At 66.3% G+C, this 57,374-nt stretch carries 56 protein-coding genes and 2 tRNA genes (1 of these 58 only partly in view); 28 read left to right on the forward strand and 30 right to left on the reverse strand.

Translation table 11 applies throughout. The annotated features are described in order from the left end of the window. Positions 1-791, reverse strand: partial view of an HAD-IB family hydrolase gene (locus HQ325_RS01055; RefSeq protein WP_308014204.1) — the 5' portion only. The gene continues 25 nt to the left of window position 1, outside the view; the window shows 791 of its 816 coding nt (coding positions 1-791); its start codon is at positions 789-791; its stop codon lies beyond the left edge, outside the window. Positions 792-1,132: 341 nt separating this feature from the next. Here HQ325_RS01055 and ssd point away from each other — a divergent pair, with 341 nt between their 5' ends. The 7 genes from ssd to HQ325_RS01090 are packed head-to-tail and all read left to right on the forward strand — an operon-like array spanning position 1,133 to position 5,644. Further along, positions 1,133-2,191 (forward strand): septum site-determining protein Ssd, encoded by a 1,059-nt coding sequence (gene ssd, locus HQ325_RS01060; protein WP_222626342.1) that lies wholly within the window; start codon positions 1,133-1,135, stop codon positions 2,189-2,191. Then, the gene (locus tag HQ325_RS01065) at positions 2,188-3,369 is read left to right on the forward strand and encodes a TadA family conjugal transfer-associated ATPase (protein WP_222626343.1); all 1,182 of its coding nucleotides are present in this window, start codon (positions 2,188-2,190) and stop codon (positions 3,367-3,369) included. The genes ssd and HQ325_RS01065 overlap by 4 nt, the downstream gene beginning before the upstream one ends. After that, positions 3,369-4,142, forward strand: a complete 774-nt coding sequence (locus tag HQ325_RS01070; protein WP_222628749.1) for a type II secretion system F family protein — start codon at positions 3,369-3,371, stop codon at positions 4,140-4,142. Before HQ325_RS01065 ends, HQ325_RS01070 begins: the two co-directional genes overlap by 1 nt. Further along, the gene (locus HQ325_RS01075) at positions 4,139-4,708 is read left to right on the forward strand and encodes a type II secretion system F family protein (RefSeq protein ID WP_308014205.1); all 570 of its coding nucleotides are present in this window, start codon (positions 4,139-4,141) and stop codon (positions 4,706-4,708) included. The genes HQ325_RS01070 and HQ325_RS01075 overlap by 4 nt, the downstream gene beginning before the upstream one ends. Before the next feature lie 57 nt (positions 4,709-4,765). Beyond that, the gene (locus HQ325_RS01080) at positions 4,766-4,966 is read left to right on the forward strand and encodes a DUF4244 domain-containing protein (protein ID WP_222626344.1); all 201 of its coding nucleotides are present in this window, start codon (positions 4,766-4,768) and stop codon (positions 4,964-4,966) included. A 35-nt stretch (positions 4,967-5,001) separates the two neighbouring features. Further along, positions 5,002-5,307 carry a TadE family type IV pilus minor pilin gene (locus tag HQ325_RS01085; protein ID WP_222626345.1) on the forward strand — a complete coding sequence of 102 codons (306 nt, stop codon included), beginning with the start codon at positions 5,002-5,004 and terminating at the stop codon, positions 5,305-5,307. Next, entirely contained in the window at positions 5,300-5,644 is a 345-nt protein-coding gene (locus HQ325_RS01090) for an Rv3654c family TadE-like protein (RefSeq protein WP_222626346.1), read from the forward strand. Before HQ325_RS01085 ends, HQ325_RS01090 begins: the two co-directional genes overlap by 8 nt. 157 nt (positions 5,645-5,801) lie before the next feature. Here the strand turns inward: HQ325_RS01090 and HQ325_RS01095 are convergent, their stop codons facing one another. Both HQ325_RS01095 and HQ325_RS01100 read right to left on the reverse strand, forming a co-directional pair. Beyond that, on the reverse strand, positions 5,802-6,113 hold the full coding sequence (locus HQ325_RS01095; RefSeq protein ID WP_308014206.1) for a hypothetical protein: 312 nt from the start codon (positions 6,111-6,113) through the stop codon (positions 5,802-5,804). Between the two features lie 111 nt (positions 6,114-6,224). After that, the gene (locus tag HQ325_RS01100; protein ID WP_222626347.1) at positions 6,225-6,836 is read right to left on the reverse strand and encodes a DUF998 domain-containing protein; all 612 of its coding nucleotides are present in this window, start codon (positions 6,834-6,836) and stop codon (positions 6,225-6,227) included. 122 nt (positions 6,837-6,958) lie between these two features. Between HQ325_RS01100 and HQ325_RS01105 the strand changes: the two genes are divergently transcribed. Then, the gene (locus HQ325_RS01105) at positions 6,959-8,287 is read left to right on the forward strand and encodes a cytochrome P450 (protein WP_308014207.1); all 1,329 of its coding nucleotides are present in this window, start codon (positions 6,959-6,961) and stop codon (positions 8,285-8,287) included. Here HQ325_RS01105 and HQ325_RS01110 read toward each other — a convergent pair. Continuing rightward, positions 8,284-10,578, reverse strand: a complete 2,295-nt coding sequence (locus HQ325_RS01110; RefSeq protein WP_222628753.1) for a DEAD/DEAH box helicase — start codon at positions 10,576-10,578, stop codon at positions 8,284-8,286. The genes HQ325_RS01105 and HQ325_RS01110 overlap by 4 nt on opposite strands. A gap of 344 nt (positions 10,579-10,922) precedes the next feature. Here HQ325_RS01110 and HQ325_RS01115 point away from each other — a divergent pair, with 344 nt between their 5' ends. The 4 genes from HQ325_RS01115 (at position 10,923) to HQ325_RS01130 (ending at position 15,568) form a co-directional block, all read left to right on the forward strand. After that, entirely contained in the window at positions 10,923-11,126 is a 204-nt protein-coding gene (locus tag HQ325_RS01115; RefSeq protein ID WP_005248460.1) for a cold-shock protein, read from the forward strand. 128 nt (positions 11,127-11,254) lie between these two features. After that, on the forward strand, positions 11,255-11,842 hold the full coding sequence (locus HQ325_RS01120; RefSeq protein ID WP_222626349.1) for a hypothetical protein: 588 nt from the start codon (positions 11,255-11,257) through the stop codon (positions 11,840-11,842). Between the two features lie 166 nt (positions 11,843-12,008). Beyond that, entirely contained in the window at positions 12,009-14,957 is a 2,949-nt protein-coding gene (topA, locus tag HQ325_RS01125; protein ID WP_222626350.1) for a type I DNA topoisomerase, read from the forward strand. A gap of 62 nt (positions 14,958-15,019) precedes the next feature. Beyond that, positions 15,020-15,568 (forward strand): DUF664 domain-containing protein, encoded by a 549-nt coding sequence (locus HQ325_RS01130; RefSeq protein WP_222626351.1) that lies wholly within the window; start codon positions 15,020-15,022, stop codon positions 15,566-15,568. On the opposite strand, the gene HQ325_RS01135 is transcribed toward HQ325_RS01130, so the two are convergent. After that, a complete protein-coding gene (locus HQ325_RS01135) occupies positions 15,565-16,530 on the reverse strand; it encodes a type IV toxin-antitoxin system AbiEi family antitoxin domain-containing protein (protein WP_222626352.1) in 966 nt (321 codons plus the stop codon). The genes HQ325_RS01130 and HQ325_RS01135 overlap by 4 nt on opposite strands. Before the next feature lie 194 nt (positions 16,531-16,724). Here HQ325_RS01135 and HQ325_RS01140 point away from each other — a divergent pair, with 194 nt between their 5' ends. From HQ325_RS01140 to HQ325_RS01165, 6 genes are all read left to right on the forward strand, one after another. After that, entirely contained in the window at positions 16,725-17,678 is a 954-nt protein-coding gene (locus HQ325_RS01140) for a DUF808 domain-containing protein (protein WP_222626353.1), read from the forward strand. Positions 17,679-17,689: 11 nt separating this feature from the next. Beyond that, a complete protein-coding gene (locus HQ325_RS01145; RefSeq protein WP_222626354.1) occupies positions 17,690-18,877 on the forward strand; it encodes a DNA polymerase III subunit delta' in 1,188 nt (395 codons plus the stop codon). A gap of 62 nt (positions 18,878-18,939) precedes the next feature. Next, a tRNA-Thr gene (locus HQ325_RS01150) sits at positions 18,940-19,015 on the forward strand. Between the two features lie 267 nt (positions 19,016-19,282). Beyond that, positions 19,283-19,831 (forward strand): TraM recognition domain-containing protein, encoded by a 549-nt coding sequence (locus tag HQ325_RS01155; protein ID WP_222626355.1) that lies wholly within the window; start codon positions 19,283-19,285, stop codon positions 19,829-19,831. A 33-nt stretch (positions 19,832-19,864) separates the two neighbouring features. Then, a complete protein-coding gene (locus HQ325_RS01160; protein WP_222626356.1) occupies positions 19,865-20,107 on the forward strand; it encodes a hypothetical protein in 243 nt (80 codons plus the stop codon). Then, positions 20,104-20,313, forward strand: a complete 210-nt coding sequence (locus tag HQ325_RS01165) for a hypothetical protein (RefSeq protein ID WP_222626357.1) — start codon at positions 20,104-20,106, stop codon at positions 20,311-20,313. Before HQ325_RS01160 ends, HQ325_RS01165 begins: the two co-directional genes overlap by 4 nt. On the opposite strand, the gene HQ325_RS01170 is transcribed toward HQ325_RS01165, so the two are convergent. Then, entirely contained in the window at positions 20,302-21,678 is a 1,377-nt protein-coding gene (locus HQ325_RS01170) for an NAD-dependent succinate-semialdehyde dehydrogenase (protein WP_222626358.1), read from the reverse strand. The genes HQ325_RS01165 and HQ325_RS01170 overlap by 12 nt on opposite strands. 256 nt (positions 21,679-21,934) lie before the next feature. Here HQ325_RS01170 and HQ325_RS01175 point away from each other — a divergent pair. After that, a tRNA-Tyr gene (locus tag HQ325_RS01175) sits at positions 21,935-22,002 on the forward strand. A gap of 317 nt (positions 22,003-22,319) precedes the next feature. On the opposite strand, the gene poxB is transcribed toward HQ325_RS01175, so the two are convergent. From poxB to HQ325_RS01265, 18 genes are all read right to left on the reverse strand, one after another. Next, on the reverse strand, positions 22,320-24,053 hold the full coding sequence (gene poxB, locus HQ325_RS01180; RefSeq protein ID WP_222626359.1) for a ubiquinone-dependent pyruvate dehydrogenase: 1,734 nt from the start codon (positions 24,051-24,053) through the stop codon (positions 22,320-22,322). Between the two features lie 67 nt (positions 24,054-24,120). Continuing rightward, positions 24,121-24,507 carry a VOC family protein gene (locus tag HQ325_RS01185; protein WP_222626360.1) on the reverse strand — a complete coding sequence of 129 codons (387 nt, stop codon included), beginning with the start codon at positions 24,505-24,507 and terminating at the stop codon, positions 24,121-24,123. Then, a complete protein-coding gene (locus HQ325_RS01190; RefSeq protein ID WP_222626361.1) occupies positions 24,504-25,325 on the reverse strand; it encodes an alpha/beta fold hydrolase in 822 nt (273 codons plus the stop codon). Before HQ325_RS01190 ends, HQ325_RS01185 begins: the two co-directional genes overlap by 4 nt. A 95-nt stretch (positions 25,326-25,420) precedes the next feature. Further along, a complete protein-coding gene (locus HQ325_RS01195; protein WP_222626362.1) occupies positions 25,421-27,037 on the reverse strand; it encodes an MFS transporter in 1,617 nt (538 codons plus the stop codon). An 803-nt stretch (positions 27,038-27,840) separates the two neighbouring features. Beyond that, positions 27,841-29,328 (reverse strand): aldehyde dehydrogenase (NADP(+)), encoded by a 1,488-nt coding sequence (locus HQ325_RS01200; RefSeq protein ID WP_222626363.1) that lies wholly within the window; start codon positions 29,326-29,328, stop codon positions 27,841-27,843. Between the two features lie 12 nt (positions 29,329-29,340). Next, a complete protein-coding gene (rpiA, locus tag HQ325_RS01205) occupies positions 29,341-30,114 on the reverse strand; it encodes a ribose-5-phosphate isomerase RpiA (protein WP_222626364.1) in 774 nt (257 codons plus the stop codon). A 5-nt stretch (positions 30,115-30,119) separates the two neighbouring features. Then, positions 30,120-30,773 carry an HAD family hydrolase gene (locus HQ325_RS01210; protein ID WP_222626365.1) on the reverse strand — a complete coding sequence of 218 codons (654 nt, stop codon included), beginning with the start codon at positions 30,771-30,773 and terminating at the stop codon, positions 30,120-30,122. Next, complete coding sequence (gene xylB, locus HQ325_RS01215; RefSeq protein WP_222626366.1) at positions 30,770-32,299, reverse strand: xylulokinase; 1,530 nt, start codon at positions 32,297-32,299, stop codon at positions 30,770-30,772. Before xylB ends, HQ325_RS01210 begins: the two co-directional genes overlap by 4 nt. Positions 32,300-32,301: 2 nt before the next feature. Then, a complete protein-coding gene (locus HQ325_RS01220; protein ID WP_261777615.1) occupies positions 32,302-33,792 on the reverse strand; it encodes an aldehyde dehydrogenase in 1,491 nt (496 codons plus the stop codon). After that, on the reverse strand, positions 33,735-34,727 hold the full coding sequence (locus HQ325_RS01225) for a C-terminal binding protein (RefSeq protein ID WP_222626367.1): 993 nt from the start codon (positions 34,725-34,727) through the stop codon (positions 33,735-33,737). Before HQ325_RS01225 ends, HQ325_RS01220 begins: the two co-directional genes overlap by 58 nt. A 1-nt stretch (position 34,728) precedes the next feature. Next, on the reverse strand, positions 34,729-35,499 hold the full coding sequence (locus HQ325_RS22270; protein WP_261777616.1) for a fumarylacetoacetate hydrolase family protein: 771 nt from the start codon (positions 35,497-35,499) through the stop codon (positions 34,729-34,731). A 476-nt stretch (positions 35,500-35,975) separates the two neighbouring features. Continuing rightward, complete coding sequence (locus HQ325_RS01235; protein ID WP_222626369.1) at positions 35,976-36,692, reverse strand: SDR family NAD(P)-dependent oxidoreductase; 717 nt, start codon at positions 36,690-36,692, stop codon at positions 35,976-35,978. 23 nt (positions 36,693-36,715) lie between these two features. After that, entirely contained in the window at positions 36,716-37,765 is a 1,050-nt protein-coding gene (locus tag HQ325_RS01240; protein ID WP_222626370.1) for an ABC transporter permease, read from the reverse strand. Beyond that, a complete protein-coding gene (locus HQ325_RS01245) occupies positions 37,762-39,360 on the reverse strand; it encodes a sugar ABC transporter ATP-binding protein (protein WP_222626371.1) in 1,599 nt (532 codons plus the stop codon). Before HQ325_RS01245 ends, HQ325_RS01240 begins: the two co-directional genes overlap by 4 nt. A 28-nt stretch (positions 39,361-39,388) precedes the next feature. Beyond that, entirely contained in the window at positions 39,389-40,567 is a 1,179-nt protein-coding gene (locus HQ325_RS01250; protein ID WP_222626372.1) for a substrate-binding domain-containing protein, read from the reverse strand. 218 nt (positions 40,568-40,785) lie between these two features. Next, entirely contained in the window at positions 40,786-41,514 is a 729-nt protein-coding gene (locus HQ325_RS01255) for a FadR/GntR family transcriptional regulator (protein ID WP_222626373.1), read from the reverse strand. Between the two features lie 384 nt (positions 41,515-41,898). Further along, positions 41,899-42,159: a helix-turn-helix transcriptional regulator gene (locus HQ325_RS01260; protein WP_222626374.1), complete on the reverse strand. Its 261-nt coding sequence runs from the start codon at positions 42,157-42,159 to the stop codon at positions 41,899-41,901. A 454-nt stretch (positions 42,160-42,613) separates the two neighbouring features. Continuing rightward, positions 42,614-43,219: a TetR/AcrR family transcriptional regulator gene (locus tag HQ325_RS01265; RefSeq protein ID WP_222626375.1), complete on the reverse strand. Its 606-nt coding sequence runs from the start codon at positions 43,217-43,219 to the stop codon at positions 42,614-42,616. Between the two features lie 152 nt (positions 43,220-43,371). On the opposite strand from HQ325_RS01265, the gene HQ325_RS01270 reads away from it, so the two are divergent. The 5 genes from HQ325_RS01270 (at position 43,372) to HQ325_RS01290 (ending at position 49,923) form a co-directional block, all read left to right on the forward strand. Next, positions 43,372-44,016 carry a hypothetical protein gene (locus HQ325_RS01270; RefSeq protein WP_261777618.1) on the forward strand — a complete coding sequence of 215 codons (645 nt, stop codon included), beginning with the start codon at positions 43,372-43,374 and terminating at the stop codon, positions 44,014-44,016. A gap of 155 nt (positions 44,017-44,171) precedes the next feature. Further along, positions 44,172-45,575 (forward strand): alpha/beta hydrolase, encoded by a 1,404-nt coding sequence (locus HQ325_RS01275; protein ID WP_222626376.1) that lies wholly within the window; start codon positions 44,172-44,174, stop codon positions 45,573-45,575. A gap of 214 nt (positions 45,576-45,789) precedes the next feature. Then, positions 45,790-46,371, forward strand: coding sequence for a DUF3159 domain-containing protein (locus HQ325_RS01280; protein ID WP_308014208.1), 582 nt, complete (start codon positions 45,790-45,792; stop codon positions 46,369-46,371). Between the two features lie 55 nt (positions 46,372-46,426). Further along, on the forward strand, positions 46,427-48,370 hold the full coding sequence (locus HQ325_RS01285; RefSeq protein WP_222626377.1) for a S9 family peptidase: 1,944 nt from the start codon (positions 46,427-46,429) through the stop codon (positions 48,368-48,370). Positions 48,371-48,393: 23 nt separating this feature from the next. Then, the gene (locus HQ325_RS01290; RefSeq protein WP_308014209.1) at positions 48,394-49,923 is read left to right on the forward strand and encodes an alpha/beta fold hydrolase; all 1,530 of its coding nucleotides are present in this window, start codon (positions 48,394-48,396) and stop codon (positions 49,921-49,923) included. Here HQ325_RS01290 and HQ325_RS01295 read toward each other — a convergent pair. Then, the gene (locus HQ325_RS01295) at positions 49,902-50,561 is read right to left on the reverse strand and encodes a sigma-70 family RNA polymerase sigma factor (RefSeq protein WP_222626379.1); all 660 of its coding nucleotides are present in this window, start codon (positions 50,559-50,561) and stop codon (positions 49,902-49,904) included. The genes HQ325_RS01290 and HQ325_RS01295 overlap by 22 nt on opposite strands. A gap of 255 nt (positions 50,562-50,816) precedes the next feature. Between HQ325_RS01295 and HQ325_RS01300 the strand changes: the two genes are divergently transcribed. Continuing rightward, a complete protein-coding gene (locus tag HQ325_RS01300) occupies positions 50,817-51,644 on the forward strand; it encodes an IclR family transcriptional regulator (protein WP_222626380.1) in 828 nt (275 codons plus the stop codon). Between the two features lie 9 nt (positions 51,645-51,653). On the opposite strand, the gene HQ325_RS01305 is transcribed toward HQ325_RS01300, so the two are convergent. The 4 genes from HQ325_RS01305 to HQ325_RS01320 all read right to left on the reverse strand — a co-directional run bounded on the left by HQ325_RS01305 (position 51,654) and on the right by HQ325_RS01320 (position 54,343). Continuing rightward, the gene (locus tag HQ325_RS01305) at positions 51,654-52,439 is read right to left on the reverse strand and encodes an SDR family oxidoreductase (RefSeq protein WP_027506520.1); all 786 of its coding nucleotides are present in this window, start codon (positions 52,437-52,439) and stop codon (positions 51,654-51,656) included. 182 nt (positions 52,440-52,621) lie between these two features. Then, the gene (locus tag HQ325_RS01310) at positions 52,622-53,191 is read right to left on the reverse strand and encodes a maleylpyruvate isomerase family mycothiol-dependent enzyme (RefSeq protein ID WP_222626381.1); all 570 of its coding nucleotides are present in this window, start codon (positions 53,189-53,191) and stop codon (positions 52,622-52,624) included. Positions 53,192-53,462: 271 nt separating this feature from the next. Further along, positions 53,463-53,852, reverse strand: coding sequence for a transcriptional regulator (locus HQ325_RS01315; protein ID WP_222626382.1), 390 nt, complete (start codon positions 53,850-53,852; stop codon positions 53,463-53,465). Beyond that, a complete protein-coding gene (locus HQ325_RS01320) occupies positions 53,849-54,343 on the reverse strand; it encodes a hypothetical protein (protein WP_222626383.1) in 495 nt (164 codons plus the stop codon). The genes HQ325_RS01315 and HQ325_RS01320 overlap by 4 nt, the downstream gene beginning before the upstream one ends. 74 nt (positions 54,344-54,417) lie before the next feature. On the opposite strand from HQ325_RS01320, the gene HQ325_RS01325 reads away from it, so the two are divergent. Then, the gene (locus HQ325_RS01325) at positions 54,418-54,894 is read left to right on the forward strand and encodes a hypothetical protein (protein ID WP_222626384.1); all 477 of its coding nucleotides are present in this window, start codon (positions 54,418-54,420) and stop codon (positions 54,892-54,894) included. Next, positions 54,891-55,559 (forward strand): hypothetical protein, encoded by a 669-nt coding sequence (locus tag HQ325_RS01330; protein WP_222626385.1) that lies wholly within the window; start codon positions 54,891-54,893, stop codon positions 55,557-55,559. The genes HQ325_RS01325 and HQ325_RS01330 overlap by 4 nt, the downstream gene beginning before the upstream one ends. A 6-nt stretch (positions 55,560-55,565) precedes the next feature. On the opposite strand, the gene HQ325_RS01335 is transcribed toward HQ325_RS01330, so the two are convergent. Next, on the reverse strand, positions 55,566-55,991 hold the full coding sequence (locus HQ325_RS01335) for an SRPBCC family protein (RefSeq protein ID WP_222626386.1): 426 nt from the start codon (positions 55,989-55,991) through the stop codon (positions 55,566-55,568). 95 nt (positions 55,992-56,086) lie between these two features. Between HQ325_RS01335 and HQ325_RS01340 the strand changes: the two genes are divergently transcribed. After that, positions 56,087-57,325: an AGE family epimerase/isomerase gene (locus tag HQ325_RS01340; protein ID WP_222626387.1), complete on the forward strand. Its 1,239-nt coding sequence runs from the start codon at positions 56,087-56,089 to the stop codon at positions 57,323-57,325. Positions 57,326-57,374 lie beyond the last annotated feature (49 nt).

Raw genomic sequence — 57,374 nt, forward strand, 5'->3', positions numbered from 1 at the left:
TACGTCGCGGCGCCCGCGGCCAGGGCTCCGAACGAGACGGCGGCCATGCCGGCCACCGTGCTCGACGACGGGGCCTGGAACCGGGCGCGCAGCGAGACCGGGTCGGAGAAGGTGAGGATCGGCCAACCCCTGGCCGACGCCTCGCGGCGCAGGCCACGGTCCGGATTCACCGCGGTGGGATGGCCGACCGCGTCGAGCATCGGCAAGTCGGTGATCGAGTCCGAGTAGGCGTAGGACCGCGACAGGTCGTACCCCTCGCGCTCGGCCAACTCCTCCATCGCGGTGACCTTGCCCGGCCCGTAGCAGTAGAACGAGAGCTCGCCCGTGTACTTACCGTCCTCGACGGCCATCCGGGTGCCCATGTCGTGATCGACGCCCAGCGCCTCCGCGATGGGTGCCACGACCTCCTCGCCGGAGGCAGAGACGATGACGACGTCGTGTCCGCGGAGCTTGTGGTCGGCGATGAGGTCGGCCGCCTCGGCGAAGACCAGCGGATCGACGATGTCGTGCAGCGTCTCGGCGACGATCGCCCGCACCTGCTCGACGTCCCAGCCGGTGCACATGTTGGCGATGTGGATGCGCATCCGTTCCATCTGGTCGTGGTCCGCGCCCGAGACCAGGAAGAGGAACTGCGCGTAGCTGCTCTTGAGCACGCTCCGACGGTTGATGAGACCCCCGTCGAAGAAGGGCTTGCTGAAGGCCAGCGTCGAGGACTTGGCGATGATCGTCTTGTCGAGATCGAAGAACGCGGCGACGCGGCCCGGGGCGTCCTGGCGCAGAGGTGTGCTCACCACGTCAGCCTAAGGGTGCCCGGGCGCGGATCGCGGGTCACGGGGGTTTCCACCTGCTCGGACGGCACTACGGACCGACCGTCTTCCTTGTCGGCCAGGGTGGCCGGCGGTGTAAGATTTCGAGTGCCCGGTCTCGAATCGGGCGTGTTCAGCCCGACCCCCCGGGGCTGAACTCCGACGACCCCCGCCTCCTCCCCCCCTTGGCGGGGGTCGTCCCCTACGTCTGATCCCGTTACCACTTCTGCGGCGCTCGTGCCCGCGCCGTCCCCGGGTACCGAGTTGTCCACAGGTTCGGCTCGTCGCTCTGGTGGCGCGGTCGCGGACGACGCACGATCGACGGCGTGACCGACCTCGACGCAGCACTCCTGGTGATCGTGCCCGACACCGCACTCTCCGATCGTGTCCGGCGCATCGCCGCCGCCGCGGGGCGGGAATCGACGCACCTCGCCGCCCTGCCGGACCGGGCGCGGTGGCAGGCCTCGGACACCGTCGTGCTGGAAACTGCCGCCGCGAAACGGGCAGTGCGAGAGCATCTCCCGAGGCATTCCGGTGTCGTCCTCGTGACCGAGGGACCGGCAGACGTCGAGGCGTGGCAGAGCGCATCGCGGCTCGGTACCTCCCACGTGCTGGCGCTGCCCGCGGAGGAGGCCGAACTCATGCGGGTGCTGTCCGCGGCCGCACGAGTCCCCGTCGGCGGCGGTGTCGTCGTGACGGTGGTCGGAGGTTGCGGCGGCGCCGGTGCGTCCGTGTTCGCCGCGGCATCGGCCGTCGTCGCGTCCCGGTCCGGACGCACCGTGTTGATGGACGGAGACGCCGCGGGTGGTGGGATGGACCTCGTCACGGGACTCGACGGCACCCCGGGCCTGCGCTGGCCCGAACTGGTGATCGACGGCGGAACGGTCACGGCGGACGCGCTGCATCACGCGCTGCCCGGGCGCGGCGATCTCGCGGTGCTCTCGACCCGCCGCGAGCAGACGAACACGATCACGGCAGCTGCCTGGCGCGCCGTCGTCGATGCCGGTGTGACAGCGGGTGAGGTCGTCGTGTGCGACGTGCCGCGCGCCGGCCCGATACACGAGATGTCCGTGGAAGCAGCGGATCTGGTGGTCGTCATGGTTCCTGCGACGGTGCGATCGGCGGCGGCAGCACAGTGTCTCGCGCGGTCGATCACCTCCGCGTCGGCCAACGTGGGCGTGGTGGTGCGTGGTCCCGCGCCGTCCGGACTGTCGGCTGCGGAGGTGGCCGACGTCGTGGGACTTCCACTGCTGGCCTCCGTGCGTCCCGAGCGTCGACTCGCCGCGATGCTCGACGGGCGCGGACTGGTTCTCGGCCGTCGATCACCCTTGGCGAGGGCTGCCGGCGACGTTCTGGCACTGCTCCCCTCGGCGTCCACGGCATGACGGGGTGGGTGTCGACGGACCTGCTCGATCGCGTCCGGGTGCGCCTCGTCGACGCCGACCGGGATCCGACGCCCGCCCTCATCGCGGAGGCGCTCCGGGCCGAGGCGGGCGGCGTGCTCGGTGACGCGGATCTGCTGCGCGCGCTGCACCTTCTGGACACCGAGTTCCGCGGTGCCGGCGTGCTCGACGCCGTCCTGCGCGAGCCGGGTGTGACCGACGTGTTGGTCACCGGCCCCGACGACGTGTGGGTGGATCGAGGGCAGGGGCTGCGGCGAGCCGGCGTCGGGTTCGGGGACGAGGCCGCGGTGCGCCGCCTCGCGCAACGGTTGGCGTTGTCGGCGGGGCGCCGGCTCGACGACGCGCAGCCGTGGGTGGACGGCCGTCTGCCCGGCATCGATCCCGGGTCGTTCGGAGTGCGCCTGCACGCCGTTCTCGCGCCGGTGGCGCAGGGTGGGACGTGCCTGTCGCTCCGGGTGCTCCGTCCCGCCACGCAGGGGCTCGCAGCTCTCGCCGCGACCGGGGCGTTCGCCGACGGTGCCGAGAATCTGTTGCGCCGCATCGTGTCCGGGCGACTGGCCTTCCTCGTGGTCGGTGGCACAGGAACCGGCAAGACGACATTGCTGGCGGCACTCCTCGGCGAGGTGGACGCGGCCGAGCGCATCATCTGTGTCGAGGACGCCGCCGAACTGGCGCCCTCGCACCCCCACGTGGTGCGGCTCGTCGCCCGGCCCGCGAACGTGGAGGGAGTGGGCCAGGTGGGTGTGCGCGATCTGGTGCGTCAGGCCCTGCGCATGCGTCCCGATCGCATCGTGGTGGGCGAGGTCCGCGGCGCCGAGGTCGTGGACCTGCTCACCGCCCTCAACACCGGACACGACGGCGGCGCGGGCACCGTGCACGCCAACTCGCCCGACGAGGTACCCGCACGACTCGAAGCGCTGGCGGCCCTCGGTGGCATGGACCGGGCGGCGTTGCACAGCCAGTTCGCCGCCGCGGTGCAGGTGGTGTTGCACACCGCCCGCACGCCGAGCGGGCAGCGCGTGCTGTCATCCATCGGCGTGCTCGAACGGGACGATCGCGGGCTGTGCACCGTGGTCGACGCGTGGTCGCGGACGCGAGCACGAGGTCCCGGATTCGACGCGCTCGCCGCGATCCTGCGCCGACGGGAGGGGGCGGCGTGATGCTCACGGGGATCTGTCTCGCAGCTGCCGTGCTGGCGTTGCCTTCTGTGGACGCGCGCCGCCGCCTCGGACCGGTGCGCCGCCGCTCGATCGGGTCCGTACGAGTGCCGGCGCCTGCCTGGATCCCCGTGGCGGCAAGTGCAGCTGCGCTGGCCCTCGGCGCCGCGGTGGGTGCCGCCGTGGCCGTCGTGCTGGGAACCGTCGCCCTGCGGCGCACCCGAGGCGCCGTGCGGGCGGACCTGCGGAGCGCGGGAGACACCCTGGCGGCGGCGCTCGAGACGGTGGTGGCCGAGCTCCGCGTGGGAGCCCACCCGGCCACGGCCTGCCGCACCGCTGCGCGCGAGCACCCCGGACCGGTCGGCACCGTCTTCGCGGCGGCCGCGGCTCGTGCGGAACTGGGCGGCACGATGTCGGATGCCGTGCGTGCCGGCGGACACGGGCCGGCGTGGGACCGGGTGGGTGCCGTGTGGCGCGTGGCCGAGGTGCACGGGCTCGGCCTCGCGGCACTGCTCGACGCGGTCCGCTCCGATCTACGCGATCGCAGCCGCTCGGCCCGGCGCATCGAGGCATCCATGGCCGGACCGCGCGCCACGGCGATGGTCCTCGCCGCGCTGCCCGCCGTCGGCGTCCTGCTCGGCCAGGCCATGGGCGCAGCGCCACTCGCGGTCCTCACCGGGGGCGGCACCGGCGGCATCATGCTGGTCGTCGGAGTGGGCCTCGCCTGCGCGGGGCTGCTCTGGACCGACGCCATCGTCGCCGAGGTGGCACCGTGACGGTCACTCTCGTCCTCCTCGCCGCAGCGATGCTCGCGCTCCCGCCGGCCGTCGGTGTGCGCGCCCGGCTCCGGGTGCCGGGGTCGAACGGTTCCGCATCGGTGGGGGTGGCGCCGACCGATCATCACGCCACCGCGGGCGCGCTGGACCTGCTGTCCGCCTGTCTCCGTGGGGGACTCGACATCGGCAGCGCATCCTCGGCGGTGTCCTCCGTCGCGCCGGAACCCATGGCGTCGGCGCTGCGCCGCGCGGCCCAGCTACTCACCCTCGGAGCAGAACCCGATGCGGCATGGTCGGCACTGGCGGCGCATCCCGACACCGAGTCGGTGGCACGCGTCATCCTCCGGTCGGCGCGGTCGGGAACCTCGATGGCCGACGCGACCGCCGAGGCGGCAGCCGATCTGCGCGTGCGGGCCGACGATGCCGCCGCTGCGGCCGGCGAACGTGCCGGAGTCATGGTCAGCGGACCGCTGGGGCTGTGCTTCCTGCCCGCGTTCGTCTGCCTCGGCATCGTGCCCGTGGTGATCGGGCTGGCCGGATCCGTCCTGAACGGCGGGGTGATGTGACCCCCGCCCGAGAACGCCGAGGGGGAGCGTCTTCCTCGGAACACGAAGGGGGAGAACATGAACAGGGTGTCGAACGAGGTGGGCGCGCGGATACTGATGGTGATGCGGGAGGACGACGGGATGTCGACGGCCGAGTACGCCATCGGCACCATCGCGGCGGCGGCATTCGGTGCGGTGCTCTACACCGTGGTGACGGGCGACAGCATCGTGACCGCGCTGACGTCCATCATCGACAAGGCGCTGCAGACGCAGGTCTGACGGGGGACTCGGGTCTCACGGGCGACAGCGGGGCGGTGACGGTCGAGGCGGCGCTGGCGATCTCGTCGATCGTCGCCGTCCTGGTGTTGTGCCTCGGTGCGCTGGTCACCGTCACCGAGCACATCCGGTGCATCGACGCGGCGCGGGAGGGTGCCCGGCTCTCGGCGCTCGGAGACGAGAGCGCGGTGACGTCGGCGACGGTGGTGGCGCCGCTCGGTGCGCGGGTGACGGTGTCGCGCGTCGGCGATCTGGTGACGGTGCGGGTGGAGGCGTCGTCGCCGCTGCCCGGGTTGACGGTGTCGGCGAGTGCGGTGGCGACGGCGGAGCCGACGGGTGGATGACCGCGGCTCGGCGACCGTGGTGGGGGCGTTCGTCACCGCGGCACTGGTGGTGGCGACCGCGGCGGTGGTCTCGGTGGGTGCCGCCGTCTCGGCCCGTCATCAGGCCCAGTCGGCGGCGGATCTCGCTGCGCTGGCGGGTGCTGCGGCACTGACGTCGGGGTCCGAGGCGGGGTGCGCGGCGGCGACGGCGTCGGCTGACCGGATGGATGCGGTGCTGGACGGATGCGCGGTGGAGGAGTGGGACGTGCAGGTCCGGGTGCGGGTGCGGATCGCGCTGCTGCGCTTCGGAGAGAGGGATGCGGTGGCCTCCGCGCGGGCGGGGCCGGTGAAGGAGTGATCGTGGACCAGCACCTCGGTATGTCGGTCAGCGCGACTCGGCGAGCCTGCGTACTTCCGGTGCGACGGGGCGGCCGGTCTTCGCGCTGGCGGCCACGGCGGCTCGTGCAGCTGCCCGCCTCACAGAGACACTGCGAATCGGAGGTTGCGGCTTCTCGTCACGTGCTTCTGTCGTCACCGTGAACGTCCTCCCCGTTGTCGCGTACTCCCGCTGCGCCCTGCTCTGCGATGACTTGGACCAGGTCCGAGTCGCTACGTGTGACCAGTTTAGATCCGACGAGCGTTTCGAGCACCCTCCAGCCCAACTCAGCTTCCACGTCGGAGTCGCTGAAGGTTCGCTCGAATGCCCACGTCGTTCGACGCCACCACTCGGAACGACGATCTGCCGAGTTCTTCTGCTGCCACGTGACGATCACACCGATCGTGGCGATCAGCCCGATGACGAGCGTGACCCATGCCTGTGCCGGCACCGATGCCACCCCCCGTCGCTACCGAACGTCTCCGAAGTTCCTCCAGGGGCCGAACAGTAAATCAGCAGTCCGACACTCTTCCGCCGCAACTGGGGTCTCGGTGATCGTGGACTATCGACCCCGGATTCCGGGGGCTGGATTCCACGATCGCGCCAGCAACAGCACACCCATGCCGATGGTCCACACGTTCAGGGTGTCGAGGGCGAGCCGCTCGGTGACACCCGACCCCAGTCCCCATTTCCCGGGGCTGAGGAAGGCGATGCCGCCCACCACGGCGAGGGCGCTGCAGGCGTAGGTGAATCGCGAGGCGACTCGACCGACGGATCGTGCGACACACAGCATCCCGGCGAGCTGCAGGCCGAAGTGCACCTGCGCCGCGACGGTGTGGGGGACCGGTGCGACGTCCATCGGGAGGAATCCGACCGCGCACGTCGCGAGACCGGAGAGAGCCACGAGGATCCAGCCCGTCCGGGCGATGCCGGCGGAGGGGCGGACCAGGAGCGCCGCGCCCGCTGCGGTGGCGCCGCCCACGGCGACGAACGTCGCGTTCATGACGACGTGATCGGGTGAGCAGTAGTCGGTGCACGTCGCCGCACCGAGGGCGCTGATGACGTCGTCACGCCAGCTGTACGGGGTGGTCCAGGAGCACGAGACGATCACCTGCATCGGCCAGTAGAGGACTGTGGCGATCCACAAGGAGGCGACGCTCCGACGCAGGGTCATGACACGACGGTAGACACCGACGTCGTGACCGGCGCATCATGAGGTGAGTCACACGTGTGACGTGCGGTAACGCGCAAGGGGGTTACCGCAGGCCGAGCAACGGGGGAATCGGAATGTCGAGAGTGGCGGACGTCAGGGACGAGGCACGATCGCGGCTGCGGTGGTTCGCGGTGCACGGAGTGGTGCGCTTCTTCGCCAAACGCGGCATCAAGATCGGCGACCCGCAGGCCAAGCTCATCGCAGATCCGGTGACCCGCGCGAACCCCGGTGTCGTCTACCAGGAGATTCGCGACCGGGGAAGGATCGTCAAGGGTCGCGTCGCCTACCTCACCGTCGACCACGGGCTGATCTTCGACCTGCTGCGCTCGGACGACTACCGCACCGTCGTCGTGGGCGGCAATCTTCCGAAGCCGCTGCGGGCGATCGAGCGTCGCACCCGCACTGCCGCACTGCACCCGCTGGCGCCGCCGTCACTGCTGTCGGTGGAGCCGCCCTCGCACACCCGCTATCGCAAGCTGGTGTCGTCGGTGTTCACCGCTCGCGCCGTCAACGCGATGCGCGACAACGTGCAGCAGGTGGCCGACACGCTTCTCGACGAACTCGTCGCCGCGGGCGGCGGAACGGTCGACATCGTGTCGTCGTACTGCGCCAAGCTCCCGGTCGCCGTCATCGGCGACATCCTCGGCGTGCCGGAGGAGGACCGCGACAAGGTGCTCGAGTTCGGTGAACTCGCGGCGCCCAGTCTCGACGTCGGGCTGACGTGGTCGCAGTTCCGTGAGGTCGAGCAGGGTCTGGAGGGCTTCGACGACTGGCTCGCCACCCACATCGCGGGACTGCGCGACAACCCGGGCGACGATCTGATGAGTCAGCTCATCGCGGCGTCCGAGGACGGGGTGTACCTGAACGATCGGGAACTCCGCGCCACGGCCGGTTTGGTGCTGGCCGCGGGATTCGAGACGACCGTCAATCTGCTCGGCAGTGGCATCAATCTGCTGATGAACAATCCCGACCAGCTCGCACGCCTCCAGGACGATCCGTCACTGTGGGGAACGGCGGTGGACGAGATGCTGAGGCTCGAGTCGCCGGTACAGATGACGGCCCGCGTCGCGAAGGGTTCCGTCACCCTCGAGGGCATGGACCTCGAGGCCGGAGATCTGGTGGTGTGTGTCCTCGCGGCAGGTAATCGGGATCCGCAGGTCTTCGACGACGCCGACACCTTCGACGTCGGTCGGTCCAACGCCAACAAGCACCTGTCGTTCTCGGGTGGGCGCCACTACTGCCTCGGCGCCGCACTCGCGCGCGCCGAGAGCGAGGTGGGACTGCGCACGCTGTTCGACCGCTTCCCGCATCTGTCGTCCGCCGGCACCGGCGTGAAGCGGGACACCCGTGTGCTGCACGGGTTCCGGACGCTACCGGTGGCGCTCGGCGAACCGGCCACCGTGTCGGCCTAACGCTCCAGACAGGCGAGGACGGCGTCGAGCACGCGCACGGCGCCGTCCTTGTCCAACGGGTCGTTTCCGTTGCCGCACTTGGGTGACTGCACGCAGGACGGGCATCCCGAGACACACTCGCACGACGCGATGGCCTCGCGGGTCGCGGAGAGCCAGGTGCCGATGACGGCGTGGCCGCGGTCGGCGAATCCCGCGCCGCCGTCGTACCCGTCGTAGACGAAGACCGTCGGCAGGCCGGTGTCGGCGTGCAGCGCCGTCGACACTCCGCCGATGTCCCATCGGTCGCACGTCGCGACCAGCGGCAGCAGACCGATGGCCGCGTGTTCCGCCGCGTGAAGCGACCCGGGAACCCGTTCGGCGGTCACTCCCGCGGCCTCGAGCAATTCGGGCGTGATCGTGTACATGACTGCGCGCGTGTGTAGTTCCTGCATCGGCATGTCGAGTTCGACGGAATCGAGGATCTCGCCGGACGGCAGTCGGCGGAGGTACCCGACCACCTGGTGGCTCACCTGGACCTGTACCAGCGCGACGTCGATCTCGCCGTACGACTGCTGTTCGTGCACGTCCTCGATGACGATGTCGGTGACCTCGCGCGCGGACGTGGTCCACTCCGGTTCCTCGGGATGAACCACCGCGAGCCCGTCCTCGAAGTCCAGTGTGTCGACGACGAACGACTCGCCCTGGTGGATGTGAACAGCGCCGGGATGGGTCGTCGAGGGCGCGCGGCCGGCATCGACGGTGCCCAGCATGCGTCCGGTGGAGCCGTCGACGATCGCGATCTGCGAACCGATACCGCCCCGGATGTCCACTGCCGCATGGGGCGTCGCGTCCGCGGTGATATACCACCCGTGCGGCCGCCGGCGGAGCAGGCCCCGGTCCGCGAGAGACTGGGCGACGTCCTGAGCGCCGAGCTCGATGACTTCGTCGTCGGTCAACGGGAGTTCCATCGCGGCGCAGAGCAGCTGTGGCCCCAGGACGTACGGGTTGGTGGGATCGGTGACCGTCGCCTCGATGGGCTTGTCCAGCAACGCGGCCGGATGGTGCACGAGGTACGTGTCGAGCGGGTCGTCCCGGCCCACCAGAATCACCAGTGACCCCTGGCCGCGGCGACCGGAGCGACCGGCCTGCTGCCAGAACGACGCGACCGTTCCCGGGAAGCCGGCGACGACGACGGCGTCGAGACCCGCGATGTCGACGCCGAGTTCGAGTGCGTTGGTGGTGGCCACGCCGAGCAGGGTGCCGTCGGAGAGCGACCGCTCGAGTTCGCGGCGATCGTCGGCGAGGTATCCGGCCCGGTAGGCCGCGATGCGCTGCGGCAGATCGGGATCGACGTCGGCGAGCAGCCGCGCGGTGCCCAGTGCCGTCAGCTCCGCGCCGCGTCGGGAACGGACGAACGTCAGTGTCCGGGCGCCCTCCACGACGAGGTCGGCCATGATGCGCGCGGCCTCGGAACCGGCGGCGCGCCGGATCGGTGCCCCGTTCTCGCCCGTGACGTCCAGAAGCGGTGGCTCCCACAGGGCGACGGTCCGGGGACCGTGGGGAGAACCGTCCTCGGTGATCTCCTCGCACGGTGCACCGACCAGGCGACTGGCCGCGGCCCCGGGATTCGACGCGGTGGCGCTGGCGAGAACGAAGACGGGCGAGGCGCCGTAGCGCGCGGCGATGCGCCGGAGTCGTCGCAGGATGAGGGCGACGTTGGAGCCGAACACCCCGCGATACGAATGACATTCGTCGACGACGACGTATGCCAGGTTGCGGAAGAAGTGCGCCCACCGCTGGTGGCCCTTGAGCAGCGAGATGTGCAGCATGTCGGGGTTGGTGAAGATCCACCGTGAGTTCGCCCGGGCCCACTGGCGCACCTCGAGGGGCGTGTCGCCGTCGTACGCACTCGGCGCGATGTCCGGGAAGCCTCGCGCGGCGAGCGAGTCCGTCATGTCCACCGCGGCCCGAAGCTGGTCTGCCCCCAGCGCCTTGGTGGGCGCGAGGTACAGCGCGGTGGCGCGCGGGTCGGTCGACAGACGGGACAGTACGGGCATCCGGTAGGCGAGCGACTTCCCCGACGCCGTGCCCGTCGAGACCACCACGTTGCGGCCCGACCACGCGAGCGACGCGGCCTCCGCCTGGTGGGTCCACGGCTGCGGGATCCCGCAGTCCTGGAAGACCTCGACGACCGCGGGCTCGAGCCACTGCGGCCATGCGGCGTACCGGGACTCACGTCCCGGCAGCTCCGCCGCGTGGGTCAGCGGAGACTCTCCCGGCGGCGTTCCCGCCAGCGCTCGTCCGAGCAGCATTCCGCCGAACGAGGAGGCCGGTGCGTCGGTCGTCGTGCTCACTGTCTCTCACTCCCTCGGTGCTCGTGTCGATCGTAGAAGAACGGGCCGACAGGGCCCGCGAGGATATTTACGAAGTTGTTGTCTCGTCGACTGTCGCGCCGCCGTCCGACGTGGTTCACTGTTCTCGGTCGCAGCTTCTGTGTTCGTTTTCACGCTCGCAGGATCTAATGTTGCGAGCGCGGTGCGTGAAGCTCTGCCCACGGGGTGACTCTTGGGGGGGATCATCACAGCGGTCGGAACCGGCCCGATGGACTGTAAGTGCCGTTCATCGCATCCGGTGTTCAAGAAAAGGATAGACAAGCATGGCACAGGGAACTGTGAAGTGGTTCAACGCCGAAAAGGGCTTCGGCTTCATCGCACCCGAGGACGGCTCCGCTGACGTCTTCGTCCACTACTCCGAGATCCAGGGCAGCGGCTTCCGCACCCTCGAGGAGAACCAGCGCGTGGAGTTCGAGGTCGGACAGGGCACCAAGGGCCCCCAGGCCACGGGCGTCCGCGCCGTCTGATCTCGATCGGACATTCTCTACCGACACGTCCCCCGTCACCTTCCGAGGTGGCGGGGGACGTCTCGTTTCCGTGACACTGCGTCGCGGACGCCACGCCGGCGGGGCATTCGTGGCTTACTGTCGCGATCGTGAGCCAGTTGTCCTTCTTCTCCGCCGAGTCGACGCCGCCCGATGCGGCCGACCTCGCCGGGTTGCTGGCTGCGCAGGGTCAGCCCGTGATCGTGTCCGGGCGCACGCGCATCTCCGTCGTCGTCGATGCCGCATGGCGCGCCCACGCGGTGGCCGACCTCATCGAGTCGTGCGGTGTCGACGCCGAGATCACGACGACCGAGGAAGGACGGCCACTGGTGCGGACCGAGCCGGTGCCGGAACTGGCGTCGCTCGCCGCGGAGTGGATCCGGGGAGCGGTGAAGGCGGTGCCCGCGGGTTGGGTGCCGGGACCGCGCGCTCTGCGGGCCTGGGTGGTCGCGGCGGGACGGCAGGAGGCCGGCGGCGCTCGGTTCGTCCTCGGACTCGACCCCCACGCACCCGACACGCACCCGGTGCTCGCCCAGTCGCTGATGCGCGCCGGTGTGGCGCCGACTCTCGTGGGAACCCACGGAGGGTCGCCGGCGCTCCGGATCACCGGTCGCCGACGGGTGACGAGGCTCATCGAGAACATCGGAGAGCCGCCACCGGGCGCTCTCGCCGCGGGCGGGTGGCCCGTCCTCGTATAGAGGAACAGGGGGCTCGGACAGAGGTCACCGACGGTCGATGGGCCGCGGTGTCACATACGAGTTGCACGTGTGTGTCACTCTGTAGTGTGTCGGCTTCGAACGGTTCGGGGTATCGACGCAGGTGAACGGGTTCCCTCTCGTGGGGGCCAGGAAGGTTCGGCAGCAGGTGGCAGCAGGAGACAGCACGGGGAACTCGTCGTCCGGCGCGTCCGGGCTTCGGCGTCTCGTGATCGTCGAGTCACCCACCAAGGCCAAGAAGATCGCGCCCTACCTGGGCAAGAACTACGTGGTCGAGGCCTCGGTCGGGCACATCCGAGATCTCCCGCGTGGTGCCGCAGACGTTCCGGCCAAGTACAAGGGCGAGTCCTGGGCTCGTCTCGGCGTCGACGTGGACCACGACTTCGAGGCCCTCTACGTCGTCAGCCCGGAGAAGAAGAGCAAGGTCGCCGAGCTCAAGAGCCTGCTCAAGGACGCCGACGAGCTCTATCTCGCCACCGACCCCGACCGCGAGGGCGAGGCCATCGCGTGGCATCTCCTCGAGACGCTCAAGCCGAAGATTCCGGTCCGGCGGATGGTCTTCCACGAGATCACCGAGCCGGCCATCCTCGCCGCCGCCGCTGACACCCGCGAACTGGACACCGACCTCGTCGATGCCCAGGAGACGCGCCGCATTCTCGACCGCCTGTACGGCTACGAGGTCTCGCCGGTGCTGTGGAAGAAGGTCATGCCGAAGCTGTCGGCGGGCCGCGTCCAGTCGGTGGCCACACGTGTCATCGTGCAGCGCGAACGTGAGCGCATGGCGTTCCGGTCGGCCGAGTACTGGGACATCTCTGCACAGCTCGACGCCGGCGCCGAGGCCACGCCGCGGGCGTTCGGTGCTCGCCTGGTCAACGTCGACGGCTCTCGTGTCGCATCGGGTCGCGACTTCGGTGCCGACGGCAAGCTGAAGTCGGAGGGCGTCACCGTTCTCGACGAGGCGCGCGCACGCCGGTTGTCCGAGGCGCTCGACGGTGTCGATCTGACCGTCGCGTCGGTCGAGTCCAAGCCGTACACACGTCGTCCCTACCCGCCGTTCATGACCTCGACCCTGCAGCAGGAGGCCGGGCGCAAGCTCCGCATGTCCTCCGAGCGCACCATGCGTATCGCGCAGCGGTTGTACGAGAACGGCTACATCACCTACATGCGTACCGACTCGACGAACCTGTCGGCGTCGGCGATCGATGCCGCACGTCGCCAGGCCACCGAGCTGTACGGCCCCGAGTACGTGCACGACACCCCGCGGCAGTACACCCGCAAGGTGAAGAACGCCCAGGAGGCGCACGAGGCCATCCGCCCCGCCGGTGACTCCTTCGCGACGCCGGGCCAGCTGCACAGTTCGCTGGACACCGACGAGTTCCGCCTCTACGAACTCATCTGGCAGCGCACCGTTGCATCCCAGATGGCGGATGCGCGCGGAACCACTCTCTCGCTGCGTATCTCGGGTACCGCGGGTACCGGTGAGGAATGCACCTTCGCCGCGTCGGGTCGGACGATCACGTTCGCCGGCTTCCTCAAGGCCTACGTCGAGAGCGTCGACGATCAGGCCGGCGGACAGTCCGACGACGCCGAGTCCCGGTTGCCGGTGCTCGAGCAGGGGCAGGCGGTCACGGCCACCGGTCTCGATCCCGACGGACACACCACCAACCCGCCCGCCCGCTTCACCGAGGCGTCGCTCATCAAGACGCTCGAGGAACTCGGAATCGGTCGCCCGTCGACGTACTCGTCGATCATCAAGACGATCCTCGACCGCGGATACGTCTACAAGCGCGGCAGCGCCCTGGTGCCGTCGTGGGTGGCGTTCTCCGTGATCGCGTTGCTGGAGGCGCACTTCGGCCGGTTGGTCGACTTCGACTTCACCGCAGGCATGGAGGACGACCTCGACGCCATCGCCGGTGGCCGCGAACGACGCGGAGACTGGTTGACCGCCTTCTACTTCGGCGGAGAGAACGGCACGGAGGGATCGGTCGCTCGGTCCGGTGGACTGAAGAAGATGGTCGGCCAGAACCTCGAGGACATCGACGCGCGCGTCATCAACTCGATCCACCTGTTCGACGACTCCGAGGGTCGCGACGTGCACGTCCGCGTCGGTCGCTACGGCCCGTACCTCGAACGGATGGTGCAGAACCCGGACGATCCCGACGGGGATCCGATCTCGCAGCGCGCGAACCTGCCCGACGACCTTCCGCCCGACGAGCTGACGCTCGAGTTCGCCGAGAAGCTGTTCGCGACACCGCAGGAGGGTCGCAAGCTCGGTGTCGACCCGCTGTCGGGTCACGAGATCGTCGCCAAGGAAGGACGATTCGGGCCGTACGTCACCGAGATCATCCCCGAGGAACCCGAGCCCACCCCGGACATCGTTCCGGTGGAACAGCATTCGTCCGACGGCGGTGGTGGCACCGCCGTGGCCACCAAGGCGGCGAAGAAGGCCCCCGCGAAGAAGGCTGCGAAGAAGTCGACCGCACCCAAGCCGCGGACGGGGTCGCTCCTGAAGTCGATGGACCTCGCGACGGTCACGCTCGACGACGCGCTGAAGCTGCTGTCCCTTCCCCGCGTCGTCGGTGAGGATCCGGAGAGCAAGGAAGAGATCACGGCGCAGAACGGGCGCTACGGTCCCTACCTCAAGAAGGGCACCGACTCCCGCTCCCTGGCCACCGAGGACCAGATCTTCACCGTCTCCCTCGAGGAGGCTCTGAAGATCTACTCCGAGCCCAAGCGTCGCGGACGGCAGGGCGCGGCCACACCGCCGCTGCGCGAACTCGGTGTGGACACGGTCAGCGGTCAGCCGATGGTGATCAAGGACGGCCGCTTCGGTCCGTACGTCACCGACGGTGAGGCCAACGCCAGCCTGCGCAAGGGCGACGAGGTGGGCACCATCACCGACGAGCGCGCCATGGAACTCCTCGCGGATCGTCGCGCTCGCGGGCCCGTGAAGAAGAAGGCCACCAAGAAGGCGCCGGCGAAGAAGGCTCCTGCCAAGAAGGCGGCAGCGAAGAAGACGCCGGCCAAGAAGGCTCCCGCGAAGAAGGCGGCCGCCAAGAAGACCGCTGCGAAGAAGACGCCGCCCGCCGAGTCCTGAGGACCGTGGTTGTCCGCGATTGCCCCTAGCGTTCTCCTCACACACGAGGAGAGGGGCACATCATGGCGGGGACGTACACATCCGTGGGGCCGTCGGTCGACGTCACGGGCGAGAAGCTCGATCTGGTCACCATCCTGGCCGATCAGCGCGGGATGCTCGCGATCACGGCGCGAGGGATCACCGATGAGCAGGCGCGTCGGCGTACGACCGTCAGTGAGTTCACGCTCGCCTCGCTGATCGCGCACGTCGCGTCGGTGATCCGCGGAAACGTGACCATGCTCGAGGTGCGCGACGAGAACTCGACCGTCGACTTCTCGGGATCGGGCGAGCCCGAGGTGCCCGAGTCGATCGAACAGGTGCTGGCCGAACTCGACTCCGCCGGCCGCGCGCTGGAGCAGTGCATCGCCGCCCTCGGCAGCCTCGACGATCTGATACCGCAGCCCACCGCACCGTGGGCGCCGGAGCGCATCTGGTGGACCGCGCGGCGCGTACTGCTGCACCTGTTGCGCGAGATCGCCCACCACAGCGGGCACGCCGACATCCTCCGCGAGGCTCTGGACGGGCAGTCGACGATGGGTGTGGTGGCGGGTGACATGGGGTTGGAGTTCTAGGCGCGATTGCCGTCCTGGACGCGCACCTCCCCGCAGTTCGCGACCGTCCCGTGCCTGCGCGTACTGCCGAGGGGAGCGCGTCCTTCTGCTGCTGTGAGCGCTGCCCGGAGACGATCGGCGAGAGCCGACGTCGCCAGGTCGTTCCACGTCCACCGTTCGATCCGCCACTCCAGTGAGCGCAACCGGTCCTCGCGCACTTTCTCGGCGATCACCACATCCGCTGCATCCCCGTACTCGCGGTACTTCGCGAGCCCGTCGAACTCGCCGATCACTCCGTCGAACAGGAAGTCCGGCCGTCCCACGAAGCGTCCGCGCTCGTCGAGGACGTCGCATTGGAGCGCAGGAGCGGGAAGGCCGTGCCGGTGCAGGTAGACCCGGCTCCGTGACTCACCCACGCTCTCGGCGCCACCGTCCATGAAGGCGATGGCCCGCCGCGCCTTGTCGATTCCGCGACGACCGTGCGCTCGGGCCAGCGTCGCAGCCAGATCGTCCGCCGATGTTCGGCGCAGAGCAGCATCGCCGGAGCAGACCGAGGACTCGAACGGCCGAGTACAGGCCAGGTCGACGACTGTTCTGGCGAGCGAGGTGACACGCATCCCGTCGACCGTCGTCACGTCGTCCGGGTGCAGTAGCGATGCGTGCACGACGCGCGACGAGCCGGCCCGACCACCACCGGATCGATTCGCCGTCAGGTGTGATCGACGATCGATGTCGGGCCACAGGTAGTTACCGTGGACCAGTGCTGCCGAGCCGTGGCTCACCACCAGATCGCTGTCGGAGGAGAGGGCGGCGGCGCGTAGCTCGAGCAGTCGGCGGGTGCGGTCGTCGGACAGGTCGGTCGTCGCCGGATCGACGTAGACGCCGCGGCGCACGGGAACGATCGAACCGGACCGGACAGCAGCGCGGACCTCACCGTCGGACACGCCGCGTCGTCGGAGATCGGCTCGGGGGATCAGAGACATGCATTGAAGGGTGCGCGATGCGGGCGTCGAGTCGTCGGCTGTGATGCACAGGCTGGGGATGGAGAATGTACGCGCACCTCTCGGCAGTTCGCGACGGTCCAGGGCCTGCGCGAACTGCTGCGAGATGCGCGGTCGAGCCGACCCCCGGAGCGGTACTCTCACTCTCGAACCACTGACCTACTTCGGGAGTACTGATGGCCGGCGGACTCGTAGCCCTGCTCGACGACGTGGCAGCGCTTGCCAGGCTGGCGGCGGCGTCGATCGACGACGTCGGTGCCGCGACCGGCAAGGCGACGGCCAAGGCCGCCGGTGTGGTCATCGACGACACCGCCGTGACGCCGCAGTACGTCCGCGGCCTCGCCGCCGAACGCGAGCTCCCCATCGTGCGGCGCATCGCCCTCGGGTCGCTCCGCAACAAGCTGCTCATCATCCTGCCGATCGCGCTGCTGCTGAGCCAGTTCCTGCCGTGGCTGCTGACGCCGATCCTCATGGTGGGCGGTGCCTACCTCAGTTACGAAGCGATGCACAAGATCTGGGGCGCCATCTCCGGACACGGCGTCCACGATCACGACGAGGACGGACCTCGCGACGAGGACACCGTCGTCGCCGGAGCTGTGCGCACCGATCTCATCCTGTCCGCCGAGATCATGGTCATCGCGCTCGACACCATCGCCGCCGAGGGTTTCTGGAGTCGGCTGATCATCCTGGCCGTCGTCGCCGTGGTGATCACCGTCCTCGTCTACGGCGTTGTCGGTCTCATCGTGAAGATGGACGACATCGGTCTCCGGTTGGCCGACACCTCGTCGGGCATCGCGCAGACCGTCGGGCGCGGCCTGGTCAACGGCATGCCCAAGGTCATGGCGGTGCTGTCCGTGGTGGGTACCGCGGCGATGCTGTGGGTCGGCGGCCACATCCTGCTCAACGGCATCGACGAACTGGGCTTCCACCCGATCTACGAGTTCGTCCACCACATGGAGGACGCGGTCCACGACGTCGCCGGTATCGGGGGTGTGCTGGCCTGGATCGTCAACACGCTGGCATCCGCGCTCATCGGTCTCGTCGTCGGCTCGATCGTCGTGGCCGTGATGACCGGGGTGTCCTCGTTGCTGGCCAAGCGTCGCGGTGGGGCTGTCGCACAGGAGCACTAAGCTCTCCTCCCATGGCGGGAGTGTTCGAACGGCTGGTCGGTCAGCACGAGGTGGTCGCCGAGCTGTCCGACGCGGCGGCGGCTGCGCGCGAGGGTGACATCGGTTCCCGTATGACGCATTCGTGGCTGTTCACCGGGCCTCCCGGGTCCGGCCGTTCCATCGCCGCTGTCTGCTTCGCGGCTGCGCTGCAGTGCACGGATCCGGACGTCATCGGGTGCGGCCACTGCCACGCCTGCACCACCACCATGCACGGCACCCACGGCGACGTGCGCCGCATCGTGCCGCAGGGCCTCAGCATCTCGGTCAAGGAGATGCGCGAGGTGGTGCAGATGGCAGCGCGTCGACCCATCACGGGGACGTGGCAGATCGTGGTCATCGAGGACGCGGACAGGCTGGGTGAGCGCGCCTACAACGCGCTCCTCAAGGCGGTCGAGGAGCCGCCGGCCCGCACTATCTTCCTGCTCTGCGCACCGTCCGTGGATCCGGAGGACATCGCCGTCACCATCCGCTCGCGCTGCCGGCACGTGGCTCTGGTGACGCCCAAGCCCGCAGACATCGCGCGCGTGCTGCAGGAGAACGACGGCCTGGACGAGAAGACCGCCGCGTGGGCAGCCTCGGTGAGCGGCGGACACGTGGGCCGGGCCCGCCGCCTGGCGACGGACCCCGAGGCACGCGAGCGACGGCAGCGGGCACTGGGCATCGCCAAGGCGGCGCTCCGCCCCGCCACCCAGTACGCGGTGGTCGAGGAACTGGTGAAGGCCGCCGAGTCCGACGCGGTGCAGATCAACGCCGACCGCGACGAGCGGGAGACCGACGAACTGCGGACGTCCCTCGGCGCCGGCGGCACCGGCAAGGGTGCAGCGGGCGCGCTGCGCGGATCCGCCGGCGTGCTCAAGGAACTGGAACAGCGGCAGAAGTCGAGGCGCACTCGTACCGGTCGTGACTCGCTGGACCGGGCGCTGATCGACCTCGCCGGGCTGTACCGCGACGCTCTCGCACAGTCGTACGGCGCCTCGTCGACCATGACGCACCCCGACATGGAGGACCAGGCCCGCGGCCTCGCCTCGGTGTCGACTCCCGAGTCGTTGCTGCAGTGCATCGAGGCGATCCTCCGGTGCCGCGAAGCCCTGGAGATGAACGTCAAGCCCAAGTTCGCGGTCGACGCCATGGTCGCCACACTGGGCGCGGCGGCCCGCTGACCCCCGTTTTGGGTTCGGGCGGGGGGACCGGTTAAACTTGCGATGGCTCCTCAGGGAGCCGCGCCGCCTTAGCTCAGTCGGTAGAGCATTTCACTCGTAATGAAAAGGTCAAGAGTTCGATTCTCTTAGGCGGCTCCACAACGTACCCTGACCAGCGGTTATGCGATTCGCATGACCGCTTTTTCAGTTCTGGGTGTGCCCGAATGAAGTGCCGCAGGTCCGTGGAGTACACGGCGGCACCGCTCTGACCAGCAAGTATTCGGAACCGACCTTTTCATCCAGACTGTAAAGGTCCCCGGTCCCGGTGGCTCTGACCAGGGCTTTCAGTCTCGATGACACGACGGTGACACGACCCGTAACGCGACCCGTTGGAGGTGCGGACGTGCGCGGACTCACCGTGGTCCGATGTGGCGGTGCACCGCTGCCGTGCCGGGCCGCATCCGTGCGACATTTCTCGAGGTGTTCGTCGTCGAGGACGCACCCACCTCGTTCTGCTTGTCGATGGAGGATTCCGCCAACGAGTGCGGCGCCCTGGTCGCCGCGTTGACCGCCGCCGTCACCGACGCCCTGGTGGACCGGGCCACCGCCACCCCCGCGCAGGGATCGCTGCCGGCAGGTCGGCTGCGGGTGCCGGCGACCTATGCCCTCGACGAGGCCGCCAATGTCGTCCGGTGGCGGCAGCTACCGAACCTGTACAGCCACTTCGGGTCCCGCGGCATCACCGTCACCACCATCCTTCAGTTCTGGTCCCAAGGGGAGGAGTGCTTCGGTCAGGGCGGGATGAAGGAACCGTGGGGCGCCTCGACGATTCGCGTCTACGGCGGCGGCGGCGGCTCCACCGACGACGGCCGGTTCCTCGGGAACACCTCCGCCGCCCTCGGTGATCACTGGGAGATGAGCCAGACCGTCTCTACCCACTCGACTGGTCGGTCGAGCTCGCAGCAACGTCAGTAGATCCGCACCCTGCCCGCCGACGCTCTCGAGGCGATGCCGGCGGGGCGGGCGGTCCTGCGCGCTGCGAAATGCACGCCGGCGCTGATCGAGACGATGCCCTGGTACACCGGGCCGTTCGCAGGCGCCGTCGCCGACGCCCGGGTCCGCGCCGGCCAGGACCCCGCCGTGCATCTCGGCGCCGACGACCCGGATCCGGCGGACGCGACGTCGCTGCTTCCGTCCCCGACGAAGCATCCGGTCGCAGCGCCCCGGTCGGGAGCAGTGACCGTCTCGTGAGCGACGAGTTCGATCTCGACGCCGACATGGACAGCCTCCTCTCCTGCAGCAGCAACGCTACAGATCAGGTGTCCGGGAAACCGGGTCAAGCTCCAACCTATCGGCTACGCCCGCAGTACCGGGTCGAAATGCTCGACGACGGGGAACGCGAAAGCTCCCCGGACATCGTGTCCGGGGAGCCATGCCAGCAGGATCTACTTCGCTGAGACGCGCACGAGCTTCTTGTTCACGAACTCGTCCATGCCCCACGGGCCCAGTTCGCGGCCGACGCCGGAGCGCTTGACTCCGCCGAACGGCAGACCTGGCAGCGTGGTGCCGTGTTCGTTGACGAACGCCATGCCCACTTCGAGCTGCTCGGCCACGTCGCGGGCCTTGTCGAGGTCAGCGCTCCACACCGAGCCGCTGAGACCGTATGCGGAGGAGTTCGCCAATTCGATTGCCTGCTGCGCGCTTTCGACCTTGTAGATCACGCCGGCCGGTCCGAACAGCTCTTCGCTGTAGGCGCGCATGTCCGGGGTGACGTCGGTCAGCAATGTCGGCTGTACGTAGGCACCCGGTCCGTCGATCTTTTTACCGCCGGTCAGCAGCGTTGCGCCCTTGGCGACGGCGTCGTCGATCTGCTCGATCAGCGTGTCGGCGGCGATCTGCGACGACAGGGGTCCGAGGGTGGTCTTCGCGTCCAGCGGGTCGCCGGTCTGCACGGCTTCGAACGACGCGACGAGCTTGGTGACGAAGTCGTCGTAGACCTCCTCGGCGACCAGGATGCGCTTGGCGGCATTGCAGGCCTGGCCTGCGTTGGACAGCCGCGCCCGGGTAGCGGATTCGACGGTGGCGTCCATGTCGTCGGAGTCGAGCAGGATGAATACGTCCGATCCGCCGAGTTCGAGGACGACCTTCTTGAGGTTGCGTCCGGCCGTCTCGGCGACGGAGGTTCCGGCCCTCTCACTACCGGTGAGCGAGACGCCCTGGACGCGGGAGTCGGCGATCATGTCGGCGATCTGGTCGTTGGTCGCGAAGATGTTGATGTACGCGTCCTGGGGGAGTCCGGCCTGCTGGAAGATCTCCTCCATCAGCAGTGCCGACTGCGGGCAATTGGGTGCATGCTTGAGCAGAATCGTGTTGCCCACCATCAGGTTCGGGCCGGCGAACCGGGCAACCTGGTAGTACGGGAAGTTCCACGGCATGACGCCGACGAGAGCGCCCACCGGCTTACGCTGCAGCACAGTGTCTTCCGCGCCGGGTACGTCGAGCTTCTCGTCCTCGAGAAGCGACGGGCCGTGGTCGGCGTAGTAGCGGTAGATGTTCGACGACAGTTCCACCTCGCCCTGGGATTCGGTGAGGGGCTTGCCCATTTCGAGCGAGATCGTGCGGGCCAGTTCGTCGGAGCGCTCGGTGTAGAGATCGGCGACCTTGTGCAGGATGTCGGCGCGATGCTTCGGTGAGGTCTTGCGCCATGTCTGGAAACCGGCGTGTGCATCGGCAAGTGCACGCTCGACGCCGGCACCGTCGAGAGTCTCGAATTCCTTCACAGTTGTGCCGTCGGCAGGATTGACAGTCTTGTAGGTCGTCATACCCCGCTCAACCGTCGGGAGGGTGTCATTGTTCCGATTCGGGAAAATCGGATGCTCCGACGGTGGTCAAGGATGGGGCGGGGCGAAGTTGCGAAACCTTGTGGGCGTCCTACTGGTCGGTAACTTGGAACCCAGCGCTCGGGAAGCCTCTCGATGCCACGACAGTGACACATGTCGGTACGAACGGCCATGAACCGTCGTGAACCGGATCGGACGGTTGTGCTGTTCAGGCGGTGTTTCGCAACCCCAGGCGAACCCGCCTGAACGTCTATCGTCGTTCTCGTAATGAAAAGGTCAAGAGTTCGATTCTCTTAGGCGGCTCCACCTCGATCCAGTACCTGACCAGCCACGATGCTGGTCAGGTACTTGTGTTTTGTGAGGTTCACGGGTGTCAGAAAGACACCGAGGGACACATCTCGCACATCGAGTTGGTCTGCGCGATCATCACCCCTCGGAGCGCAACACCGTCATGGGTCGCGAGTGGCCGGCGAAGATCGCCGACTGCACGTCGCAGCGTCGGTGGGCGGTGAACCGCCCGCACCCGCTCGGTCGCGGCGTGCGGCCGTGGCACCGGACCATGGCAGTCCTGCAGCCACGGCCCGCACCAATACGCTGTGTCGAACCGGTGACCCGCGCCTCTCTCAGTCGAAGATCCGGCGACGGACATTGGTGTCCGCGAGGTCCACGAGTTCGTCGGCCCGGCCGGACAAGATCGTCCGAATGCCGTACAGCGTGAAGCCTTTTGCCTGTTCCAGAGTGATCTTGGGAGGGATGGAGAGTTCCTGCGCCGCGGTGACGACGTCGATGACGGCGGGACCGTCGTACGCGAACGCGTCGGTCAGGGCCGCCTCGAGATCCTGGGGCTTCTCCACTCGTCGGCCGAACATCCCCAAAGCCTGCGCCACCGCGGCGAAGTCGGGGTTCTTCAGGTCGGTGCCGTAGTTGACGATGCCGGCAGCCTTCATCTCGAGTTCGACGAAGTTCAGCGATGAATTGTCGAAGATGATGACCTTGACCGGCAGACCGCTCTGCATCAACGTGATCAGTTCACCGAAGCCCATCGTCAATCCACCGTCGCCGGCGAAGGCCACCACCTGCCGTCCGGGCTGCGCGGTCTGCGCACCGATCGCCAACGGGAGAGCGCAGGCCATCGACCCGTGATTGAACGACCCGAGCAGCCGACGTTTGCCGTTCATCGTCAGGTACCGGGCGGCCCACACGACAGGCGACCCGACGTCGACGGTGAAGACGGCGTCGTCGTCGGCCAGCTCGTTTGCCATGCGCGCCAGATACTCCGGCCGAATGGGTGTGCGGTGCCGGTCGTCCACGGCGAACGAATCGAGATTCTTGCGTGTCTTGCGGTAGTGCTTGACCGATGCGTCCAGATGCTTGCTGTCCGTCTTCGCGTGGATACGGGGGAGCAGAGCGTCCACGGTATCGGCGACGGTACCCACCAAGCCGACGTCCAGGGTCGCCCTGCGGCCCAGGTTCTGGCCACGGATGTCCACCTGGATGATCTTCGCGTCATCGGGGTAGAAGTTGCGGTACGGAAAATCGGTGCCCAGCATGAGAAGAACGTCGGCATGGGAGATCGCGCGGTACCCGGAGGCGAAGCCGAGCAGACCCGTCATTCCCACGTCGTAGGGATTGTCGTACTCGACGTGCTCCTTGCCGCGCAGTGCGTGCACGACCGGAGCCTGCAGGGCGCCGGCGATCTCGAGCAGTTGCCGATGCGCACCCGCTACACCGGCGCCGGCCAGAATGGTGATGTTGTCGGACGAGTTGAGAATCGACGCGGCCTCGTCGAGCGAGGCATCGTCGGGACGCACGTGGGACGTCGTCGCGCGGATGGCCGGGGTGGCCTTTCTCTGTTCGGCATGCGCCAGCAGCACTTCGCCCGGAACGACGACCACCGCGACTCCGCGTTCCTCGATCGCCGCGCGCATCGCCATCGCGAACACGTGTTCCGCCATCTCCGGGTCGCTGACGAGCTCGCAGAAGACGCTGCACTCCTGAAAGAGGTTCTGCGGGTGAGTTTCCTGGAAGTACTGCGATCCGATCTCGCTGCGCGGGATGTGCGCCGCGATCGCGAGCACGGGTACCCGGCTGCGGTGCGCGTCGAAGAGCCCGTTGATCAGGTGGAGATTGCCGGGACCGCAACTGCCGGCGCACACCGCGAGTTCGCCCGTGATCGCGGCGTCACCAGCAGCGGCGAAGGCCGCAGTCTCCTCGTTGCGGACGTGCTGCCACGTCATGCCGTCGTTCCGGCGGATCGCGTCGGTGAAGCCGTTCAACGAATCGCCCGGAAGACCGTAGACGTGGGTCACGCCACTCTCGGTCAGGGTCTGCACGAAATGGTCTGCGACGGTCGCCATGGCGAACAGTATGCGCCGGATCAGCGCCCGAAGCGTGGTGGAACGGGTAACCGTCCAGCCTCGCGTTCTAGCCCGCGGCATCCGTCCGTGCTGGAGCCTGCCGCACCGAGAACAGGTTGCCGAACGGGTCGAGCAGCTGGCACAGACGTTCACCGGTGAAGACCGTCTTGGGTCCCCGGTGCGCAACCGCTCCGTGGGCTGTCCAGTCCGCGACGATCGCATCCACGTCGGTCACGGTCCAGTAGGCGGAGACTCCGGCCGGCCCCGACGAGTTGTAGTCGTCGTTCTCGTGCAGTGTTAGCCGCACCCCGTCGATGTCGAAGGCCACCAGTGCCCCGCCCCGCTGGATCGGTGTACGACCCAGCCGGGCGGAGTACCACTCGACTGCGGCCTCGAGATCGTCGACGAAGTAGAAGACGTTGCCGACCGGCCCGAGGACGAGGGGGGTGGTCATCGGGCGAGGAAGTCGAGGATGTCTGCGTCCAGTGCCTTCTGGTAGTCGCCGTAGATGCCGTGCGGTGCGCCCGGGTACACCTTGAGCGTGCCGTCCCGGACGAGGTCGATGGACTTCAGGGCCGCCGCCGCGATGGGGACGATCTGGTCGTCGTCACCCTGGGCGATGAAGATCGGGACCGTCAGCGCCTTCAGGTCCTCGGTGAAGTCGGTCTCGGAGAACGCCTTCACACAGTCGTAGGCGGCAGCAAGGTTGACGAGCATTCCCTGACGCCAGAAGTCGTCGATCGCGCCCTGCGAGACCGCGGCGCCGTCACGGTTCGCGCCGAAGAACGGCTGCGCGAGGTCCTGGTAGAACTGCGAGCGGTCGGTCAGCACGGCGTCGCGGATGTCGTTCAGTGCCTCGATCGGGGTGCCCTCCGGGTTGGACTCCGACTTCAGCATGATGGGCGGGACGGCGCCGGCAGTGATGACGCGGGCGACGCGGGATCCGCCGTGCTGGGCGGCGTAGCGGACGACTTCGCCGCCGCCGGTCGAGTGGCCGATCAACGTCAGTTCCTGCAGATCCAGAGCCTCGACGAGCTCGGCGAGGTCACGGGCGTAGGTGTCCATGTCGTTGCCGGTATAGGTCTTGGACGACCGGCCGTGTCCGCGGCGATCGTGGGCGATGGCCCGGTAGCCGGCGTCGGCAAGGAGTTTCAGCTCGACCTGCCAGGCATCCGACGACAGTGGCCATCCGTGGCTCAGCAGCACGGGCTTTCCGGTGCCCTGCTCGGTGTAGTAGATCTCGGTTCCGTCGGTGGTGGTGATGTAGGGCATGGCGACCTCCAGTTTTCGTGGGTTCCGATCAGTGGCTGACGACAACGTTCCTGCACGCCTGACCGGGGGTCGTCACGTCCGGCCGGGGTCTCGCACTACCGGTCGGCCGGTACGCCGAACAGGTGTTCCTCCTTCTCGGTCGCACCGGTCACCGTGTAGGACAGAGCCTCGGTCATCCGCTGGTGATCCGACTCGGTCCAGCGCTCACGGTGCTGCCGCTCGAGATCGCCCCATGACCGGGCGGTGAACTGCTCGACACGCAGAGACGGGTCCTCGCCGGCTCTGAACAGTCCCCAGGAGTACCCGCCGGTCCGGCGGCGGGCTTTCCCGACGGCCGCCATGGCGCGGTCGAAGTCGGTCGTCGAGTCGGGCCGCACCCGGTAGGTCACCGAGACGACCACCGGGCCGTCGTCGGGTTCGGGTTCGAACATCACCATGGGTGTCGGCCACGCCGTCGACACTCCGCGCGGCAGCGTGCCGGTGTCGGCGCGCAGAGGCAGGACCGTGACGCTGGCGGCGGTGACCACCAACAGCACCGCCGAGATCAGCAGCGCCGCGGCGAAACCGACGTGCGACGCGACCAGACCCCAGACGAACGAGCCCAGCGCCTGGGAGCCCATGAACACCAACAGGTAGATCGACATCCCCCGAGCTCTCACCCAGTGCGCGAGAGAGAGCTGAATCGCCGCGTTGAGAGTGGTCAGGGTGGCGATCCACGCGGCGCCCGACAGCAGCAGCAACGGGACGGCCGCGCCGGCGGGGAGGTAGGCCACGGCGACGACGCCGACGGCATAGGTCACCGCGGACAGTGCCAGCACGGCATTGCCCGACATCCTCTGTCGCAACCGCGGGTAGAGCGCCACGCCGGACACGGCGCCGACACCGAGCATTCCCAGGACGAGCCCGTACCCCGACGCGCCGAAGTGCAGGTGGCGCGACGAGGCCAGGGGCAGCAGGGCCCACAGCGCCGATGCCGGGAACGCGAACAGGGCCGAGCGCAGCAGGATCCGGCGCACGATCGGTGCGGACTGCATGTAGTGCAGCCCGGTCAGCATGGACCTGCCGAGGCGCTCTCGGTCGACGGATCGATCGTCTGCGGGATGACGCCACCACACGAGCGCGCCGATGATGACGACGAACGTCAGGGCGTTGATGGCGAACACCGCGGCGGGTCCGGCCGCAGCCACGATCACGCCGCCGATGGCCGGGCCGACGGCGCGCGCACCGTTCACGGTCACGCCGCCCAGGGCGGATGCTGCCGGGATCTGTTCGGCCGGCACCAGTTCGGGTTGTATGGCCTGCCATGCGGGAGACGACAGCGCAGAGCCGCACCCCAGCAGGAACGTCATCGCCAGCAACATCACCGGGGTCAGCACGTCGGTGAAGGCGAGCACCGCGGTGGCCGTCGCGGCGATGGCGGTGTACGTGCTGATCGCGATCAACAACCTGCGCCGATCGAGCAGATCGGCGAGTCCGCCGGCGAGGAGGGCGAAGAACAAGGTGGGCAGCAGGCTGGCCGTCTGCACGAGGGCGACAACCGTCGCGCTGCTGTTCTGCTCCACCAGGAACCACTGTGATCCCACCGTCTGCATCCACAGGCCGATGTTCGACACCAGCTGAGCGATGAACAGCGTGCGATACACCCGGCCACGCAGCGGCGCCCACGCCGACGACGAGTGGGTGTCGGGGCCTGCGGCGAGGTCGGCGGTCATGGGTGGACCTTCCGGTCGGTCGATGCGTGCGCGGTGGCGACGATGCCGCCAGGAATATCACGATGACCGGCCGGTGTCGAGACGGCGAAAGCCCGGGTTGTCGCGACCGCCCGGATCGCTCAGATGCTCGGCCGACACCGGTGCGTCGCGCGGGGGTGGCTCGACGACCTTCATCGGAAGGAAGAAGTACCACCCGGATGTCAGCGCGTGGCGATTTCGCGACGGGTCGTCAGTGCGCTCGGTCATAGGTCGGAGATGTGGTCCGGTGACCAGAGTGCGTCCTGATACTGCTGGGACACATCGCTGTGTCCTCTGGCCAGTCGTTCCGTCACAGCCTGGGCCTGGAACTGGACCGCGTGGCGACGACTACCGAGATATTGGGTCATCCTCGGCGTCGAGACCGGCCCCTACGGGCGAGTTCGAAGTTCCCTACGGATCAGTGCACGTCGTGCCTTGCGATCCCTACTCATGGCCGACCGAGTGCGCTCCTTCGACGATCCAGCCACGACGCAGTGCCATGAATGGCCCACTCCAGGAGGGAGGCGGTACTGCCGAAATATTCCATAGCGATGTATCGATGTGGACGGTCTGCGCATCTTTCGTCGTTCTCGAGATGGGGGGTCGAGTATTCGATCACCCGGGTGGCGGCTCATGACCGACTCGACAGCGGTCATGCATCTCGCACAACTGTTGTCGTTGTCACGTGAGTCGCGACTACAGGCCGTGGGAGGAACGAACCACGGTCGAATTCGGTCGGAGCAGGCACCTCTGTCCGATGGCCCGCCGTACCACCTCAGACTCGCTCACCCGCGTCTTCCCCACGACTGCGACTCTCCCGTCGAGGAACGACTCTGCGGTACCTGCCAGGGATTTTCGTCACGAATCGGCGCTGGCAACCAATCTTGGAGAAAAGCCTGGAAAGCAACCGGCCGAAGAAACCTGGAGGTCGCAGCTGTTCCCACTGCAGTGTGCAGTGGATTCGTCGTGGACGGGTACGGCCCGCCATGTTGCTGAGCGGGCGTCACCGCGACACCGGTAGGCCAGTCATTAAGTAGCAGGCGACCGGTCTTGGCCTGTAGAGCGGGCAGCAGTGACGCGACGAGTTCCGCGTCGGACTCCTCTGCGTGCAAGGACGTCGTGAGCGACCCCTCGAGGTAAGTGGCGAGAGAATGCAATTGGTTCGATCCTTTGTATTCGACGATCACCGCGAAGGGCCCGAACGCCTCCGCCCTGATATTCTTGTGATGCTTCTCGAACTCGCGGAAGTCCACCTTCATCAGGCCCGGTTGCGGCACCCCGCCCACCGACTCGGATTCCACCAACACTTTGCCGTTGACGCTCTCGGACAATGCCCGGACGCGTTCGTCGAATCCGCTCGTGATCGAAGCTGTCAACAATGGTCCGGTCGCGACGGACCTAGCGGTGGCGACCAGGCGGTCTTCCAAGCCGTGGCCGGCGGGCATGAACACCAGGCCTGGTTTTGTGCAGAATTGCCCGTTGCCGAGGGTGTACGAGGCCACGAAGCCTTCGATGATCTGTTCTCCCCTAGTGTCCATAGCCGCCTGAGTCACGATCACAGGGTTGATGCTGCCGAGCTCGCCGTAGAACGGGATCGGACGCGTGCGATGGGCAGCGACGTCGGCCAGGAGCAGTCCGACGCGAACGGATCCGGTGAAGGTGCCCACGTCGACACGGTCATCGGCGAGTGCCTGCGTACCTGCCTCCTGCCCGTGTATGACTGCGAAAGTGCCGGAGGGCGCGTCAGTTTCGGCAAGAGCATCTGTCACGATACCGCCGGTGAGGTCCGACAACTGCGGATGCCCGGGGTGCGCCTTGACGATGACCGGGCATCCCGAGGCCAGCGCGGAGGCGGTGTCACCGCCAGCGACCGAGAAAGCGAATGGAAAATTGCTCGCGGCGAAATTGAGTAACACGCCGATCGGGGTATTCATTCGCCGAATGTCCGATCGGGGTCCTGATCCAAAATCAGGGTCTTCCACATCGATGCGGGCATCGTAGAGTCGACCGGACCGAGCTTCCTCGGCGAACATGCGCAACTGCATGGTCGTACGCCTGAGCTCTCCTCGTAGCCGCCCCTCGGGCAGATGCGTTTCGGCGAGACCGAGCGCGACGAGTTCATCCGCCGACGAGTCCAGTCGATCGGCGACCGTGGTCAACTGCGCGTATCGAGTGGACGGCTTCTGGCCCGCCAGTTCGGTCTTGGCCTCATGGGCCGCCTGCAGAATGGACTCGAGACCCGATGGTGAAGTGTTGTCTGTGGTGGACGGCATGGCTTCGTTCCTCTATCCGCGTCGGGTCGGTTGGCGTGAGTTGATCTTTCGGGCGGCGACGCGATGCGGTAGAGCAATGACGTCGATGGACCCGTTCGGTGAGGCAACGAGGATCTCCGACGCGACGCCAGTGAACATTCCGTTCTCGGCGACTCCTGGAATCAGGTTGAGGCTGGTGTCGAGGACTGCCTTGTCGGTGATTCTGCCGAGGTGGGCGTCGAGGATGAAATTGCCGTTATCAGTGACGACGGGCTCACCATGACGATGACGGCGATCTATCAGGAAGTTCGAGTAGCCCAAGTCCTGCAAGAGTGCGGCGACGGACCGCTGCGTCGCTTTCCATCCATGAGTAACCACCTCTATCGGCAGCGGAAAAGCGCCGAGCGTGTCGACAAGCTTCGTGTCGTCGGCGATGCACACCATTCTGGTCGACGCTTCGGCGACCATACGCTCCCACAGTAGGCAGGCACCACCGCCCTTTATCATGTCTCCGTCGTGGTCGACTTCGTCGGGTCCGTCCAACGTAACGTCGAGAGGCCGATCCAGTTCATTGATGTCAACCAGGGTGATGCCGACCGACAGGGCAAGATCACGCGTGGAGTTGGACGTGGGAACGCCGATGACCTCGAGCCCATCGGCGACTTTCTCGCCGAGCGCGCGTACGAACCATGCTGAAGTGGTGCCTGACCCGAGACCGAGGCGTGCGCCGTCGTGAGCGTAGCGCTCCACGGCGGCGCGCCCGACCGCATACTTCGCGGCGTCCTGCGGTGTTTCGGTGGTGTACATCGGATCTACCTCTCGGGTGTCGTGATGGGGAACAGGTCGTTGAACGAGGTGAGCACGAAGTCTGCGGACACGTCGGACTCTCCCCAGCTCATGTGCGCATACGGAATGCCAGCCCCGGTGGCCGTGGCTTCGTCTATCGCGGTGTCTCCCACGTAGAGAACACGGGAGCCACCGATGCCCATTGCCGCGATGGTCTCCAGCAGATGTGCTGGATGTGGCTTGGGAGCTGCCACGGTGTCGGATCCAATGACGGCATCGAAGCAATTACGCACGCCGAGAGTCTCGAGTACGGACTCGGCGATGGCGGTGCGCTTGTTGGTGCAGACGCCCAACCGCACCCCTCGCTCCTGTAGCGAAGTCAGTACGGTTCCTGCCGTGTCCAAGAGAACGGTCCGATCGGCAGGCCTGGCGAGGTAGTTGGTCGAGTATGCAGTGAGGATTTTTTCGAAGGTATTGCCCGAGACCGTTGTTCTCGACGCAGCGAGGCACTTTTCCACGAGCTTTCGAGGACCACCACCGAGAGCCGCCGCAACCTGCTCGACGGTGACGCGGCCGTGACCGTGTGAGTCGAGCGCGGCGTTCAATGCGGCAGCGATATCGGCGGAACCGTCGATGAGTGTCCCGTCCAAATCGAAGATGATCGAATCGAAGCCCGTCATACTGCTCTCGCTCTCTCTATGTCGTCGTAAACGTCGACGAAGTGGGCATGCAATCGTCGATGTCCGGAGAACACGGCCTCGTAGGTGTGATGCGCATGTGTATCGGGCCGATAGGTGGACAACACCTTCACATGATTGAATGCCTCGTCTGCTGACCCCCACGTACCGCAACCGATTCCGGCTATCACAGCCGCGCCGTAAGCACCGCCCTCTGCTCCTCCGGTCGTCGTCACCACAGATATGCCGAAGACATCTGCCATTGTCCGAAGCCAGAAGGGATGGCGCGTCGCGCCACCCGACGCGATGATGCGATCGCAGGAAATTCCCATCTCGCGAAAAGTCTCGACGATCTCGCGCATGTTGAGCAGTGCGCCCTCGATTACTGATCGGGCCATATGTGCCAGGCCGTGGCGGTTACCCAGACCGACCCATGCGGCGCTCGCAGACGGCGCATAATGCGGCGCACGTTCACCGGCAAGGAACGGGAGGAAGAGCAGCCCGTCCGACCCGATAGGGGCCGTACTTGCAAGTTCGACCAGCTCGCCCACCGACATCGAGTCCGCACCCGGCACCGTCCGCAGCGCCGAGCTGAGCCACTGCATACCGCCTGCAGCGGAGAGGGATACCCCCATCACATGCCAGCGGTCGGGGAGGTTGTAACACGACACCTGAACCGAGCCGGCCGTGTTGTCAGGGCAGAAGTCCGACGCGGCTGCGATTATTCCAGCGGTGCCGAGTGTGACGCCGATATCCCCCGGCCCGGTTATCGCCATTGATGCGGTCTGAATGACGGCATCGCCTCCGCCTCCGTAGACCTCGACGTCTGGCGAGATGTTCCAGGCGCGCGCCAGCTCCGGGCGCAGTGTGCCTGTGGGCGAACCGGACTCGACGACGCTGGGCAGTGCTCGCGCATCGAGGCCTACCGCATCGATCATTACCTGCGACCACTGCTTCTTTCGCACATCGAACAAGCCGGTTCCGGACGCGTCGGAGACATCTGTGACGAACTGCGCGTTCATCCGCCAGCGCAGGTAGTCCTTGGGATTGAGCACATGAGCGATCGAGGCGAAGGCGGTCGGCTCGTGGTCACGCACCCAGGCAATCTTCCCTGCTGTGAAGCCCGTGATCATGCGGTTGTCTATCGCGTCGATCACCGCCTGCGGTCCGCCGACGGCGCGGGTGATGAGTTCGCATTCCCGTTCACAGCGTTGGTCGTTCCATAGAATCGCACGGCGCACCACCGTGTGGTCGGCGGCGAGTGCGACCAGACCGTGCATCTGGGCACTCAGGCCGATGGCCACCACTTCTGATCCTGCCGCGGGCAGCGCCGCGATCACCTCACGGACGCACTCATCGGTTGCGCGCCACCATTGTTCTGGTTCCTGTTCGGACCACCCCGGGTGCGCACTGTGAAGCGGATAGTCCCTACTTGCCACGGCGACGACCGAGCCGGTCGTGTCAACAGCAACGACCTTGCACGACGAAGTGCCGAGGTCGATTCCGATCTGAAGCGAAGTGTTGTCCATGATCAGCTCCCGTACCGGATACGGAGATGCTTGTACTGCAGGTAGTTTTCGAGGCCTTCCTTGCCGTGCTCGGTCCCGAAACCACTACCCTTCCGCCCGCCGTAGGGTGCGTTCATGATGCCCGCGTCGACATTGTTGACTGCCACATTGCCAAAATCCAAGAGGCGACCCAGCTCATGGGTCTGTTCCAGGTCTCGTGTGAAGACATATGCCGCCAGACCCGAGTCGGTGCCGTTAGCCATCTCGACGGCTGTGTCGAGATCCGTATAGCGCATGACTCCGACGACAGGACCGAATGTCTCGTCCTGCATCAGCACCATGTCATCGGTGCACTCCGCCACGACAGTGGGTTGGTGGAAATGACCGGGGCCCAGATCAGGAAGCAGTGCGCCCCCGACCGTGACGCGCCCGCCTTTGTCCCGCGCATCGTCGATGTGCTTCACGACGACGTCCAATCCGGCGCGCGTCGCCATGGCTCCGACGTCGACCCCCTCGGTCATCCCGTTCCCGGTCACGAGCGTCTCGACCGCCGCCGTGAGACCGTCGACGAACTCGTCGTAAACAGAATCGTGCGCGTAGATGCGATTGACGGCGATACAGATCTGTCCTGCGTTGCGGAACCCGCGGCGGGCGGCGCCGGTCACCGCTGCGGCGACATCGGCCTTGTCGGTGACGATCATCGGACAGGTGCCGCCGAGTTCCATCGTCAGCGGTTTGGCCGTCGGAACGCTTCTGGCGATCGCGGCACCGGTGGACGTGGAGCCGGTGAACGCTACCTTGTCGACACCGCGGTGGGCGACGAGTGCCGATCCGGCGCGACCGTGCCCGAACACCAGATTTGCTACACCCGCTGGCAGGCCGACTGAACCGATGATGTCGAACAGCAAAGCTGGTGACAAGGAGGCGAATTGGGACGGCTTCACCACGATGGCGCAACCCGCCGCGACTGCGGCGCACAATTTCCAGCCGATCAGCTCCAGCGGATAGTTCCATGGCGTGATGGCACCGACCACTCCGACCGGCTCACGGTAGATCTGACTCGAATAGCCATCGGAGTCGTTGGGAACAATGTCCCCATACACGCGCGTAGCTTCCTCCGCGTAGAAGTGAAATGCGGCCGCCAGCTTCGTGACTTCGCTGGTGGCCTCGCTGATCGTCTTGCCCATCTCGGCTGTGACCGCCTCGGCCAGTTCGCGTTGGCGGGAGCTCACCCCGTCGCCGATCGCATGAAGGTAGCGGGCTCTCACCGCCGGATTGACGAAGCGCCACGTGCGGAACGCTCGACGAGCGGCGTGGACTGCGGCATCGACATCGCGCTCCGTCGATGCCGGTGCCCGGACCAGTGGTTCCCCCGTCGCGGGATCGACCGCGTCGAAGTAGTCGTCAGCGGTGCACCAGCCGCCGTCGATGTAGTTCTCGACGGTGCGAGTTCCGTTCATGATGTGCTCACCCCCGGTGAGGTAGTGCGGGTTCTTGAATTGTTGACGCAGCATCTCAATGGCTCTCGTCGGGCTGCGCGGCCGGCTTCCTCTGCAGCCAGGCGCTGCAACGCCTGTAATGACTGAAGTGAGTAGAACGCCGCATGCGGGGTCAAGATCGCGTGGGGATGCGACCGAAGACCATGATCACGGGGGAGGGGCTCGGGGTCGAACACGTCGAGTCCTACGCCCGCGAGCTGTCCTGCATTCAGGGCCGCGAGGACGTCGTTCTGGTCGAGAAGCGATCCGCGAGAGGTGTTGACAATGTAGGATCCGAACGGCATTTTCGCGATCTTCTGCGCATCGACGATCTTTTTGGTGTCGGGCGTGGCCGGCGCATGAAGCGACAGTACATTCGAGCGTCGAAACAGCTGTTCCAGATCAACGAGTTCCACCCCTGCGTCCTCAGCGCGTTTCGTGTCGGCGAAGGGGTCGTACGCGATGACCTCAAAGCCGAATGGAGCGAGCCTCGCGGCTACGGCCATCCCGATGCGCCCCGTCCCCAACAGGCCGACTGTGGTTGATGTCGAAGAGAGGATCGGAGCGAAGTGTGTCGCAGAGACCCAGTCGCCTGCGGTGACGACTCGATCGAATAGTGTCACTTTGCGCAGAAGCATGAGGGCGAGCGTCACCGCATGGTCGGCTACGGTGTCCCCACCGTAGTCCGGTACGTTGCACACCGATACACCGAGTCGATCGGCAGCATCGAGATCGACGTTGTCGTAACCGATTCCGTACCGTATGACTACGCCGCCGCGGTTCATCGCCTTCAGTACGCGCTCGTTCATCGGCGCAAAGTTGACCAGCACCACGTCCGCGCCCGTCACCGCCGACACGGCTTCGTCCTCGGTGCAAGCGTCGAACACTTCGAATTCTGCGTCGACGTCATCCGCGATGCGGCGTTCGGTGAGTACGTTCTCGAACGCATGGTCCGTCACCACTATGCGCACGTCAGGCCCCCACCCTTGTCACGAGGCCACGGCTGGTGAGATTGCCGATGAGGCTGCGGAGTCCGAACTCCCACCGCGCTGCTTGCTCCGACTCGTTGACGCGGTTCACGAGCATGCCCAACCGTGGACTCGAGATACGCACGACGTCCCGAACATGGTGGGTGAAACCCATCGACTTCCCATCGCGGTCCTGCGTTGGCGAGAACAGCGTTCCGGTGTACAACACGATCCCGTCCGGGTATTGGTGCGAGCTTCCAACCGTGTAGTCGGCCAGGGCTTCGATGTCCCGCGAGATCTCGCGCATGTAGCTCACGCCGTCGAGTGAGAAACCGTCGTCTTCCCCCAACACCTGCAGTCGAACCTCTGCGGATCGCACATCATCGAGTCCGAACTTCTCGTCCAGTAGACGGATGAACGGCCCGAGCGCGGCAGAAGCGTTATTGTCCTTCGCTTTAGGCAGCAGTAGGGCAGATCGTCCCTCGACATCGCGGAGATTCACGTCGTTCCCGAGCATTGCCCCGACGATCCGCCCGGTCGAGGTGATCGCCAGGGCGACCTCTGGTTCGGGGTTGTTCCAGGATGACACCGAGGCGACCCCGATCTCTTGGCCGCACCCCACCGCAGACAACACGGGCGCTTTGGTGAAGATCTCTGGATCGGGTCCGAGTCCCACTTCGAGATACTGCGACCACAGTCCGCGGCTGACCATACTTTCTTTGAGGGCGGCGGCCTCAGTGCTACCGGGGACGATCGAACCGAGCGTGGAGCCCACCAGCTGTTCGATGTCACCGCGTATCGAGTCAGCTTTCTGCGCGTCTCCGCCCGCACGCTCCTCGATCAGTCGCTCCATGAGCGATCTCGCGAAGGTGACCCCTGCAGCTTTGACCACTGACAAGTCCACGGGAGCGAGCAGGCGGGGTCCGTTCGTACTCTCGTTCAACGACTCCTCGAGCACCGTTTCCAATGACCACGATCTGGAACCTGATGCATCTCGCACCGCGGATACCGCGTTGTCGCACTCCAGGAGATCAGTCATGGTGGGGTAGGTGTGCGTGATGTCGACCAAGTCGGATCCGCGGAGGACGACGACGCATGGTCCTGACACCTGCGGGTCGAACAGGCGGCCGACAAGTGTCGCGTCGGCGACGTCCTCGGGTAGTACGTCTCTGATGTCGTCTGTGAGTTTCATTTGGATCTTTCGGATTGGACGGCACGGACGGTGGCCGTGCCGTCGATGAGTTGGGGCGCTCAGCGCAGGCTGTAGCCGCCGTCGACGAGCAGTTCGCTTCCACAGAAGTAGCCCGACTCGTCGCTGACGAGAAACGCTACGACCGACGCGATTTCGGACGGATCGGCCATTCGTCCTTGAGGGGTCGCGGCCAACCACTCGGCGAACTGGTGCTTCTTCTGTGCGAGCAACGGCGTCGAGACGTACCCGGGTGCAACCGAGTTGACGCGTACGCCGCGTGAGGCCCATTCGGAAGCAAGCGATTTGGTCAGTGCCGTCACAGCCGCCTTCGAGGCGTTGTAGGCGCATTGTTTCTGCGGCACGTTCACAACGTGATTCCCACTCATAGAGGAGATGTTCACGATGGTGCCCCGGCCCGCAGCCAGCATCGGTGCAGCGAAAGCCTGGTTGCAGAGGAACAGTCCGCGAAGATTGACGCCCATCACGGCGTCCCATTGATCGAGGGTCATGTTCTCTGCGGCAACGTCGTCCTCGACAACCCCTGCAGCGGCGACGAAAGCATCGACTCGTCCTTCGACGTCGAGAATGTCCGCAACGGCCGTGCGCACCGACGCTGGATCGGTGACATCGACCACGGAGGACCGTCCGAACTCGGAGTCTCTGCGGTCCAATGCCACGACGACTGCTCCATCGTCGACCAGTCGACTACAGATGGCGGCGCCGATACCGCCGGCCGCGCCGGTCACCGCGACGACTCTGCCTCTCACTCCACGCATTGCGGTTCCTTTCCTGAGTTCGGTCACTTGGCGGTTGTGGTCAGTTCGGCTTGAGAGTTGTCGGGTCTGCGGTTACCGCGAAGATTTTTTCGTCCGCGTAGTTTGAGGATTCCCAGTTTCGCGGCCAGAATTGCGCCGATCAGCACGACGCCGTTAAAGACTGGTTGGACCCAAGGCTGAGCACCGAGCATGAACAAACCAGTCGTACCGGCCGCGACGAGGATGACCGACACAAAGGTCCCCCACACGTTGTAATAACCACGTCGGATTGACGTTTCACCGAGAAAACACGCGGCGATCGCGGGAAGAAGGAATTCGGAACCGCTGGTCGGGGCGGCCGATCCGACTTGTGCGACCTGAATGCAGCCGCCCAAGGCGGCGAGCATCGATCCACATACGAAGGCCCCGACAGTCATCCTGTCCACCTTGATGCCAGTCAACCGAGCTGCGTCCTCACTTCCACCGATCGCATACAGCCGCCGGCCGATCGGGCGGAAGTAGAGGACATACCAGAGCACCAGGGCGACAGCGATGACGAAGAAGAACGGAAGCGGGACTCCGAACGGTCGCGACTGTCCCATGTCTTTGAACGACTGTGGAATTCCGTCATAGATGACCGCTCCCTTGGAGTACAGCAGTATGGCCCCGAACAGCACTGACTGCGTACCCAGCGTCACCACGAGGGAATTGAGCTTGACGTAGGCAACCAGAACCCCGTTGATTGACCCGACGACAACAGCAGAAAACAGCACCACAATGACGGCCAGCGGCCACGAGGTAATGGTTCCGTTGGACATGAGACCGGTCACGAGAATGCCGCCGAATCCGGCCATCGACGCAACGGACAGATCGAAGTGCCCCGCGATGAGCGGCAACAATAGTCCGAAAGCGATGAGAACGATGGACGAGTTGGCCTGCAGGATGGATCCGAAATTGGCGACCGTTGGGAACGTCTCGGGCCTGAGGATGGAGAAGAACGCCACGATGACTACCAGCGCGACGACGATACCGTAATTTCCAAGTATTTTCTTCAGGGTGACCACTGCCGTTGGCGTGGAGGGTGTGGCGCTCATGTCTGCTCCTGTATGCCCGGCGCCGCGCTGGCCGTTCCGGGGTTGTGGACGGCGTAGCTCGCCGCTGCGATCTTCTCGGTCGTGACGTCCTCGCCACGAAGCTCCGCGACGATTTGCCCCCGTCTCATCACCAGTACTCGGTCTGCGTAACGAGCAACGAGGTCGATGTCAGAATCCAGAAGCAGCAGGGACATCCCGGTCTCGGCCACACGTGCAAGAACTGTTGTCAAGATGGCGGTGCGCGCGCCGATGTCGACTCCGTAGGTGGGTTCGTCCAGGATGAGCACATCGAGGTCGAGCTGCAGCCACTTACCAAGAATTATTTTCTGCTGGTTTCCGCCGGACAACTCACCGAGAAGACGGTTCGGATCAGGGGGTCGGACATCCATGGCGGAGATTATCGACTCGGCGGTGCGACGTTCGCTCTTCGCCGATATACGACCGCTCGACAGGTGTTTCGACAAGTCGGCCAGGCTAATGTTGTCCGTCAAGGAGAAGGTCGGAATTGCTGCCTGCTTGCGATCCTGCGGCACGTATCCGATACCGCGTTCGATGCTTTGCTCGATCGTGACAGCACGCAGCAGTTCCCCGTTATGGCGAATCTCGCCGTCGGTCTTGGTCTGCGAGCCGAAGATAAGTCTCCCCAGTTCACTGCGCCCAGATCCGACGAGACCGGTGACCGCGAGGATCTCGCCCCGGTGTATGTCCATGTCCACGCCATGAACGAAAGTGCCGCCGACTCCTCGAAGCGAGATCTTCACGTGATCGTCGGTGGCAGCGATTCGCCCGTCGGTCGCGGATTCATCTGACATCGCGTCGCTTCCAGCGGTCTTGCCGGTGATGATGCGAGTCAAACGATCCTCGTCCGTGGCTCCGATAGCACCGTCGAAAACCACGCGTCCGTCTCGCAGAACCGAGAGAGTATCGGCCATCGCGAACACTTCGTCGAGACGATGGGAGACATAGATGAGTGCGATGCCCTGGTCTCGAAGCAGCCGGCACCTGTCGAGCAATTCGTCCACCTGTGCGTTGGGTAGTCGCGCCGTCGGCTCATCCAGAACCAGCACGCCGTGGCCGGGTTCCAGACCACGCATCGCTCGCGCCATCGCGACCAGAGTTTGTTGGACCGGTCCGAGAGACCCGACCACTGCGTTCGGGTCGACGTCGTGGACGCCTACCGACGCGAGGTCCATTCTGGCCGCCGAGCGTTGTCCCCTCCAATCGATGGTTCCGCCCCGACGCTCGTACCCCAGCGCAAGAGCGAGGTTGTCCGCCACCGACATAGTGTTTACAAGACCCAGGTCCTGATGCACGAACCGAACCCCAGCGGAGTGCACCGCGGACGGAGTGGCAGGCAGGGCGAGGTCGGCTCCGTGGAGCTCGATCCTGCCCTCGGTCGGTGCGTGGTATCCCGCCAGTATCTTGATAAGAGTCGACTTGCCAGAACCGTTGGCGCCGAGCAGAGCATGGATGGATCCACTGTTGAATTCGAGGTCGACACCGTCGAGCACTCGGTTGCTACCGAAATCCTTGGACAACCCGAGCACCCGAACACTGGGTACTGGCAATACGGGCGCCGATTCCTGCGTCATCATAAATTCCTTCGATGTGAGTGAACTCGAATCAGGCGATGCCCCAGAGTTGTTCGAACTTCGCACGGAAGTCGTAGTTGCCCTGCCAGCCTGAGATCTCCAGCTCCTCGGACTGATCCGCGGGCAATGCGTCCAGGGAGTCCTTGTCGAAGAGGGCCACTGGCAATGCGTCTGTGTAGTCGACTGCCGGTTGGTCGTTCGTCATGCGATTGATGTTGTCCATGGCAGCGAAGGCCAACCACTCACGCGGATCCGCAAAGCAGACCTTCTGGCTTCCGCCCGCTCGAATGATGTCCAGGTTCTCCGGGTTGCAGTCGTAACCGGCACCAGACACTCGGTCTGACAGACCTGCTCGGTCCAGACCGTTGGCCACACGGAACAAGCACGAATCGAAGCACGAGACCCAGTTGAGGCTCGAGTTGGCCTGCAAGGTCGCGACGGCCTGCGCAGCAGGTCCAGTGGTGGGGTCTTCGAAACTTGCCAGACTCCAGTCCTTGGTCTCGATGTTGCATCCGGGGCAGTTCTCTTCCTGCTCCAGGTAGTCCTGGCTTCCCTTGTACTGACCGTTCACGGTGATGTACAGGTCGGTGTTGCGCATCTGGAGCATGCCGAGATCTCCGCCGCTCTTCCACACTGAATACTGTGCGATCGCTTCCCCTGAGCGGAGCCAGTCGAAGGAGACGTCAGGGACAGTCTCGGGGGTGTTCTTCAGTGATCCCAGGGTGACGACTTTGACGCCGGCATCGAGCGCGCGCTGGAGCGCAGATTGGACTCGGGTGGTGTCCACGAACACGAGAATGACGGCGTCGGCGTTCTCGTCGACCGCTGTGTTCAGAGCATTGAGCTGAACATCTGGCTTTCCCTGTCCGTCCGAAATTTTCGGTACCCAGCCAAGTTTTACTGCCTCGTCCTCGATCGCGTTCGCCGCCCGACTGGAACCGGTGGATGCCATCTGTTCTGGGATAATCGTCAGCCGCACACCGGCTTTGGGAGCGGGACTACTTTCGGGACCGGTCCATTCGTTGTCTTGGACTCCTGCTTTCAGTAGTTCGGCTGCGCCGGCCTTCGCCTTTTCGACTGCGGCGGTACGAGCCGCCGGATCAACGTCCGAACGATCGGAACCACTACTGCAGGCGCCGATGAAGAGAATGGCGCTGAAGAGCGCTGCGAAGAGCAGCAACACACGGGTTTTCAACGGCTTGTTCGCCATTGCTGACTCCTTAGATGCGTGATATACGCATGTTGAAGGTGGTATGGGGTCGCTCGTGAGACGAATCGGCAGACACGTTGCCGTGCGACGTGCCGAGAGGGTTGTTCGCTCCAAAGCGAACGATGCGCGTCGACGACATGAATGGACGTCGAACGGCTGTGCAGATCCAGTCGTGCTCAGCCGGAGAATGTGGACCGGGTGGCGGCGACCGAGTTGGGTCAGTCTTTAGGTGCTTCGGGAGTTCTCGCGCCTTCGTGCTGGGACACGAGAGCGCCCCTGTTGCGCACGATTCGGCGAAGGTGGTTCTCGGTTGCGAATCGAGTACGGGCTGGATCGCCCGCTGCGATCGCGTCGGCGATCTCCGAATGTTCTTCCACCGTGTGGTTTGCTTCTGTCGGGTAACCCGCTCCTGCGCTGTAGGTTTCGCGCAGAAATTTATTGATGGGTCGAATCACCAGGGGAAAGAAAGGGTTGCCGCTAGCTTGCGCAATCACCTCGTGAAAGCCTAGATCGGCATCCAGAAATTCCTCACTGCCAGGATTGGCGGCGCGAATTTTCTCGTTCAGGCTCCTCATGGACAGGAGTTGCTTCGACGTGTGCCTTGCCGCGGCGAGAGCCGACATTTCCACTTCCAGTACCAGCCTCACCTCGAGTAATTGTTCGAACGATCCCTCGCTCAGTTGCAACAACAGCGAATACTGCTCGGCAATCAAGCTGCCGTCCAGTGCCGCTACTGTCATTCCACGCCCGGGAGACACCGTCACAAGACCTCGCTGGACCAGAATGCGAGCGGCCTCGCGAACCACGGTGCGGCTGACATCGAACCGGTCCGCCAACTCAGCTTCGGTGGGCATCTTCTCCCCGACCGAGAGCCCCAGAACTTCTACCTGCAACGCATCAGCGAGAGTCTCGGAGAGTCGCTTTTTCGACTGCGCTTCATCGTGCATGACTCAAATGTATGACAAAGATTGCGTGTGGTCAAGGTCATAAGACTGGCATCTTGGTGACGCAGAGCGATGCCGGGCCTTCGAGCAGCCTGTAGCGCCCGATTGCGGCTCGAACGACGGGGTGGGCATCACGCTGGCGGTCGGTTCTTTGTATGACCTTTGAGGGGAGTTCGGCAGAACCACTGAGTGTCTGCGCTGGCAGGACGTTGATGCCCCAGCGCTGATCAGGGCGTTAAATCTGCGAGTGTGGACCGGCCGAGACGAGGTGGTTCGCGAGGCTGGTAACTGCAGGTGACGGTCACCTGCTTGGTTGCCGCGCGATCCGATCGGCTCCGCACCGAAGCCGTTCGCGCTGGATCTTGGGACACGGCACCACCCGGCTCCTCAGTAACGCTCGTGCCCCAAGGACCGACCCTCGTCGCCGATTGCCATTTGGCGGCCCAGTGCTGACAGCCGGTGCAGGACAGACCGGCCGTGGCGCTGGCGTCCGGTCAGCCCGTTGGCGGGCAACACTCGGAGATGCTGAGACGCGGCGCTCGGTGTCACCGAGAAGCGCTGTGCCAGCCTGGAGGTCTGCGCCGGCTCGGCCACCGTGAGGAGAATGCCGACATTCGTATCTTCGGTCAGCTCGGTCAGCGCGCCCACCTTGTCGGGGTGTACCTGTCGGTCGGCCAGCGCGCCGTGACCCCTGTGGGACAGGACAGTCAGGTAGGCCCCGACCTCGCGGGATCCCAGATCGCCGCGGCACTCCTGGTGAAGACGGACGGGGACAGACCAGACCTCGCTCTTCTGGAGAGCCGGCACCGAACGGCGTCGCCGAGCCCGTCGGGCAGCTGCACAGACCCGAAAGACAGGAACGCACTGCCGCGGCAACGAAGCACTCGCGCCGGCAGGCCCGGGACCTGCAGAAGGGACGGTGCGCCCCTGCCGTGGCTGTGTCTCGCCCTGTCCTGCAGGTCCGCCATGCGTGCGTACATCACCGCGGTGGCCGGGTCGGCTGTCAGATTGCGGAACTCTCGTTACTCCTCCTCGCGGTCCACCGAACGCTGCCCGGTCCCTCGCGGTGAGGATGAACCCCTGAGCTACATCCTCGACGTGGTCACGGCGGCGTGAGGACCGAGTCGACTGCATGCTGCAGAATGGCGGTCGCTCGGTGCAGCGTGGCGGGATCGGTGGGCATCGCCCGGTCCCAGAACAGGCCGTCGAGAACAGTGTTGAGGAACGCGGCGTTCAGCGACTGATCACCCCCTGGCGCTGCACCTTCGGCGGCGAGAATGTCGAGCCACTGCTCGACTCTCCGGTGAGCTTCCTCGGCGAAGGACGCGTAGGCGGCTCGGATGTCTGCGGTGGGTTCGGGTACCGCGAACGCCTCGACGGTGCTGATCAACGCGCGCCGCGCCTGCGCACCGACGGCAGGTACCAGAACCTGTTCGAGGCAACGCACGAGGCGATCCCGAGCCGGTATCGATCGGTCGTGGATGACGTCGGTGTCCGTTGTCACCACATCATAGATCGTGGCGAGAACGGCCTCGCGCAGTGCGCGCTGGGTGGGGAAGTGATGACGAAGCGAACCCATGCTCACTCCGGCGCGCGCGGCGACCGATCGCACGCTGAGTGTCGACGCCGGATCCTCACCGATCATCTCGCAGGCAGCGATAAGTATCCGCGCCCGCGTGTCCGGGCCGGGTTTCTCCGGTGTCGGCATCGCGTCCCCTCTGTTCCTCTGCGCTCGGTCTGCTCTGAGCAGGACCGATCAGTCGATCAGCACAATGTACTAGCACGGTGTGCTAGCGTCGTCGCCATCGTTCGCGACAGTACAGCGTGCTAGTGGCACGCCCGGCGGAAGAGGAGCGAATCATGTTCGATCGAGTCAGGCGCCGCCGCGCGGCTCGTCGGGTGCGACCCGGCGACGGGCGAGCACTGCAGCCGTTCCGATGGTGGCAGTTGCTGGGACGTGCGCTGTTTCATCTCCCACCGTCAGGCGCCCATGAGCCGGAATGGTCCGTCGACATCCGACACTGGCAGGACCAGGCCTCCGGCTCTGTCACGGCCGATCTGTACAGAGACGGTCTGTGCGAAGCACGGTCGGCACTGCCCGCCGCGTTCCCCGTCGGGGACGGCCGCATCGAGGTCGCGATGAGTGGTTTCGGTGTCGAGCGGTGCCATCTCGTCTCCGCTGACGGAAGCGAGCGGCAGCTGAGCCCCGATCCCCGCTCGGCCGAAGGGCGCCGGGCCCGATTCGACAGGCGGCACCCAGCGGCGAGTTCGGTCATCGGCGTCGTCTCGATCGCCCTCGTTCTCAGCGGAGTCCTGTCGCTCGCGGTGTATCTCGTCGAGACGGTGTCTCGAATTCCGCCGATCGCCGAGTCGGTCGGTGTCATCGCCGCACCGATCGATCTGCCGACGTGGTCGACGGTCGCCTCCACCGTCGGTGCCGCCGTGGGCAGCACGGAACGCGCTCTGCGACTGCATTATCACTGGCTCGACGCCGCCGGCAACTGATCGGCCGTCGGCCACCCCTGCTACCGAATGGACATCCCGTGAACCGACACCACACGCGTACCGCTGCGGTGGCCGCGATCTGCCTCGTTCTCGTCGGCTGCTCGACGACCTCCACCGCGTCTCAGCCTGATACTGCAGTGCAGCAACCCTATTCCATGCCCGACCTCGAGTGGGCCTCATGTCCCGACGACGTCGGTGACCCAGCGGAGGAACCGTCGCGCCTGCAGTGCGCGTCGGTGCCCGTGCCGATCGACTACGACGACCCCGACGGTGGACAAATCGACCTCATGATCTCTCGGCTGCCCTCCCAGAAGTCGGAGGAACGGCGAGGGGTGCTGCTGCTCAACGCGGGCGGCCCCGGCGGCACGGGGCTCGACCAACCGACGTTCCTGGTGAATCGGGGCATGCCGCAGTCCGTGCTGGACAGTTATGACCTCATCGGCATGGACACCCGTGGGGTGGGCCATTCCAGTCCCATCAGCTGCGGCTTCACCGACGACCTGCACTACTACGGCGCAGTCCCGCCGTACGCGTACGACCAGGCTGCCTTCGACGAGCAGGTTCGTACTGCGAGAGAAGTCGCGCGCCGGTGCGCCGCCGAGGACGACGGCCTGCTGCGCCACGTGAGCACCGCGAACATGGCGCGGGACCTCGACCGCGTCCGAGCTGCTCTCGGCGAGGACACCGCGAGCTTCCTCGGCTACTCCTACGGCTCGGCGCTGGGCGCGGCCTATGCGTCGATGTTCCCCGAGAGCACCGACCGAATCGTGTTGGACAGCAACATCGGTGACACCCATCTCGATCGAGCCGGGATGCGGCGCTATTCCCGAGGAATGGAAGACACCTTCCCGGATCTCGCCCGGTGGATGGCCGAGCGTCACGACCGATACGGTCTCGGTGCGACCGAGGACGAGGTGCGGGCGACGTACTTCGACATCGCCTCCAGGCTCGATGCCACGCCCGTGAACGGGGTCGACGGTCGCTCGTTCCGTCTGGCCACCTTCGTCACGCTGTACAACCCGGCGACGTACGAGACTGCGGCCGATGCGTGGGTCTCGTACCGGGACGGCCTCGCGGCGGGTCAGGGTGGGGACCTTCCGCAGGGGGCTCCGGTACCGTCGGTCGGCGACAACTCGTGGTCCGTCTTCCTGGCGGTCACCTGTAACGACGTCGAGTGGCCGCACGACGTGACCACCTACGAGAATGCCGTCGCCACCGACAGGGTCGACTACCCGCTGTTCGGCGCAGCGGCCGCGAACATCATGCCGTGCGCGTTCTGGGCCCATGCGCCGGCCGAACCCCCGGTCACCATCGACACCGACGGACCGACGAACATCCTCATCGCTCAGCATCGACGTGATCCGGTCACGCCCCAGCGCGGGGGTGAACTGCTCGACGAGCGCTTCGGAGATCGTTCCCGGCTGCTCACCGTCGACGGCAGTGGGCACGGTGTCTTCGCGCTCGGAACCAACCCCTGCGCGCAGGAGGTGGTCACCGACTATCTCGTCGACGGCGCCATGCCGGAGAAGGACGCCCAGTGTCCTCGGGCGACGCAGTGAGCACCGGCTGGCGCCGTGACATCTGTCATGACCGGTCGATGACAGTGTCACCGTATCCGGTGCACGCAGGCACTGGCAGCGGTCGGTCAGCTCGACGACTCTGGTTGTCGATGAACCCATTCGACCGGATCGACCGAGGCGCAAGGAGGGCGACACGACGAACCCACCGCACGACAGCACGCAGGACGCACCGACCACCGATGCCGGCGCGAGGGTGGTCGACAGTCTGGGTGGCACCAGCGGCATGATCCGCACCGCGATACCGGTGGTCGTGTTCGTCGTCGCCAACTCGATCTGGACGCTGCCGATCGCGATCGGCGCCGCGATGATCGTCGCACTGGCGCTGACCGTCCATCGCGTCCGAGGTGGTGAGCCGATCGCCGGGGCCAGCGGCGGTCTCGTCGGCGTTCTCGCCGCCGGCGCCGTCGCGGCGATGAGTGGCAGTGCGAGCGGCTATTTCCTCCTCGGCATCTGGACCAGCCTGGTGGCCGGCGTCGTGGTACTCGCATCGGTGCTGATCCGCAGGCCGGTGACCGGCCTGCTGTGGAACGCGCTGCACGGCAACCGATATGCCTGGCGACGGAACTCTTCGGTGCGCCGCGCCCACGACGTCGCCACTCTCACCTTCGCGGTGCTCTTCGGTGCCCGGTACCTCGTGCAGGACTGGCTGTACGACACCGACGCCACCGGCTGGCTCGCCGTCGCGAGAATCGCGATGGGTGCGCCGTTGTTCGCGGTCGCCGTGGTGGTCACCGTCTGGGCGTTCCGGCGTTCGACCACGCACTTCGTCCGTTGAGAGACACCACCGACAGACAATTCGACACCCGCCCCACCAGAGGAAAGGACCTCCCATGACCACTGCACCCGATCTGATCGCGATCGACGACCTCTTCGGCCCGCCCGCCGCGGTCGGTGCCCGAATCTCTCCGGAAGGCAACAGAATCGCTTTCCTCGCACCGTGGCGGAACAGGCTCAACGTCTGGGTGCAGGACATCGCCCCGGATCTCTCCGCCGTGGGCGATGCCCGATGCGTGAGCGCTGACGAGACCCGCAGCGTCATGAAGTTCGAGTGGACCGACGACCCCCGGTGGCTGCTGTACCTGCAGGACAGCGGAGGCGACGAGAACCACCACGTGTTCCGTGTCGATCTCGACGATCCCCGCAGTCCCGCCGTCGATCTCACGCCGTTCCCCGGCGCTCGTGCGATCGAACTCCTGCCCGTGCACGGGAGTGCAGGCAGCTACACGGTGATGCTCAACGCACGGAACCCTGCCGAGTTCGACCTCCATAGGATCGACGTCGCGACGGGTGAGATCACCATGATCGGACGCAGCGCCGGGACGGACCGGCTGCTGATGCTCGCGGAGGGCGACACGGTCGTCGAGCAGGAGATGACCGACGACGGCCACCTGCTCCTGTCCCGAGTCACCCCGTCGGGAACACGGAACCCGATCGTGTCGATCGACGCGACGGACTACCCGGTCGGGATCACCCCGACCCAGATGACCCCGGACGGCACAGGCTTGTGGATGGGCTCGACCCGCGGCCGCGATCTGATTCACCTCGTGCGCCTCGATCTCGACACCGGTGAGGAGACCGTCGTCGATTCTCATCCGACGCTCGAACTCGACGCGGTTCGCCGCGCCGTCGAACAGACGTCGTCGCCCTTGATCTGCGACGCCGAGACCAGCGGCCTGCTCGGGGTGCGATACCTGGGCGAGCGCCAGGAGATACGAGTCCTCGACGAGCGCTTCGGAGAGGTTCTGGCAGCACTCGAACTGCTCTCGGACGGCGATGTCGGCGAACTGTCCTCGGACCGGAGCGGACTGCGCTGGACCGTCAGTTTCGTGCACGATCGGGATCCCGCCGTCACCTATCTCTACGACCACACCACGGGTGCGAGCCGCCAGTTGTTCCGTCCGTACCCGCATCTCGAGCCGACCGCGATGGCGCCGATGGAACCGGTGACCATCGAGGCGCGCGACGGGCGTGCGCTGCCGTCCTTCCTGACGTTGCCTCTCGGCGTCGACCCGACCGCGCTGCCGATGGTGCTGTTCGTGCACGGCGGCCCCTGGTATCGCGACTCGTGGGGTTTCGATCCTGCCGTGCAGATGCTCGCCAACCGCGGGTATGCGGTGCTGCAGGTCAACTTCCGAGGTTCCACCGGCTACGGGAAGGCTCACACCAACGCTGCGGTGGGGGAACTCGCGGGCGCGATGCACGACGACCTGGTCGACGCGGTGAAGTGGGCCGTACAGCAGGGGTACGCCGATCGTGAGCGCGTCGCGATCATGGGCGGCTCGTACGGCGGGTACGCCGCGTTGGTCGGCGCGACCTTCACCCCCGACGTGTTCACCGCGGCGGTCGATCTGGTCGGCATCTCGGACCTCGCCAACTTCATGAGGACACAACCGTCCTTTCTCCGGGCCAGCCTGGTCAACAACTGGTACCGGTTCGTCGGCGACCCGAGTGACCCGGAGCAGGAAGCGGACATGCTCGCGCGGTCCCCGATCAGCCGTCTCGACGCGTACACGGCGCCCCTGCTCATCGCGCAGGGAGCCAACGACCCTCGTGTCACCAGAGCCGAGTCCGACAACGTCGTCGCCACCCTCCGCTCGTGTGGGGTCCACGTCGACTACCTCGTCTTCGACGACGAAGGACACGGGTTCGTCAATCCCGAGAACACCATCGCGTTCTACCGCGAGGTCGAGCGGTTCCTCGCCCAGCACCTGGGTGGGCGCGAGCATTCCACGAGTCCCTCGTCGGTCCACGCACCGAGCGGGTCGCTGTCGTGATCCGCAGGAGGACAGGAGTCACCGTGGCAGTCGCTGCGCTGGTGCTCGCCGGGTGTGCGCAACCTCGGACCGAGCCGGATCTGAGCAGTGTTCACGACCAGGACGTGGCCTTCGAATCGTGCGACGGGTACGCGGTGACGTCGGCCGATGCCACTGCGTTCGCCGCCGACCCGATCTTCGAGTGCGCTCGCGTGACCGTGCCGTTGGACTACGACGATCCCGACGGTCGGACGGCGCAGATCGCCCTGCTGAAGGCACCCGCGCGGGGTGAGCGAATCGGGTCACTGCTGCTCAATCCGGGTGGGCCCGGTGGGCCGGGAATGAGCATGGCCGCCGCGGGTGCGACGACCTTGGCGGACAGTCGCGTGACCGAGCACTTCGACCTGATCGGCTTCGATCCTCGCGGGGTCGGTGCGTCGACACCGGCGATCGACTGTTTCACCGATGCCGAGAACGACGCCGGCGAGGCGTACACCACGGTGCTGACCGGCTCGAGAACGCTGACGGAGGACGACTCGCGTCGCCTGGTCGAACGCTGCGCCGAGCGCTCGGGCGGCGGCGACGTCCTCTCGGCGGTCGGAACTCGAGATGCCGCGCGGGACATGGACATTCTGCGAGAGGTGCTCGGCGACGAGAAACTGAGCTACCTCGGTCAGAGTTACGGAACGCGACTGGGAGCGGTGTACGCCGAGATGTTCCCTCAGAACGTGCGCGCCATGGTCCTGGACGGCGCCATCGACCCCGCTCAGAGCACGGCCGACCGCAGAGTCGACCAGTTCACCGGCTTCCAGCGCTCGTTCGACGAGATGGCCGCGTCCTGTGCGGCGTCTCCGGACTGTCCGCTGGGCCCCGATCCGAGCAGGGCGGTCGAGAGGTTCCAGGACATCGCCAGGCCTCTCGTCGAGGATCCCATCGTCACCGAGAGCGGTCGGCGCCTCGACTTCGACGCTGCATACGGAGCGGTGGTCGCGGGACTCTACGACTCGACGGTGTGGCCTGTCATCATCCGAGGAATAGCCGAGGTCACTGCGGGGCAGGGAGATACGTTGCTGAAGATCCTCGACGTGTTCGGTGGCCGCGACGAGGACGGCACCCACCCCAACTTCAGCGAAGCGCTCTACGCCGTCAACTGCATGGACGAGGACCGCAACACACCGGAGGAGGAAGTCGAGCTCAAACGGAGAATTCAGGAGATCGCGCCGTTCACGGACGCGGGACTCGGTCCGGAGGGGGCTCGTGATCCGTGCGAGTTCTGGCCGACCGAGCCGACACTCGGAATTCCCTACGCACAGGATGTCGAGGGCGTTCCCGACACTCTGACGATCTCGATCACCAGTGATCCGTCCACGCCCTACGAAGGAGGAGTGAACCTCGCGGACACTCTGGGCGGAACGCTGCTCCCCGTGGACGGCGAGCAGCACACCGTCGCGATCTCCGGTGCGAATGCCTGCGTGAACGACATCGTGGCCGACTATCTCGTCGAGCTGGCCACACCCGAGGCATGGACTCGCTGCACCCTCCGAGCGCTCGCTCAGGCGGTGCGCGCGAGGTGAAGTCGCAAGCGCAACAAGGCGTCTCGCACGCGGGTCTTGACGGTGGCATGAGGTACGCCGAGCCGCTCGGCTGCTTCGCGGCAGGACAGGCCCTGGAAGTAGACCAGGTCGACAGCGCTCCTCTGCAGACTGGTCAGTTCGATCAGCGCCTTCGTCAGCAGATCGTTGTCGGCGTTCGTCCACACCGCTTCCCAGACGCCGTCGTGGTCGCGGTCGAAATGCGATGCGAAGTACTTCGTGTCCCGCCTCGCCGACGCGGTGTCGGAGCGCGAACGGTCGATCGCTCGTCGGCGCGCGAGGGTCGCCAACCAGGCGTGTGGTGTACCTCGGTCGGAGTCGAATGTTCCGGCCGAGGTCCACACCTGGAAGTACGTCTCCTGAGCCGTGTCCTCGGCACGCGCGCGGTCTCCGAGAACTCGCAACGCTGCTGCGAACACCACGGGTCGAGTGACCAGCATCAGTTCGACCATCGCACGGTCGTCCCCGGAGGCGATCAGGCTGAGCAGGACACAGCATCGGTCGCGAAGGTCTCGGTCCAGCGCAGCGGCGCTCGCCTCGGTCGATGCACGATCGGACCGATCGACATCGAGAAATGGCGGGCGCGCTCGTCGCGGAGATGCGTACTCCGCCGTGGTCATGGGCTGATTCTGCATCATGCGGGCCCCGACGCTTGCATGAACGGACACCGCGTATCTCGCGTCGTGCGCCGTGCGGTCCGTTTCCCGAGCGGCAGGCGACCAGGAGTTCGACTGTCGCCCTGGTCTCGGTGTCGGGGAGTGTTCGGGGTCCTGTAACCCGGGTAGAGCGCCGTCGCACCGGTCGAGTTCTGTGATCGACGAAACCGTGGGCTCGATCTTCCGCCCCCTGCGGCGGTGCTGAGAGACGATGGGGGTGTGCTCGACGACGATCGAATTCCCCGTGATCCCCCGACCCCCGACGTCCCGACGCGGTTACGGCGCGCCGGAGCCGGCGGAGTCGCCACGGTGGAGAAGACCCTCGCCGTGCTCGAGGTGGTGGCCGATCGCGGCGGCGCCACCGCCAAGGAGGTCTCCGAGGTGCTGGGCTTCCCGCTGCCCACGACCTACCGTCTGCTGCAGGTACTCGTCGGTTGCGACTACCTCGTTCATCTCCGAGCGCGACAGCGGTTCGAGCTGGGATACAAGTTGGCTCGTCTCGGTGTCAGCCTGCATCGCCAGGTCGGCGTGCCTGTGCCGGTGCGGCAGCGCATCGCGAAGCTGCACGAGACACTGGGTACGGCAAGCTACTTCGCCGTCTACCGCGGGTCCGACGTGGTGGTGGCTCATGTCGCCGACTGCGCCACCCACCCCCGCATCACGCCGCTGAACTTCGGTTTCCACGAGGCCGGGCACGCGACCGCCTTCGGCAAGATCCTGCTCGCTGCGATGTCCCGTGAGGACGCTGCCGAGTACCTCGACACCCATGGCACCGAACGGCTCACGTCCACGACCATCACCGACCGCGACGAACTCGAACACCACCTTGCCGAGGTGTCCCGTCGTGGGGTGGCATGGGAGCGTGAGGAATTCGTTCCGACGAAAGCGTGCGCCGCGGTGGCTGTCCATGATGCGTCGGGTGCGGTCATGGGAGCCGTGGCCATCAGTACCCCCGATCGGGAAGTGGACCGTCGACGGGCGGCCGAGGTGGAGCACGCGTTGCGGTCCGCGGCGAACGAGATCAGCCGGTGGTTGCGCACCGGCTGATCGTCCGCGTCAGGAGAACTGGATGCCACCGTCCACGAGCATCGTCTGGCCCGTGACGTAGTCGGAATCCGGAGATGCCATGAAGCTCACGAGCTTCGCCACATCGTCGGGCACCGAGACTCGACCCAGCAGGATCGACTGGGCGTTCTCGGCGAGCGCCTCGCCCTTCTGCTGGCCGTGCTTCGCGGCGAGCTTCTCGTCGATGAGATCCCACATCGCCGTACCGACGATGCCGGGGCCGTAGGCATTGACGGTGATGCCGTGTTCGGCCCACTCCATGGCCGCGGCCTGGGTCAGACCGCGTACGGCCCACTTCGTCGCCGAGTAGGGGCCGAGAAGTGCGAAGGGTCGGAACGCGACGATCGAGGCCGCGCCGATGATCTTGCCGCCGCCGCCCTGCGCGATGAACTGGTTGGCCGCGGCTCGGTAGGAATTGAACACGCCTTTGACGTTGACGTCGAAAATCTTGTCGAAGTCGGCGCTGTCGTACTTCAGCAGCTCCTCGACCTGGGCGATTCCGGCATTCGCGACGAAGACGTCGAGGCGTCCGCCCGCGTCCACCGCGGTACGCACCAACGATTCGACCGAGGATTCGTCCACGACGTCGACCGCGGCGCCCGTGGCCACACCGCCGGCACCGACGATCGTCTCGACGGTCTCGTCGACACCGTCCTTCGAACCGGGCAGGTCGGCGACGACGACGTGAAGACCGTCTCGGCCCAGACGTTCGGCGATGCTCTTGCCGATTCCTCGGGCTGCTCCGGTGACGACGGCGACGCGTGGGTTCTGGCTCATGGAGACCTCCGTGACTCGGTGAATGATTCCTGGGCCAGATCACACCCGCACGGTCCCGGGCGTCCAGAGTCGTTATCGCGGAGTGAGAACGGGGACGTGTGGACGGTTCTGTCCGCGGGCACGCCGAACTCGAGCTGAGAACGCAGCACGAGCGGGGCGAAGTGCAGGACTGACGCGGCGCCTCAGCGCCCGAGGAAGTGCGGATCGCGCCCGATGAATCCGAGAAGCCTCGTCTGATCGTCGGCGTCCTCGGGTACGGCGACAGCCGGCCCGTACTGGCCGGACGACCGCATGAGCTCCTCGATCGGTCGCATGCCGTCGACCAGTTCGCGGCAGTAGTCGGCGTCGAGTGAGAGGGCCCGCCCGCCGGCGGCGGCGAGATCCCACGAGTGCATGAAGACGTCGGGGACGTAGAACTGGCCCACGGCCGCCGGAAGTGGCATCTCGCCGATCATCGGATGGTGGAACGGGGTCGCCGCGTCGGGCCCGTCCAGCACCCTCTGCACCGCGTCACTGTGGACACGCCAGGCGTCGATCGGGTCCTCGACGGGGGATCGCCCGCGATCGAGTTCGAGCCCGGTGGCCGTCGCCAGGAACGCGGGAAACCATTCGACGAGATGAGCGACCACGTCGCGCGCGGTCCAGCCGTCCACTGGTGCCGGTGCCTCCCAGTCCGAGATCGACTCGACGAGCGTGGTGAAGGTCGCGGCGACGACGCGGTGGCGGTCGGCGGTCTCGCGCGGCAGTGTCATGCGCGCACTGTGCACCGTCGTCGCCCTCACGTCAATCGTTCGCGAGCGAGCCTGAGCCGAGCAGGGTGCCCGCGTCGGCGGGCGCTCGAATCGTTCCGTCACCGGTCTCCCTGCGCACAGGATGCGACACGAATTCTGCCTGTGCCGCTGCGCTGTTCGACGGTGACGGGTCATTGATATCGAGCCCCGGTGAACTCGAACGGCGGGCGAGTCGACGTCGGCGTGAACAACGCGGATACGACGTGGATCAGGCGACGGCGCCGTGCGGTCGTCAGCCGAATTCGGGTGTCGGTCCGAAGTGGGGGAGTCTCGTCGACAGTGGTTGCCGAGCCGTCGACTGTTCCGGGCGGCCGTGCGCGATGAGCCCGAGTTCGGCGATGTGTGAGTCGAAAGCATCGCGACCGACCCGGGTCAGCTCGACCCACGTCACCAGTCGCGAGTCGCCGCGGGAGAGTGATGTCGTCTTCTTCGTCGACACGTAGCCCTCGTCCGACAGAGCTCGGAGGTGTTTCGACAGAGACGCATCGCTGATCTCGAGGGTGCCGCGGATGATGGCGAAATCGATCTCGTCGACTCGGCGTAGGAGCCCGCAGATGCGCAGCCGGACCGGTGCGTGGATGACGGCATCGAATCGTGGTTCGGGGCCCCGATCCTTGGTCACGACAGTGACTCGGAGTGCGGTCGGCCGGACGGGCGTCGGACGTCGTCTGCGTGCAGATGGCGGCGGTACTCGCGGTCGAACAGGCGGCCGCCGAACAGCACGAGCACGAAACACAGCGCCTGTGGCACGAGGACCCACCACGCGGACAAAGATGCCACCAGACCGTAGGAGACGCTCAACGATCCGAGCACGGTCACCAGGAGCCCACCGAGAACAGACCACCCGACGACACCCACGCCTGACGGGCGTACCCCCGTCAGGCGGGGATAGAGCACCGTCGTCACGATCGCGGCCGCGACGAGAACGGACGTCGACACCGAACGCACGTGTCCGTCGGGCAGCGACGGTGTACCGACGTACAGGGCGGTCAGTGTCGCGAAGGCCGGATAGAACCACGTCGGCGCCGCGAGACGGTCGGCGAGAACGACTCGGTCGGCATGGATCTCACGCAGCAAGGCGCGAGCATCATCTGGTGACTGATGGCTTTCCATGACGGAAACACTAACACTTTCCGTGCTGGAAAGTGTTACGTTCGACGGGCCATGCAGTCCACTCGAGGAGGGTCATGAAGAAGCACCCGATCAGCACTCGCGCAGTCGTCGTCACCGGCGCCCTGACGGCAGTCGTGACGGCGGGTGGCACCGTGAACGCCGGTGCGCAACCGATGTACTTCTCACCGGAGCAGCGCATCCACACCCTCGCCGAGGTTCCCCAGTGCCTCGCGGGAACGGTCGATGTCAGAGTGACCAGCGGCTACACCCCTGACGAGATTCACGCTGACTTCACGACCCATCTGTACAGCCCCGCGTGGGTGGGACTGGCCGACTACGAGTGCTACGTGACCATGTACGCGGACTGGCACAATCACGACACCGGCGCCCGCGGTACCGCCGAACACCGAGTGGCGAGCTGGCGTTTCCAGGGCCCCAACGTGACCAACCCCTATCTCGACATCGACACGGGTGCAGGCCCGGTCACCGTCACGTTCAGGACGAACACCCCGCACACGCCGAGCCCCACTTTCGAGGTGCCGGCCCGATGACGGCGATGCGGACGCTCGTCGTTCCGATCGCTGCACTGTGTGCGTCGGCTCTGGTGGGGTGTTCCGGCGGGGATTCCGCGACGAACGCGCCGGCTGCGGGGACCACGGTGGCCACGTCGACGGTGGAGCCGACCACCACGACACCGGCGGTGGAGTCGACCACCGCGACACCGGCGTCGGAGGAGTCCACTGCCACCCCACCGGAGCGAACTCCGGAGGAAGCGGCCGATCTCGTGCCCGGGGGTGCGCCCTTCCAGCCGTCTGGCAACGAGGCAGGCAACGTCGATCCCGCGGTGTTCCTGACCGAGCCCGGGAAGTACAACTTCACGTCGCCGACGGGAAACCTGCACTGCGGTATCTGGGCGTCGGACGGTCCCGAGGGACGAGTGGGATGCCAGGCCGAGGACGGCCGAAACCCAGTCGAGGGTGCGCAGTGTTCGAACGCGGCCAACGACAAGGTGGCAATTCGTGTCACCGGTGCGGGTGCGGGGAGCTTCTGCACGACGCAGGGCATCTACGTCGATCAGAACGCTCTGGTGCTCGACGTCGGCCAGGTGCTCTCGGCCGACGGGGTGGTGTGCAAGTCCGGGCCGGACGACATCATCGCCTGCACCGCACCCACGGGCGGGTTCACGTTCTCCCGCGACATCAACTACACGTACTGACAGCCGTCAGGGAACGAGGTTGCCGATCTTGGCGGAGATGGTCGAGGTGAGAACCTTCGCGACGACGAGAGCCAGGCCGGGAACGGGCGCGTCGAATCCGATGGTGTAGTCGAGAGCGGTGCCGCCGTCGGTCGTCGGGGTCAGGCGCTGGGTGCCCCAGTGTCCGCGCAGCGGTGAGCCCTTGGTGATTCTGTACTCGATGAGGGTGTTCGGTTCGGAGACGATCGTCGTCTCGTGGAAGGCGGGCAGCGGGCCGAGCTTCAACGCGCGGGTGGAGCCGACACCGTTGCGCGAGCTGTCTCCGTCACGAACACGCGTTATCTTCGCTCCGAACAGGGGGCCGAGGTTCTCGTGCTCCGACAGGGCTGCGAACACGACATCCGGTGCGGACGTGAACGTGTGGGTGACGTGGACGCGCGTGGGTGCTGCCATCAGAGGGACTCCTGTTCGGTGCGGGACCCGATCATGTCAGCACCGGTGCCGCTGTTCCGAGCCGGGAGGCGCCGACGGTCTCGTAGGGTGACGCGGTGTCCTCGAACGAGATGCCTGCGGGTCCCTCCTGGCCGACGCTTCCGTCCCACAGGTCGTGGCTCGACGGCGAATCCGCCCGGTTGCTCGACTTCGGCCGCACTCTCGATCACCCGTCGGGAGGCGCGGCGTGGCTCGACGGCACGGGCGAGCCGGACCTGACACGGCCGGTGTTCACCTGGATCACCGCGCGCATGGTGCACGTGCAGTACCTCGGTGCGCTGCTCGGGCATCCGGGCTCTCGCCGCAGAGCCGACCGACTGTTCGACGGACTCCTGACGGTGCTGCGCGACGACCGACACGACGGCTGGGTCGAGTCGACCGACGACGCGACCAAGTCGGCCTACACGCACGCCTTCGTCGTTCTCGCGGCGTCGACGGCCACCGCGGCGGGTCACCCTCGCGGACCTGCACTGCTCGCCGAGGCACTCGCCGTCGTCGATGCCCGGTTCTGGGACGACCGCAGTGGCATGTGCGTGGACACCTGGAACGCCGACTGGTCGGAGCTGAGCGACTATCGCGGGATCAACGCGAACATGCACATGGTGGAGGCGATGCTCGCGGCAGTGGACGCCGGCGCCCCCACAGCGTGGCGCGAGCGGGCCGCTCGCATCTGCGACACCGTCATCGAGTGGTCCGAGGCCAACGACTGGCGCATCCCCGAACACTTCACCACCGATTGGGAACCGCTGCTGGAGTACAACTCCGACAGTCCGGCCGATCAGTTCAAGCCCTACGGTGCGACGGTCGGTCACGGTTTCGAGTGGTCGCGCCTGATGCTGCAGGTCTCCCTCGTGGCCACCAGCGCGCGCGGCCACGACCACGTGGACGTCGCTCGATCGCTGTATCGGCGCGCCGCTGCCGACGGATGGCAGGAAGGGTCGACGCCCGGCTTCGTCTACACGACCGACTGGACCGGCCGGCCCGTCGTGACCCAACGATTGCACTGGGTGCTGTGCGAGGCGATCGCCGCCGCCGCGACCCTTCTGCGGTGGACCGGAGAAGGGGAGTACGAGAACGACTATCGCGCGTGGTGGGATCACGCAGCCGACTGCTACATCGACCGAGCTCATGGATCGTGGCACCACGAACTCGACGAGCACAACACCGTGGCGACGAGTGTGTGGGGCGGGAAGCCCGACGTCTACCACGCAGCCCAGGCGGTGTGGATCAGTCGGTATCCCACTGGATCGAGCCTTGCGGCGGTGCTGAGCGGCGGTATGCTCGATCCACGGTGACCCGATGCCCGTGCGCGTCGTCGCACGGTTCCCCTACTGCATCGGGATC

Source organism: Rhodococcus sp. BP-349, from assembly GCF_019835845.1.
Classification (GTDB): domain Bacteria; phylum Actinomycetota; class Actinomycetes; order Mycobacteriales; family Mycobacteriaceae; genus Rhodococcoides.

Coding starts and splice junctions, on each gene's coding strand:
- HQ325_RS01065 (WP_222626343.1), top strand. CDS start 2,188: ATGACGGGGTGGGTGTCGACGGACCTGCTCGATCGCGTCCGGGTGCGC.
- HQ325_RS01070 (WP_222628749.1), top strand. CDS start 3,369: ATGCTCACGGGGATCTGTCTCGCAGCTGCCGTGCTGGCGTTGCCTTCT.
- HQ325_RS01080 (WP_222626344.1), top strand. CDS start 4,766: ATGAACAGGGTGTCGAACGAGGTGGGCGCGCGGATACTGATGGTGATG.
- HQ325_RS01100 (WP_222626347.1), bottom strand. CDS start 6,836: ATGACCCTGCGTCGGAGCGTCGCCTCCTTGTGGATCGCCACAGTCCTC.
- HQ325_RS01110 (WP_222628753.1), bottom strand. CDS start 10,578: ATGCTGCTCGGACGAGCGCTGGCGGGAACGCCGCCGGGAGAGTCTCCG.
- HQ325_RS01115 (WP_005248460.1), top strand. CDS start 10,923: ATGGCACAGGGAACTGTGAAGTGGTTCAACGCCGAAAAGGGCTTCGGC.
- HQ325_RS01130 (WP_222626351.1), top strand. CDS start 15,020: ATGGCGGGGACGTACACATCCGTGGGGCCGTCGGTCGACGTCACGGGC.
- HQ325_RS01135 (WP_222626352.1), bottom strand. CDS start 16,530: ATGTCTCTGATCCCCCGAGCCGATCTCCGACGACGCGGCGTGTCCGAC.
- HQ325_RS01140 (WP_222626353.1), top strand. CDS start 16,725: ATGGCCGGCGGACTCGTAGCCCTGCTCGACGACGTGGCAGCGCTTGCC.
- HQ325_RS01145 (WP_222626354.1), top strand. CDS start 17,690: ATGGCGGGAGTGTTCGAACGGCTGGTCGGTCAGCACGAGGTGGTCGCC.
- HQ325_RS01155 (WP_222626355.1), top strand. CDS start 19,283: ATGTGGCGGTGCACCGCTGCCGTGCCGGGCCGCATCCGTGCGACATTT.
- HQ325_RS01160 (WP_222626356.1), top strand. CDS start 19,865: ATGCCGGCGGGGCGGGCGGTCCTGCGCGCTGCGAAATGCACGCCGGCG.
- HQ325_RS01170 (WP_222626358.1), bottom strand. CDS start 21,678: ATGACGACCTACAAGACTGTCAATCCTGCCGACGGCACAACTGTGAAG.
- poxB (WP_222626359.1), bottom strand. CDS start 24,053: ATGGCGACCGTCGCAGACCATTTCGTGCAGACCCTGACCGAGAGTGGC.
- HQ325_RS01185 (WP_222626360.1), bottom strand. CDS start 24,507: ATGACCACCCCCCTCGTCCTCGGGCCGGTCGGCAACGTCTTCTACTTC.
- HQ325_RS01190 (WP_222626361.1), bottom strand. CDS start 25,325: ATGCCCTACATCACCACCACCGACGGAACCGAGATCTACTACACCGAG.
- HQ325_RS01195 (WP_222626362.1), bottom strand. CDS start 27,037: ATGACCGCCGACCTCGCCGCAGGCCCCGACACCCACTCGTCGTCGGCG.
- HQ325_RS01200 (WP_222626363.1), bottom strand. CDS start 29,328: ATGCCGTCCACCACAGACAACACTTCACCATCGGGTCTCGAGTCCATT.
- rpiA (WP_222626364.1), bottom strand. CDS start 30,114: ATGTACACCACCGAAACACCGCAGGACGCCGCGAAGTATGCGGTCGGG.
- HQ325_RS01210 (WP_222626365.1), bottom strand. CDS start 30,773: ATGACGGGCTTCGATTCGATCATCTTCGATTTGGACGGGACACTCATC.
- xylB (WP_222626366.1), bottom strand. CDS start 32,299: ATGGACAACACTTCGCTTCAGATCGGAATCGACCTCGGCACTTCGTCG.
- HQ325_RS01220 (WP_261777615.1), bottom strand. CDS start 33,792: ATGCTGCGTCAACAATTCAAGAACCCGCACTACCTCACCGGGGGTGAG.
- HQ325_RS01235 (WP_222626369.1), bottom strand. CDS start 36,692: ATGCGTGGAGTGAGAGGCAGAGTCGTCGCGGTGACCGGCGCGGCCGGC.
- HQ325_RS01240 (WP_222626370.1), bottom strand. CDS start 37,765: ATGAGCGCCACACCCTCCACGCCAACGGCAGTGGTCACCCTGAAGAAA.
- HQ325_RS01245 (WP_222626371.1), bottom strand. CDS start 39,360: ATGATGACGCAGGAATCGGCGCCCGTATTGCCAGTACCCAGTGTTCGG.
- HQ325_RS01250 (WP_222626372.1), bottom strand. CDS start 40,567: ATGGCGAACAAGCCGTTGAAAACCCGTGTGTTGCTGCTCTTCGCAGCG.
- HQ325_RS01255 (WP_222626373.1), bottom strand. CDS start 41,514: ATGCACGATGAAGCGCAGTCGAAAAAGCGACTCTCCGAGACTCTCGCT.
- HQ325_RS01265 (WP_222626375.1), bottom strand. CDS start 43,219: ATGCCGACACCGGAGAAACCCGGCCCGGACACGCGGGCGCGGATACTT.
- HQ325_RS01270 (WP_261777618.1), top strand. CDS start 43,372: ATGTTCGATCGAGTCAGGCGCCGCCGCGCGGCTCGTCGGGTGCGACCC.
- HQ325_RS01275 (WP_222626376.1), top strand. CDS start 44,172: ATGCCCGACCTCGAGTGGGCCTCATGTCCCGACGACGTCGGTGACCCA.
- HQ325_RS01285 (WP_222626377.1), top strand. CDS start 46,427: ATGACCACTGCACCCGATCTGATCGCGATCGACGACCTCTTCGGCCCG.
- HQ325_RS01295 (WP_222626379.1), bottom strand. CDS start 50,561: ATGACCACGGCGGAGTACGCATCTCCGCGACGAGCGCGCCCGCCATTT.
- HQ325_RS01305 (WP_027506520.1), bottom strand. CDS start 52,439: ATGAGCCAGAACCCACGCGTCGCCGTCGTCACCGGAGCAGCCCGAGGA.
- HQ325_RS01310 (WP_222626381.1), bottom strand. CDS start 53,191: ATGACACTGCCGCGCGAGACCGCCGACCGCCACCGCGTCGTCGCCGCG.
- HQ325_RS01320 (WP_222626383.1), bottom strand. CDS start 54,343: ATGGAAAGCCATCAGTCACCAGATGATGCTCGCGCCTTGCTGCGTGAG.
- HQ325_RS01325 (WP_222626384.1), top strand. CDS start 54,418: ATGAAGAAGCACCCGATCAGCACTCGCGCAGTCGTCGTCACCGGCGCC.
- HQ325_RS01330 (WP_222626385.1), top strand. CDS start 54,891: ATGACGGCGATGCGGACGCTCGTCGTTCCGATCGCTGCACTGTGTGCG.
- HQ325_RS01335 (WP_222626386.1), bottom strand. CDS start 55,991: ATGGCAGCACCCACGCGCGTCCACGTCACCCACACGTTCACGTCCGCA.